The 44,864-nt window shown below is 41.4% G+C and carries 42 protein-coding genes, 1 other RNA gene and 2 pseudogenes; 23 read left to right on the forward strand and 22 right to left on the reverse strand.

Translation table 11 applies throughout. The features are described from left to right. Positions 1–78 precede the first annotated feature (78 nt). From HWQ44_RS12430 to HWQ44_RS12450, 5 genes are all read right to left on the reverse strand, one after another. Positions 79–888, reverse strand: a complete 810-nt coding sequence (locus HWQ44_RS12430) for a class I SAM-dependent methyltransferase (RefSeq protein WP_292718890.1) — start codon at positions 886–888, stop codon at positions 79–81. Then, complete coding sequence (locus HWQ44_RS12435; protein ID WP_292718892.1) at positions 872–1,261, reverse strand: DUF120 domain-containing protein; 390 nt, start codon at positions 1,259–1,261, stop codon at positions 872–874. Before HWQ44_RS12435 ends, HWQ44_RS12430 begins: the two co-directional genes overlap by 17 nt. A 126-nt stretch (positions 1,262–1,387) precedes the next feature. Continuing rightward, complete coding sequence (locus HWQ44_RS12440) at positions 1,388–1,996, reverse strand: TetR/AcrR family transcriptional regulator (RefSeq protein WP_292718893.1); 609 nt, start codon at positions 1,994–1,996, stop codon at positions 1,388–1,390. 114 nt (positions 1,997–2,110) lie between these two features. After that, positions 2,111–2,614, reverse strand: a complete 504-nt coding sequence (locus HWQ44_RS12445; RefSeq protein ID WP_292718895.1) for a GNAT family N-acetyltransferase — start codon at positions 2,612–2,614, stop codon at positions 2,111–2,113. A 44-nt stretch (positions 2,615–2,658) separates the two neighbouring features. Then, positions 2,659–2,838, reverse strand: a complete 180-nt coding sequence (locus HWQ44_RS12450; RefSeq protein ID WP_292718897.1) for a hypothetical protein — start codon at positions 2,836–2,838, stop codon at positions 2,659–2,661. Between the two features lie 322 nt (positions 2,839–3,160). Between HWQ44_RS12450 and HWQ44_RS12455 the strand changes: the two genes are divergently transcribed. Next, the gene (locus HWQ44_RS12455) at positions 3,161–3,646 is read left to right on the forward strand and encodes a sulfur transferase domain-containing protein (protein WP_292718899.1); all 486 of its coding nucleotides are present in this window, start codon (positions 3,161–3,163) and stop codon (positions 3,644–3,646) included. Between the two features lie 127 nt (positions 3,647–3,773). Here the strand turns inward: HWQ44_RS12455 and HWQ44_RS12460 are convergent, their stop codons facing one another. Beyond that, positions 3,774–4,097 carry a hypothetical protein gene (locus HWQ44_RS12460; protein ID WP_292718901.1) on the reverse strand — a complete coding sequence of 108 codons (324 nt, stop codon included), beginning with the start codon at positions 4,095–4,097 and terminating at the stop codon, positions 3,774–3,776. A 635-nt stretch (positions 4,098–4,732) separates the two neighbouring features. Between HWQ44_RS12460 and HWQ44_RS12465 the strand changes: the two genes are divergently transcribed. The 7 genes from HWQ44_RS12465 to HWQ44_RS12495 all read left to right on the forward strand — a co-directional run bounded on the left by HWQ44_RS12465 (position 4,733) and on the right by HWQ44_RS12495 (position 11,567). Continuing rightward, entirely contained in the window at positions 4,733–5,224 is a 492-nt protein-coding gene (locus tag HWQ44_RS12465; protein WP_292718957.1) for a pentapeptide repeat-containing protein, read from the forward strand. Continuing rightward, a complete protein-coding gene (locus HWQ44_RS12470) occupies positions 5,221–6,375 on the forward strand; it encodes a 5-(carboxyamino)imidazole ribonucleotide synthase (RefSeq protein ID WP_292718958.1) in 1,155 nt (384 codons plus the stop codon). The genes HWQ44_RS12465 and HWQ44_RS12470 overlap by 4 nt, the downstream gene beginning before the upstream one ends. Positions 6,376–6,435: 60 nt before the next feature. Continuing rightward, a non-coding RNA gene (gene ssrS / locus HWQ44_RS12475) (6S RNA) lies at positions 6,436–6,619 on the forward strand. A 279-nt stretch (positions 6,620–6,898) separates the two neighbouring features. Then, positions 6,899–8,164, forward strand: coding sequence for a pitrilysin family protein (locus HWQ44_RS12480; RefSeq protein WP_292718903.1), 1,266 nt, complete (start codon positions 6,899–6,901; stop codon positions 8,162–8,164). 94 nt (positions 8,165–8,258) lie between these two features. Next, complete coding sequence (locus HWQ44_RS12485) at positions 8,259–9,530, forward strand: pitrilysin family protein (protein ID WP_292718905.1); 1,272 nt, start codon at positions 8,259–8,261, stop codon at positions 9,528–9,530. 234 nt (positions 9,531–9,764) lie between these two features. Then, complete coding sequence (locus tag HWQ44_RS12490; RefSeq protein ID WP_292718960.1) at positions 9,765–10,694, forward strand: peptidoglycan-binding domain-containing protein; 930 nt, start codon at positions 9,765–9,767, stop codon at positions 10,692–10,694. Positions 10,695–11,213: 519 nt separating this feature from the next. Further along, positions 11,214–11,567, forward strand: coding sequence for a phage holin family protein (locus tag HWQ44_RS12495; protein ID WP_292718907.1), 354 nt, complete (start codon positions 11,214–11,216; stop codon positions 11,565–11,567). A 5-nt stretch (positions 11,568–11,572) separates the two neighbouring features. On the opposite strand, the gene HWQ44_RS12500 is transcribed toward HWQ44_RS12495, so the two are convergent. The 3 genes from HWQ44_RS12500 to fdhD form a co-directional block, all read right to left on the reverse strand. Beyond that, on the reverse strand, positions 11,573–12,037 hold the full coding sequence (locus HWQ44_RS12500) for a cobalamin biosynthesis protein (protein WP_292718909.1): 465 nt from the start codon (positions 12,035–12,037) through the stop codon (positions 11,573–11,575). Positions 12,038–12,074: 37 nt separating this feature from the next. Then, positions 12,075–12,638 (reverse strand): Uma2 family endonuclease, encoded by a 564-nt coding sequence (locus HWQ44_RS12505; RefSeq protein WP_292718911.1) that lies wholly within the window; start codon positions 12,636–12,638, stop codon positions 12,075–12,077. 200 nt (positions 12,639–12,838) lie between these two features. Further along, positions 12,839–13,678, reverse strand: a complete 840-nt coding sequence (fdhD, locus tag HWQ44_RS12510) for a formate dehydrogenase accessory sulfurtransferase FdhD (protein WP_292718913.1) — start codon at positions 13,676–13,678, stop codon at positions 12,839–12,841. A gap of 270 nt (positions 13,679–13,948) precedes the next feature. On the opposite strand from fdhD, the gene HWQ44_RS12515 reads away from it, so the two are divergent. The 3 genes from HWQ44_RS12515 to HWQ44_RS12525 all read left to right on the forward strand — a co-directional run bounded on the left by HWQ44_RS12515 (position 13,949) and on the right by HWQ44_RS12525 (position 18,826). Continuing rightward, complete coding sequence (locus HWQ44_RS12515; protein ID WP_292718915.1) at positions 13,949–15,079, forward strand: serine hydrolase; 1,131 nt, start codon at positions 13,949–13,951, stop codon at positions 15,077–15,079. A gap of 453 nt (positions 15,080–15,532) precedes the next feature. Then, positions 15,533–18,526 (forward strand): UPF0182 family protein, encoded by a 2,994-nt coding sequence (locus tag HWQ44_RS12520; protein WP_292718917.1) that lies wholly within the window; start codon positions 15,533–15,535, stop codon positions 18,524–18,526. Positions 18,527–18,643: 117 nt separating this feature from the next. Further along, positions 18,644–18,826, forward strand: a complete 183-nt coding sequence (locus tag HWQ44_RS12525; protein WP_292718919.1) for a hypothetical protein — start codon at positions 18,644–18,646, stop codon at positions 18,824–18,826. Between the two features lie 57 nt (positions 18,827–18,883). Here the strand turns inward: HWQ44_RS12525 and HWQ44_RS12530 are convergent, their stop codons facing one another. The 7 genes and pseudogenes from HWQ44_RS12530 to HWQ44_RS12560 all read right to left on the reverse strand — a co-directional run bounded on the left by HWQ44_RS12530 (position 18,884) and on the right by HWQ44_RS12560 (position 25,729). Continuing rightward, positions 18,884–19,351 (reverse strand): hypothetical protein, encoded by a 468-nt coding sequence (locus HWQ44_RS12530; RefSeq protein ID WP_292718921.1) that lies wholly within the window; start codon positions 19,349–19,351, stop codon positions 18,884–18,886. Between the two features lie 103 nt (positions 19,352–19,454). Beyond that, the gene (locus tag HWQ44_RS12535; RefSeq protein ID WP_292718923.1) at positions 19,455–19,757 is read right to left on the reverse strand and encodes a hypothetical protein; all 303 of its coding nucleotides are present in this window, start codon (positions 19,755–19,757) and stop codon (positions 19,455–19,457) included. Positions 19,758–20,025: 268 nt separating this feature from the next. After that, entirely contained in the window at positions 20,026–21,429 is a 1,404-nt protein-coding gene (locus HWQ44_RS12540; protein ID WP_292718925.1) for a glycoside hydrolase 100 family protein, read from the reverse strand. A 62-nt stretch (positions 21,430–21,491) separates the two neighbouring features. Beyond that, positions 21,492–22,316 (reverse strand): annotated as a pseudogene (locus HWQ44_RS12545) (SDR family oxidoreductase). Between the two features lie 254 nt (positions 22,317–22,570). Then, entirely contained in the window at positions 22,571–23,224 is a 654-nt protein-coding gene (locus HWQ44_RS12550) for a class I SAM-dependent methyltransferase (RefSeq protein ID WP_292718927.1), read from the reverse strand. 122 nt (positions 23,225–23,346) lie between these two features. After that, the gene (locus tag HWQ44_RS12555; RefSeq protein WP_292718929.1) at positions 23,347–24,705 is read right to left on the reverse strand and encodes an amino acid permease; all 1,359 of its coding nucleotides are present in this window, start codon (positions 24,703–24,705) and stop codon (positions 23,347–23,349) included. 595 nt (positions 24,706–25,300) lie between these two features. After that, entirely contained in the window at positions 25,301–25,729 is a 429-nt protein-coding gene (locus tag HWQ44_RS12560) for a hypothetical protein (RefSeq protein WP_292718931.1), read from the reverse strand. A 1,145-nt stretch (positions 25,730–26,874) separates the two neighbouring features. Between HWQ44_RS12560 and HWQ44_RS12565 the strand changes: the two genes are divergently transcribed. From HWQ44_RS12565 to HWQ44_RS12595, 7 genes are all read left to right on the forward strand, one after another. Further along, the gene (locus HWQ44_RS12565; protein WP_292718933.1) at positions 26,875–27,516 is read left to right on the forward strand and encodes a hypothetical protein; all 642 of its coding nucleotides are present in this window, start codon (positions 26,875–26,877) and stop codon (positions 27,514–27,516) included. Positions 27,517–27,646: 130 nt separating this feature from the next. Further along, positions 27,647–28,987: a hypothetical protein gene (locus HWQ44_RS12570; protein WP_292718935.1), complete on the forward strand. Its 1,341-nt coding sequence runs from the start codon at positions 27,647–27,649 to the stop codon at positions 28,985–28,987. A gap of 258 nt (positions 28,988–29,245) precedes the next feature. Then, positions 29,246–29,596, forward strand: coding sequence for a hypothetical protein (locus tag HWQ44_RS12575; protein WP_292718937.1), 351 nt, complete (start codon positions 29,246–29,248; stop codon positions 29,594–29,596). 149 nt (positions 29,597–29,745) lie between these two features. Beyond that, a complete protein-coding gene (locus HWQ44_RS12580; protein WP_292718961.1) occupies positions 29,746–31,194 on the forward strand; it encodes an efflux RND transporter periplasmic adaptor subunit in 1,449 nt (482 codons plus the stop codon). Between the two features lie 52 nt (positions 31,195–31,246). After that, entirely contained in the window at positions 31,247–31,435 is a 189-nt protein-coding gene (locus HWQ44_RS12585) for a hypothetical protein (RefSeq protein WP_292718938.1), read from the forward strand. Positions 31,436–31,497: 62 nt separating this feature from the next. Further along, on the forward strand, positions 31,498–32,802 hold the full coding sequence (locus tag HWQ44_RS12590; RefSeq protein ID WP_334728234.1) for an ABC transporter permease: 1,305 nt from the start codon (positions 31,498–31,500) through the stop codon (positions 32,800–32,802). A gap of 28 nt (positions 32,803–32,830) precedes the next feature. Further along, positions 32,831–33,550: an ABC transporter ATP-binding protein gene (locus HWQ44_RS12595; protein ID WP_292718940.1), complete on the forward strand. Its 720-nt coding sequence runs from the start codon at positions 32,831–32,833 to the stop codon at positions 33,548–33,550. A 37-nt stretch (positions 33,551–33,587) separates the two neighbouring features. Here HWQ44_RS12595 and HWQ44_RS12600 read toward each other — a convergent pair whose 3' ends face one another. Beyond that, positions 33,588–34,397: a superoxide dismutase gene (locus HWQ44_RS12600; protein ID WP_292718942.1), complete on the reverse strand. Its 810-nt coding sequence runs from the start codon at positions 34,395–34,397 to the stop codon at positions 33,588–33,590. A 1,029-nt stretch (positions 34,398–35,426) separates the two neighbouring features. Here HWQ44_RS12600 and HWQ44_RS12610 point away from each other — a divergent pair. Beyond that, positions 35,427–35,825, forward strand: coding sequence for a hypothetical protein (locus HWQ44_RS12610; protein WP_292718944.1), 399 nt, complete (start codon positions 35,427–35,429; stop codon positions 35,823–35,825). Positions 35,826–35,901: 76 nt separating this feature from the next. On the opposite strand, the gene HWQ44_RS12615 is transcribed toward HWQ44_RS12610, so the two are convergent. The 4 genes from HWQ44_RS12615 to HWQ44_RS12630 form a co-directional block, all read right to left on the reverse strand. Next, entirely contained in the window at positions 35,902–36,465 is a 564-nt protein-coding gene (locus HWQ44_RS12615) for a 3'-5' exonuclease (RefSeq protein ID WP_292718945.1), read from the reverse strand. A gap of 89 nt (positions 36,466–36,554) precedes the next feature. Beyond that, positions 36,555–37,016: a hypothetical protein gene (locus HWQ44_RS12620; protein WP_292718946.1), complete on the reverse strand. Its 462-nt coding sequence runs from the start codon at positions 37,014–37,016 to the stop codon at positions 36,555–36,557. 98 nt (positions 37,017–37,114) lie between these two features. Then, positions 37,115–38,377 (reverse strand): response regulator, encoded by a 1,263-nt coding sequence (locus HWQ44_RS12625; RefSeq protein WP_292718947.1) that lies wholly within the window; start codon positions 38,375–38,377, stop codon positions 37,115–37,117. Positions 38,378–38,406: 29 nt separating this feature from the next. Further along, positions 38,407–40,293 carry an ATP-binding protein gene (locus tag HWQ44_RS12630; RefSeq protein ID WP_292718949.1) on the reverse strand — a complete coding sequence of 629 codons (1,887 nt, stop codon included), beginning with the start codon at positions 40,291–40,293 and terminating at the stop codon, positions 38,407–38,409. Between the two features lie 278 nt (positions 40,294–40,571). Between HWQ44_RS12630 and petN the strand changes: the two genes are divergently transcribed. The 3 genes from petN (at position 40,572) to HWQ44_RS12645 (ending at position 44,135) form a co-directional block, all read left to right on the forward strand. After that, complete coding sequence (petN, locus tag HWQ44_RS12635) at positions 40,572–40,661, forward strand: cytochrome b6-f complex subunit PetN (protein ID WP_012408302.1); 90 nt, start codon at positions 40,572–40,574, stop codon at positions 40,659–40,661. Between the two features lie 4 nt (positions 40,662–40,665). Then, entirely contained in the window at positions 40,666–40,830 is a 165-nt protein-coding gene (locus tag HWQ44_RS12640; protein WP_292718964.1) for a hypothetical protein, read from the forward strand. A 155-nt stretch (positions 40,831–40,985) separates the two neighbouring features. After that, positions 40,986–44,135: a GAF domain-containing protein gene (locus HWQ44_RS12645; protein WP_292718955.1), complete on the forward strand. Its 3,150-nt coding sequence runs from the start codon at positions 40,986–40,988 to the stop codon at positions 44,133–44,135. A 167-nt stretch (positions 44,136–44,302) separates the two neighbouring features. Here the strand turns inward: HWQ44_RS12645 and HWQ44_RS12650 are convergent. Next, positions 44,303–44,517: pseudogene (locus HWQ44_RS12650) on the reverse strand (type II toxin-antitoxin system HicB family antitoxin). A 150-nt stretch (positions 44,518–44,667) separates the two neighbouring features. Here HWQ44_RS12650 and HWQ44_RS12655 point away from each other — a divergent pair. Further along, complete coding sequence (locus tag HWQ44_RS12655) at positions 44,668–44,844, forward strand: DUF3800 domain-containing protein (RefSeq protein ID WP_292718956.1); 177 nt, start codon at positions 44,668–44,670, stop codon at positions 44,842–44,844. The last annotated feature ends 20 nt before the right edge of the window (positions 44,845–44,864 follow it).

Here is a 44,864-nt window from a genome sequence, read left to right on the forward strand (position 1 = left end):
TTGAATACCCCATTTTCAACCCTAAACTGTTTCAATGCACCTAATTTCTGTTGATTCTACTTGCTCGTCTAAAAGATATCAAATGGGTTCTATAGAGGGTTCGGTTTCTAACCAACGAATCGCTTCTAAAAGGCGATCGCGGCGACCTACATCATTCCAGTGTTCCTGAAAGTTTTGTAATAACCAGCCTGACCCTTCAATCGCTAAAATCTTTTCAAAATGTAAACCCGCTTCTTCAACCTCTGCTCTGAGTTCTTCTGGATGATGAAAGAAGGTTTTTGTAAAGTAGCGAGGATGGTTGTTTGGGTTGCGGTGTTGACCATCAATCAAATCTTGTTTAACAATCTCTACAAACTCTGGATCATCTAAATGTCCCCGAAATAATCCATCTAAGGTTGAAGCAAAGCGAGAAACTCCCACCGCGAAAGCAAAACCTCCAGTTTTTAAGAGCCGATGAGTTTCACGCAAAGCAATAATCCGATCTGTGCGTTCAGTCAGATGATAGAGAGGCCCAAGTAAGAGAACAGCATCAACACTATTATCCGCCCGATTCAGTTGCCGAGCATCTCCAACAGCCAAACTAGCTAGAGGATATTCTGGTTGAGCTTGAGACAAATGTCGGGCTTGCTCTATGTGCAAAGGAACTGTATCAATGAGATGGACTTCATAGCCCTGTTGAGCAAGCCAAAAAGAATAGACCCCAGCGCCACCGCCAACATCGAAAATCACTGCGGGAGAAGGCGGTAGATAGCGGCTAATAAGTTCTTGGCTTCGGGCTAATTCCAGCAAACCTGCACCTTTTGATAACCGCTCTTGCTCCCGACCACTGGCGTAATGGATTAACGCTTCATCTGCAAGCAGATTGTTTAATTCAGATAAATCTGACATCGTGAATCTCAACTTCAATCAAATCATTATCTTTAAGGTTATATACCTCCCGAAGTTTCACATCGCAAGCTATCTCAATAATTGTTTTCGGATGATCTCCACTTTCAGTATTGTTTTTGTCTGTTCTTAAGATAAAAGCATCTCTGCTAAATATCTTACAGGGAACAATGCTTACAGAAACAGTCCCTCCATATTCTTCCTTTTCCAGACGGATAACATTTTTTGGGAGATAGTAAGGTTGATCTAACTGAATATTTAAAGTTCCAGGAAAGAATTTCATTCCCGTTTTTCTCAAGTAATATTCTTGGAGTTTATCAATCCAGTAAGAAAAGTTTCCTAAACCAATAACAACCTTACCTTTCAAGATTTTCATATATCTTTATTTTGGGAAATAGGCTGGTATTTACATAGATTTAACTTAATAGATCGTCAACTCCCAATCACTGCTGTTGCCATAAATTGTCTAATTTGGCTCATGCCTTACAGCTGCATTGACAACTTAGAGGGGAGTGGCACTGATACCGCGCACAAAAATATCTACGCAGGTTTCGATATAGTCTTCACAGCTATAGCTACCTTGATTGAATTTTACACTGCGGCATAGCATTCCAGCTAACAGCATTCCTGTAAACATATCGACAGCCGGAAATGGATCGAGTTCTGCTCTGACGGTGCCTCGTTTCTGACTCGATTGCAGGTAAGCTACCAGTTTTTCCGCTAAAGGCTTGGCAGCTTCTTGAATCACTTGTTTAGCTGCCTCTGGATGACGTTTGGCTTCTCCAATGAAGGTACGAATTAAGTCCTCCTGTGTCTCTAGCATAGTATTATAAAGATGGGCATAGTGTTTTAAATCAATTTTTAGATCCTGCGTCCATGCTTCGGGGTGTGCAAGAGCTTCTGTCTGGAGTGCCAAAGCATTTTTCATTACTGCTCCCAGAAGTTGTTCTTTGCTAGCAAAGTGGCGAAATAAAGTCACCTCATTCACACCAGCAACACGAGCTATTTCTCTGGTAGTTGCTCCTTGAACACCTAAACTGGCAAATACCTGCAAGGCGGCTTCTATCAAACGTGTACGGGTGAGAGTTGATGAACGAATGGTTTTATGCATTTATGCTGGCAAGTACTTACTTACATCATAAGATTATGTAGAAAAAGTGGTTGTAATTTGGGGAAAATAATCTTGATGCCAGTATTTTTAAAGTTATTGAAAATATTTACCTTCTCAAATTGATTTCGGTGCGATAACTAATGATTTACTCATTTTAGTAACTGGAACAACTATCCCACTTCTTAAATAATGAGGTGCTTTTTGGATGGCAGTAAATCCTAGTCGTAAATAAAACCCTTCAGCATAAAGGCTAGCAGTTGTAATTACCTTATCTATACCTTGCTCAGTTGCTTCGTCACAAAAATGTTGAACTAAAGCACGGCCAATTCCTTTACCTTGATATTTAGGATGGACATACAGCCCGATCAGTTCATCAACAATGAAACTAGCAAAACCTATAACAACATCTCCCTCGATCGCAACCCAAAAAGATTCTGCTTTCATACTCTTCAAGATATTTGAACCATCAGGTTTGTCGCGGTAATTACGCCAAGCTAAAAGTTCTTTTTGGGTGTAGAAAGTTGCAGGCAGAGCTTTGATAGCAGCAATATGAATTGCACTCAGTGCCCAAGCATCTATTTCCTGGGCAGGTCGAAGAGATATTTCGTTAGCGTTCATAGGCTCAGGGCTGGCATTCAGATTATACCATTTTGGATTGTGTACTACTGAAGCAAGCTACGCACAGCGTCTCTTGCTTCGAGTGTTTCCGCCAGCATATATAATAATTGCGCCTTTGGTAATTTGACAAAGACTTCGTAGGGTTCCGTAAAATCTAACTGCGTCACATTTGGGAACAATACTATTCCAATGGATAGAGAAGAGATTTGTTCTGTAACAGTCATTATTTATACCCTTGTCCTCGAAAATCTTGAGCAAATTGTTCCCCCAACTTGCTCAATAGTATAACTCCTGAAATATAATCTCCGGTAATTTTATCGACAGAAAGTATAATAAACTTTAATCTCCGGTAAGTTTATCGATAAACCGTATATTATGGATAAAGCAATCAAATAACCTACCTCAAAAGACATATTTTGAAGTAATCAAGCAATATCTTGTGATATTTAGCTAATTTTGCCGTTTTTATTTGAATATCTTCTCAAAGCTTGCTTCCTTAGGGTATTTACCAAGCTGGAAGACATTAGAAAGTCAAAAGGAGTGAATGTGATCAACGCCATACAAATTAACGAAAACTTGACAACCACAGGACAAATTATACCGAAACAGCTTGAGCAAGCTATTCAAGAAGGTTTTAAGTCCGTTCTCAATCTGCGATCGCCTGATGAACTAGGATTTTCCAAAGATGAGCAAAAAGTAGCAGAAGCATTGGGGCTGTATTATCAAAATGTTCCACTCAAGGTGGATCTGAAAAATTTGAATGAAGAGGTGATTACCAAAATCCTCACGACACTCGAACAAATCCCAAAACCAGCAGTTGTCCATTGTGCCGCCGGTATGCGCTCGACTGGAATTGCGCTGCTGAGTATCGCTATCCAGGAAGGATTAACACCAGAGGAAACCTTAACAAAAGCTAGAAATCTGGGCTTTGGATTCTTTGAACACGCTGGCGTTAGTCCCCGATTGAAGCAATTATTTGTGGACTACGTTAACAAACACGCGAAGGTAGCTGTACCTGCTAGCTGCTCTTAGGTGTTAGTCATTTCTAATTGTTATGTCCGAATAGAGTAGACGGCTACTATACAAATCATTAAATTAAAAACTGCTCTTGCTAAAAGTAGACAAGAGCAGTTTTTAATAGCAAAGCCAAAATAAAAATTTAGGCATCTTCAAGTTCAAATTGAGCCACCGTAACGGCGTTAAAAGCGAAAGCTAAAACTAATGGCATCGGCGACTGAAACCAAAAGGTAAAAAGAACAGCTAGGATTGTGCCAGTTACTGCGGACATTGACCACAATCGTTCTTCAAAAGTCAGCCCTTTTTCGGCTTTAATCACTCTAAGAACATGAACTGGAATTGGTTCTGGCATTACCCCACCCGGAGGGAAAGCCCAGAAGTTGTTACGTCGCTCAACAAATAAATCTGTCCAGCCATTTTCTTGGCACCATGCCTCAATCCATTGAAGTGAGTAATGATTCATCATCGGGTTTGGGAGTTCGGTTTGTGGAAATTGTGTACTTGGTGAATGTAAACTCTTGGAGATTCCTGAAGAACTAACTAATCGCTATAAAATTAACGCTAATTATCGAACTTTTAAGCTTTGTTAAGCAATTGAGACGCATATAATTTCGCTCAAACCTTGCTTTCATTAATTAAAAGACTAACAGTTGATTGGATCTGTTGAATTTAAAAGACAACAAACTTTACTTGAAAAATGGAAAGTCAAGAATTGTAAATAACTCAGTGAGTATTACTGCTCAAGAAAACTCTTTATATCTTGAAATTCAAATCTAAAAATGAAGAATTGTGAACAAATCAATGATTGTGGGCGTAGCTCGTTATAGACATTGCTGTAACTCCTACTTAGTCATTTGCATCAGCATTTGGTAATAATTTTCCTGATATATAACTTTAGTGCGATCGCTCTTAAACTACCGCTCTCGATCGCAGGTTGTTCAGTCACACCCTTTTTGCGTTACAAAATATTAAGCAAGGAAAATATACATCTTCCAAGTCCAGTAGCAAGATTGTGAGTCTCAATTAGGATGATCCAGTCTTGCTAATATTCAAATGCGGTAAGCTTAAATGCAGCGATTAGACACCAAATTGACTCTCGATATGTTTTGGCGGCAAGGGTTGGCGTTCCTTCTGGGAATGATTATATGGTGTGTGGCTGATCCCGCACTGGCAGTAGACTGGACTCATCCATTGTCATTTAGCAATGCAGAGTTATCAAGACGTGATTTTTCTGGTGAAAGTTTGCAAGCTGCGGAGTTTTCTAACGCCAATATGGAAATGGCTAATTTTACAAACGCTGACTTGCGGGGAGCAGTCATGAGTGCTTCGGTGATGACAAAAGCAAATCTCCACGGAGCGGATTTAACTAATGCAATGGTTGATCAGGTAAACTTGACTAAGGCAGATTTGAGCGATGCAGTTTTCAAAGAAGCTCTTTTGCTCCGTGCCATCTTTAATGATGTGAATATAGACGGTGCAGATTTTACAGATGCAATTTTGGATAGGGCACAAATCAAAGAACTGTGCGAAAAAGCCAGTGGTGTAAATTCCAAAACAGGCGTGCAAACTCGTGATTCTCTAGGATGTCAATGAAGCGTGTTGGTGTAATTGGTGGCGGACAACTTGCCTGGATGATGGCGGATGCAGCACAGAAGCTAGGAGTAGAATTAGTAGTACAAACTCCAAGCGTTCACGATCCGGCCGTGTCTATTGCTCAGGAAATCGTTTTCGCCCCGGTAGATGATGCCAGTGCTACAGAAATATTAGCTCAAAAATGCGATGTCATTACCTTTGAAAACGAATTTGTTAACCTGCAAGCTTTATCTTTTTTAGCACAGCAAGGCGTTTGTTTTCGTCCCAAATTAGAAGCTTTAGCTCCTCTTTTAGATAAATATCATCAACGTTGCTATTTACGCGAATTGGGCTTACCAGTTCCTCAATTTTTCGCCCTTGACGAGGGAGAAAATCTTAAATCAAAAATAGAATATCTAGGTTTTCCAGCAGTCCTCAAATCCAGACGCCACGGTTATGACGGTCAAGGTACTTTCATAATTCAGGATTTTGCTACTTTAGAGCAAAAGCTAAGTTATGAAACCAAAACACAAACTTTAAATCAATCACTTTTCTTGTTAGAAGAATTTGTCCCTTTTGAACGGGAACTAGCAATAATTGCAGCTCGTTCTGTAGAGGGAGAAATTGTCACTTACCCAGTGGTAGAAACTCAACAAGAACAACAAGTATGTCGGCGGGTGATTGCGCCAGCCGAGATTACGCCCAATCAAGTAGCAGAAATCCAAGCGATCGCACATACTCTATTAAATAGCTTAGAAGTAGTGGGAATTTTTGGAATTGAACTGTTTCTCAGTGCTGATGGCAAAATTCTGGTAAATGAAATTGCACCGCGTACCCATAATTCTGGGCATTTTTCTCTTGACGCTTGCGAAACTTCCCAGTTTGAGCAACACCTCAGAGCCGTTTGTGGTTTACCTTTAGGAAATCCAGCTTTGCAGTGCGCTGGTGCTGTAATGGTCAACCTACTAGGGTATGAAAATTCTCACAGCGACTACCAAAGCCAGCGTCTAAAAATAGCAGAAATTCCCCAAGCGCACGTTCACTGGTATGGAAAGACAGAATCACGTCCTGGGCGAAAGTTGGGACATGTCACTGTTTTGCTGGATAATCAGAATCAAGAATCGGCGGACTCCATCGCCCACACCATAGAATCTATCTGGTATCCCAGATAAATAGATCGGAAAGTTTCGATATTGAACACACAACATCTTTTGAAAAGCTATAATGAGTGAGTTGCACTACGACGTTGGTGACTGCCATCAAGTTTTTTGATCTATGCCTTTAATGACAAGGGAGTCAACTGTTCTCGTGGCAGTATACCGGGCATGTACCCGGAAACTTTAAACGAGGAATTTAGGTTCCCACCTGGATAAACCCAGGTCATAAACTTAGGTAAAACGGCGTCGCGGTGAACTTAAAATTATTAGCTCCCAAAGTTAGTTAGAACTTGGGAGCTTTAGTTGTTAAAATCAGTATTACTTATAAGACCAATCAGAAATTCAAAACTAAAAATCTGAAACTACGCAGATTAAGCATTTTAGCTGTATTAATCAAACAAATTTGAGCTTTATTGTAGAGACATTGCAATATAACCTCTGACTAAAAACAAAATCTGTATACCTTGATTCTAAATTAGGTATCGTTCAGAGTTAAGATGACAAAATTGCGTTAAATTGTGGTTAAAGCTACAAAAAATTGTTAAAACAACTGACTAATACCGTATTTCCAGCCTCGGTCTTCCGACTAGAGAGTGGTTTAACTTTTATTCATCAAGAAATTCCCACTACCCCTGTAGTTGTAGCGGATGTTTGGGTGCGTGCTGGAGCCAGCCTAGAGCCAGAACCGTGGTTCGGTATGGCGCACTTTTTAGAACACATGATTTTTAAAGGTACGGCGACACTACCCCCTGGAATGTTCGATTACAAAGTTGAAAATCGGGGTGGTGTAAGTAATGCGGCGACAAGCTATGATTATGCTCATTATTCACTCACCACAGCAGCCCCTTATTTAAAAGATACTCTGCCCTACTTGGGAGAACTACTGCTCAATGCGGCAATTCCAGAAGATGAATTTAGCCGCGAACGGGACGTGGTGCTAGAGGAAATTCGCTCTTGTCAGGACGATTCCGACTGGATAGGATTCCAAACTCTGATTCAAAGCATCTATCCGCATCACCCTTACGGACGTTCGGTGCTGGGTACTGAGCAAGAATTGATGCAGCAGTCACCAGAGGCAATGCGTTGTTTTCACCGCACTCACTATCAGCCGGAAAACATGACGGTGGTGATTGCAGGAGGTATAGCCCAGCAACCAGCTTGGGAAATGGTAAATGATTCATTTGCTGATTTTGCCGAACGCTCAAATTGTCCACAGTTTGAGAAAGTGGCAAAGCCAGTGATAACAGGAATTCACCGTCAAGAACTGTGTTTACCACGCATAGAGCAAGCGCGATTGTTGATGGCGTGGCTTGTACCAGGAGTAGAAGAAATCCGCACTGGCTATGGTTTAGATTTGTTATCAGTGTTATTGGCAGAAGGGCGGACTTCGCGTTTAGTGCGTGATTTGCGAGAAGATTTGCAATTGGTACAGGGAATTTGCAGTAGTTTTTCTCTACAACGGGAATCAAGTTTATTTACAATAACTGCCTGGTTGGAACCAGAAAATCTGGAGGAAGTTGAGTCCTTGATTTGCGCTCATTTGGATGATTTGCAAACTAGAGGAATTAGTGAACAGGAACTTGCCCGCACACGCAGGCTGCTATGTAATGAGTATGCGTTTTCTACCGAAACGCCAAATCAGTTGACGGGGCTTTATGGGTATTACAGTACCATCGCCCAAGCTGAATTAGCTGTGACATATCCCCAGCAGATTCTGTCTTTTGATGCCCAAGAACTGCAAAAATTAGCTAAACAGTATCTCTCGCCGGAGAATTACGCGATTACTGTACTTAAACCGTGTTAATCATTAGTCATTAGTCATTAGTCATTAGCAAAAGACAAATGATAACTGACAAAGGACAAATGACAAAGGACAAATGACAAAGGACAAATGATAAATGACAACCTTGCTGCAAAAATCGCCTATTCATCGCACCGTATTGAACAATGGCATTGTCGTGCTGGTGGCAGAAAATCCTGCTGCGGACATTATTGCAGCGCGAATCTTTGTGCGTGCTGGTAGTTGTAACGAAAACCGGGAGCAAGCAGGGTTGGCACATTTGCTATCGGCAGTAATGACAAAGGGATGTGATGGACTTTCTAGCTTGGAAATTGCAGAAATTGTCGAGTCTGTAGGAGCGAGTTTGAGTGCGGATGCTGGCACTGATTATTTTTTGCTATCTTTCAAGACGGTAACATCCGATTTTGCAGAAATTTTAGCATTGGCAGGGCGGATTTTGCGATCGCCTACTTTTCCCGAAACTCAAGTGGAACTAGAACGCCGTCTAGCACTCCAAGATATTCGTTCGCAAAAAGAGCAACCGTTCACCGTCGCTTTTGAACAAATGCGGCAGGTAATGTACCAAAATCATCCATACTCGATGTCAGTGCTAGGCGATGAATCCACCATGAGCCGCTTAACTCGTGAGGATTTAGTAGATTATCACCAAACTTATTTCCGTCCAGATAATGTAGTAATTAGTATTGCTGGTAGAGTCACATCTACAGATGCAGTGGCATTGGTGGAAGAAGTTTTTGGTGATTGGCAAGCCACAGCCCAAGCACTGCCAATACTGAATTTACCTGAAATTAAGATAGAACCGCAGGTAAGGCTGAAGCCAGTACAGACGCAACAATCAATCGTGATGCTCGGTTATTTGGGAACATCGGTGAGTTCTGTTGACTACGCCCCATTGAAGTTGCTGTGTACCTACTTGGGAAATGGGCTTTCTAGCCGCTTGTTTGTCGAATTACGGGAAAAACGAGGTTTAGCTTACGAAGTATCTGCATTTTACTCTACAAGGCTATTCCCAGCGTCGTTTGTAGTTTACATCGGTACAGCGCCAGAGAATACCAGCATTGCCCTAGAAGGACTGCGTACAGAAGTAGATTTACTATGTACTACCGAAATATCTGAAAACGCACTCCAAGCTGCTAAAAACAAGATCCTGGGGCAGTACGCCTTGGGTAAACAAACGAACGGGCAAATTGCTCAAATATACGGTTGGTATGAAATTTTGGGCTTAGGAATTGATTTTGACACCAAGTTCCAAGAATTGATTGCGGCGGTGAGTGCCAAGGATGCGATCGCTTCAGCTTGTAAGTATTTAAAAGAGCCTTACTTATCTTTAGTTGGTCAAGAAGAAGCAATTAATCGAGCGATCGCATAGGCAGGCTTATTCTAATTCCCTGCTTTTTGAGAAGGGTTAAAAAGCAAGCGGATTGAATTATGTGCCGCAGCTACGCCCGTCGAAGACATCGTAAATGGATCAGCTGTTTTTTAGACCAAGCGGCTGTACCATTAGCATGAGAATCTTCTGGGAGTAAATTCCGTGCAAAGCAGCCTGACAGCAAGTATTTTGAGTTACTTAAAATTACTAGACCCAACTGTAAACCGCTGTAGAATGGAAAAACGGCAAAAGGGTTGGTGGCCAAAGAGGTCTAAATCTTTATCAGCCATTGAAATACTCTTGTTCTCCACTACGCCTCTCTTGATTGCCTCAACGGCTGTAGTATCAATAGCAGCACCACAAAAAATTGCTCAAGTAAATCCTGGAGATAGCATCAATCGCCCTACCCTCAAAGTTGGTAGTCAAGGCGAACGCGTGGCTGAACTTCAAGCAGCTCTGAAACTTTTGGGTTTTTACTCTGGTGCTGTAGATGGTACATATAGTGAGAATACAGCCAGTGCTGTTACCCGATTTAAACAAGCAGCTGGTTTGAATCCAGATGGCATTGTTGATGCCAGCACTTGGCAACGACTTTTCCCAAAAGAACCTGTGGTAGCATCAACAGTCCCTTCATCCCAGCCAAGATTTAACTCAGCTACAAATTTTCCTGTTCCAACTCAGGCTAGCAACCTCACCAACGTTGCAAATCCTAACCCCAACCCTCCAAGAAAAGCTGTAACACAAGTTGCGACGAATCCTGAAGCAAGACCAAGACCTACTACCCCAAAAAAAGCTGTAACACAAGCTGCGACTAACCCTGAGCCAAGACCTGCTACCCCAAAAAAACCTACAACTTCCAGCACACAAAAAACGCCGAATCGTACTACATCAACTACTCGAACTCAGCCAAACACAACTACTAAGCGAACCCCTGGTATTCAATACACCTCAGAAGGATTGCCAATTTTGCGTGTAGGATTACGTGGTTCTGAAGTTGTTAAGTTGCAACAACAACTGAAAAAGCTTGGTTTTTTAAAAGGCGATGCCGATGGAGACTTTGGCGCGACAACCGAAGCAGCTGTGAAAGCTGCACAAACGCGCTATGGTTTAGAACCTGACGGTGTAGTTGGTGGCTCTACCTGGGAGGTTCTTTTGCGGCGTTAGCCGTACTAGGGAGCATAGCCAGCTTCTCCCTTTGGGAGAGGCTAGTGCCAAGAAAGAAGACTGCAACCTCCTTACCGCAGAAGCGTCTACAGACTTGTCTCCACTCTAGAAAACTGGATAACTTATTTCTTGCAAATCCCCAAGATAAGTAGTCAGACAGAATTAATTACACAATGTCATTGCGAATGGGATTGCTTCATTCCGCTTCGCTCGCAATGACTGTAAATATTTTTGTCCGACTACTTACAGAGGTTTTTCAATTTCGAGAAACCTCCGTAAGGGTTTTGCGCTTCACACCACTTTTTAGGAATTCACTGCGGTACATCCTGCAATACGATAAAGATACGCCGATTAGAAGTATCTCTCTATGCCAGCACTGAAAAATTACATTGCTTTTGGGCTGATAAGAGAGTGTAACAACTTTAGGAGCTAGATACAACTACGCCTGATAGTGTTACAGATCACAGATGGCAATAGTGAAATTAATTAAACTTACTGCTAATTCCTCTAAAAAAACTTATGCAACACTTTTTATTAACTTGGCTCGGTACTGCGATCGCGTTATTCATTACTGCTAATATCGTTCCGGGATTCTTTATCAAGAATTTTGTCACTGCCTTAATTGCTGCCCTTGTTATTGGTCTAGTTAATGCATTTATTAGACCAATTTTGCAGATTTTGACGTTTCCGATTACCTTACTCACCTTTGGTTTATTTACATTGGTGATTAACGCCTTAGCCCTTTGGCTGGCAAGTGTCCTAACTCCTGGTTCTGGCTTTGAAATTCAGGGCTTTTTACCTGCTTTGTTAGGTTCAATTGTGCTAGCAATTGTTTCTAGTGTAATTAACTATTTTTTGAGAGTTGTTGACTAGAAAAATTAGTCAATTGTAATACTAATATTTGAAGCTTGAGCAACAGCTAGTGTTACCGCTCCTGGTTGGCCTTGTAGCTGGAAATTTTTCTTAGTAACTAAGAGTCTCACCTGTAATTTCTCCATATTTGGAAAGGGGAAAACAGTCAACGATGTGAGTTGAGAAGCTGCAAGAATAGCAGCGGCCTCTGCTACGCTAGGTGTACCTACTTTATGGTCAGTAATTGTGGCAGGGTTAGGGACACAGACAGAGCTAAGGATTTTTGCCGAAAAGGTTTTTAGAGGCCAATTGCGGAGATTGCAAAGTTCTACTAAGCCGACTTCTGAGGCTTTAGTGTCAATGGTAGCAATACCTGCGATCGCACTTGGAAAAAGTTGATTTTCTCGAAACACTTGCTCAATTGCCCAATCAATCAACTGCCATGATGTTCCTCGCTTACAACCTATTCCTACCCATAAAACCTGTTGCACTCGGCCTATTTCCTTATTCAATTCGTCAGAATTTGGTTTACTCCAACAGCCAACCAAATAAATCTCCCACCGTCAGCCTCAACTCACTTGCAAAATCTGGTACAGCAAGTAAAGCATCTAGTTCATCTAACATGATTGGTTGTTGATTTCGGATGTACACAAATATTGTTTGTTCTTCTGGATCGATCAGCCAACCCATTTGTGTCTCATGATTCAGGCAATGTAAAATATTTTTTGTAACTTTCGTTTGTCTTTGGTCAGGAGAAAGGATCTCGATAGTCCAATCGGGAGCAGCTTGGAATAAGTTAGCAACTTGACCATTCTGATCACGGGGAATTCTTTGCCAAGTAAAAACAGAAATATCTGGCACTATTGACCTTCCGCCAAAAGTACACCGCAGTTCTGGAAAAGCACGAGCAATTCGCTTGGGCTTGACTGTTAAGTTGACAGTGCTAACCATTTCACCTTGAATTATACTGTGCTTTCCCTGTGGCATAGGTTTTTGAATGATTTGACTATCAATGTATTCACTAGCAGGCTTTGTTTCTGGTAGCATCATAAACTCTGCTAAAGTTATGTTTTTTGATGGTGTCCGTACCATTTGCGATCGCCTCCAATAATAGACCTGTCGGGAAATAGCGAGAAAAATCGCTGAAAACCTTGTGACACAGGAACTATAGCTATTTATAGTAAAGTTGATTGGAAGGCTTGCTCTATAAAGCTTTCAAAGATTTCTTGCTTTATTTCCCGACAACTCTAATATATCCTCTTCAAAGTCGAGCAATTCTAATTAATCTACAATTAAGCAGCCTTTATTCTTTGCAAACCAGTGTAAACATTGAACCGTTCTCCGCGCAGGAATCCAATTAAAGTAATCCCGAATTCCTTGGCGACAGACACCGCCAAACTACTGGGAGCGGAAACAGAACAGACGATGGGAACTCCAGCAGTTGTAGACTTTTGCAAAATCTCAAAACTAGAGCGTCCGCTAACTAGGACAATACAATTATTTAAAGGCAACTCGTCACTGAGCAAAGCTGTACCAATCAATTTATCCAAAGCATTGTGTCGTCCAACATCCTCCCACAGGTTTAACAGTTGTCCTTGAGCATCGAAGGTAGCCGCAGCGTGCAAACCCCCTGTAGCAGTGAAGATACCTTGAGCAGCCCGGAGCTTGTCTGGTAGGCTATAGATGATCTCAGGTGTTACCGTCGGGCCAGAGGGAATTACTGGACATCCCCGCAGACGCAAAGCCTCTAGGCTAGCTTTACCACACACTCCACAGGCGCTACTAGTGTAGAAATGACGCTCCAAAGGCTGTAGGTCTGGAATCAACCCATCCCGCAGTTCTACATTTACGATGTTATGGCGCTGCTCACCATCTACTAATTCATCTACGCAGTAGCTGATCCGTCGGATATCTTCTCTACAGCTAACGACTCCTTCACTGTAGAGAAAACCAGCAGCTAGTTCAAAATCTGCCCCTGGTGTTCGCATTGTTACAGCTACCGTCTTCTGGAAAGGAACAAGACGAATTTCCAAAGGTTCCTCAGTAGTGAGATGATCTAAACGAGGCCGTACTTGACCTTTTTCCACTACCCAGACAGTGGCTTTGGTCTTGCTTTTAGTTGGCATTCTCATATTTGTGAAAGTTGGGAAATTTAAATTTTGATACTAATCTGGAAACAGAGTAATGCTATTTGTATATCAGATGTCAAAGTAATTCATAGTTACAATCAGTAGGGTCTTGTATCCTCTTAATTAAGAATTATGAATTAGTAATTATTTGGTCAGATTGATGCTCACCAACTACTTTGTGCCGTTGAGCTAGATCGACTAGGTTTCTGTTTAGGAAGTAAAATGAACCTAAAATTTTTGGTTTTCAGGAAAATTATATTTGCAATAGTCTTTGTGATTTCCCTTGGTTTTACAGGATACTTAGTGGGTGATAACATTAGTCAGAGAGTAATTGAAAAATCTCTTGCTAAACAAGTCATATCTACCTCCACTGTAGGAAAAAGTTCTCAACTACAGAAACTTTTAAATGAGATAGTTATAGAACAGCGAATTCCCGGTGCAGTAATGTATATTACTACACCGAAAGGTTCTTGGCTGGGAGCATCTGGAGTGAATAACTTATCAACTAAAACCCGGATGAAACCCACGGATGGCTTTGCCATTGCCAGTATGAGTAAAACTTTTATGGCAGTGGTTGTGCTGAAATTAGTGGAGCAAGGGAAGATAGGATTAGATCGGGCGATCGCAACCTACTTACCAAGAGACATCACTCCTCATATTGTCAACAGCGACAAAATTACAGTTCGTCAACTGCTCAACCATACCAGTGGTGTTGCTGAATACCTAGAAACAAAAGAGTTTATTCAAGCTACTGCCAAAAGAAGTCGCTCACAGCCTTGGACAGCCAGAGAAGCTATTCAGTATATGTATAAAGAGCAACCGCAGGCAAATCCTGGAGAAAAATTTATTTATACTGATTGCAACTACATTCTTTTGGAACTGATTGTTGAAAATATCACTAGAGGAACTCTCGCCCAAGCAATCCGCAGTCAGATTTTAAAACCATTAGGATTAAAACATACCTTCACGGAATTGCGCGAACCGACAATTGGAGAAGTCGCTACAGGTTATGGCGATCGCAATAAGGATGGTAAGCTAGATAGCTACGCCAAAGTCAATGATGGTAATGGTTTGGGAGATGGTGGATTAGTTTCAACAGCAGAGGATTTAGCCAAGTTCGCCAAAGCGTTATTTGTCAAAAAAACCTTACTTTCCTCGAAGATGATGAAACAAATGCTGAAATTTAAAGATAATGGCGTAGGCTACAGCTATGGGTTGGGTGTAGAACGATTTTCATCTCCTTTAGCAAAAGCAATTGGGCATAGTGGTACAGCTTATGGCTTCGTAACATTGCTTGCATATATCCCCAATCAAAATACCACTATAGTAGTGCTGCTAAACAATCAAAATGTTGATATTAAATCAGTAGCTAAGACAGGTCTAGAGGTTGTAGAGAATCATTGATAGTAATTTGTAATTACTGACGTTTCGCTCATTTGCAGAGAAGCTTCTCAACTTTGGGTAATGTCTGGATATGAGCAAAACCTTTACAGTCACAAATATTAGTTAAAGTTTTAACTTTTATCTTTGCTTTCCTATATATTTAGGATATAGGCTTTAAGGCTTTGCTGAATTCAGCTATTGTAGAAAGTAGTGATAATTTTTGGAAAAGTATCAACGGGTCGCAGCGAAGAGTCTCCCACCAACGAGTACGGATAGTGAGGGAGGAACACCGCTCCGGGATTGGCTACTGGGGATTGAGAAAACATTCCAAAAGATGTTCGGGGTTAGAGCCAATTTCATAATTTTTGGTTTGAAATACGACTACCCCAATGCCTAATGCTTAATCCCCAATCCCTTTTACATACTTTCCTTATACAGTAAGGTTAGCTTTGCAGATAGTTTGGCTGCCACAAAATGTATTGGAAATGGGGCTTTAGACTATTAATAGGATTCTTGGGGCTGTGGCTACTGTTGGATCTGGGTTCGCGCCTGGGAGCAGATATTTTTTGGTTTCAGGAAGTTGGCTATCTCCAAGTATTTCTGTTGAGGGTGCTGACTCGTGGTGTTTTGTGGGTAGTGGTGGCTGGGATAACTGCTACCTATCTACTGCTAAATCTGGCTCTAGCACAACGGCTAAAATATCCCCAGTCTCTGAAAATTGAGTCAGCAGAACAAAGCCGTGAATTAACAAATTTTCTCAGTCCTGATTATCGAAAACGCAACGAAACCCGGATACTGACGCCGCAACGCTTTCAACCATTAAAATTGCGCTGGTTATTACCTCTAACTCTGGTACTGAGCTTGTTGATCGGGTTGATAGTGGTTCACTATGGTCAAATTGCTCTTTTTTACTGGCATTCTCCAGTTAATCAGGGTATTCTCCCCATTCCTGCCCTATTTCGACCAGAGACAATCTGGCAACTCTTGAGGCAGATTGTCTCTCATGTCTGGTATCTCGGTTTAATTGGGGGATTAGCGATCGCAATTTTAATCTATCCCCAATTTTTATTAACTGCGATCGCAGTTTTGTTCTGCCCCATTTTTGCGTTCATCCTATTCCAGCACTGGCCAAAGGTACTGCAATATTTCCACCCCACTGTTTTCAACAGCACTGAGCCTTTATTTGGTCGAGATATCAGCTTTTATGTATTTTCCTTACCGTTTTGGGAACTGCTAGAACTTTGGCTGATGGGATTATGTTTGTATGGCTTCGTCGCCGTTACTCTCACTTATCTTTTGTCAGGGGACAGTTTGAGTCAGGGAATTTTCCCTGGTTTTTCGCCCCAGCAGCAGCGTCATTTATATGGTATGGGTGGCTTATTGATGCTGGTAGTGGCTCTGAGTTATTGGCTGAGTCGCTATGAACTCGTGTATTCTACCCGTGGAGTAAGTTATGGTGCCAGCTATACGGATGTAACAGCCCAAATGCCAGCTTATACCGTCTTGTGTATCCTGGCAGTAGCGATCGCCTATTACCTACTTTGGCGAACATTTTTCTGGAAACCCAAATCTCAGTATCGCCGCTTGGTGTTTTACAGCTTAGGGGTTTATCTAATATTAGTTGCAGCAACTGATGTTGTTCTACCTGCTGTAGTGCAATATTTAATTGTCCAACCTAATGAGTTGCAACGAGAGCAACCCTACATTCAGCGGACTATCGCCTTGACTCGTCAAGCATTTGATCTAGAGGCGATCGATGCCAAAACTTTCAACCCACAAGGAACATTAACTGAAGCTGATATTCAAAAGAATGCCTTGACAATTCGCAATATTCGCCTGTGGGATGAGCGACCACTGTTAGAAACTAACCGACAACTGCAACAAATTCGACCGTATTATCAGTTTCCCGATGCCGATATAGATAGATATACTCTAGTAACAGATGAAACTTCACGCCGACCATCTGCTTTGCCAAAACCGCCAGAATCTAAGCAGAAACCAGTTGAACCAACAGAACGGCGGCAGGTATTGATTGCCGCACGAGAACTAGACTACAGTGCTGTACCACAGGAAGCTCAAACATGGGTTAACCGCCATTTAATTTATACCCACGGTTTTGGGTTTACTGTTAGCCCAGTTAATACAGTTGGGCCGGGTGGGCTACCAGAATATTTTGTCAAAGATATTAGCGGTGATAGTAGCGCCCTGACAACTTCTAGTGAAGCGATTCGTCAAAGTATTCCCATTGGGCAACCCCGGATTTATTACGGTGAGATTACTAATACTTATGTGATGACTGGCACAAGAGTTAGAGAGCTAGACTACCCTAGTGGTAGCGACAATGTTTATAACTATTACGATGGTCTGGGTGGTGTTGAAATTGGTTCAGCATGGCGGCGCTGGCTATTTGCAATGTATTTGAAAGATTGGCAGATGGTGCTGACGCGGGATTTTTTGCCAGAGACAAAAGTGCTACTGCGACGAAATGTCAAGCAAAGAATTCAAGCGATCGCACCTTTTTTGAAATTTGACAGCGATCCCTATTTAGTAGCTGCTGCTGCTAATCAAGATTTCCCCAGTAATGCCAGTTATCTTTACTGGATTGTTGATGCTTACACAACGAGCGATCGCTATCCTTACTCAGACACTGGTAGCGATGGGATTAACTACATTCGCAATTCTATCAAAGTAGTGATTGATGCTTACAACGGCACTGTGAACTTTTATATTGCCGATCCAAGCGATCCGATCATTACCACTTGGTCAAAGATATTTCCTAAAATGTTCAAACCGCTCAGTACAATGCCAGTTAATCTCCGCAGTCATACCCGATATCCGGTGGACTTTTTCAAAATTCAATCTGAGCGGTTGATGACCTACCACATGACCGACCCCCAGGTATTTTACAACCGAGAAGACCAATGGCAAATTCCTAACGAAATCTATGGCAGTGAACCCCGTCCAGTAGAGCCGTACTATTTGATTACTAGTTTACCCACTGTAAACTTTGAAGAATTTATCCTGCTTCTGCCCTACACTCCCAAACAACGAACTAATTTAATCGCTTGGTTAGCGGCGCGATCTGATGGCAAGAACTACGGTAGACTAGTGCTATATGTCTTTCCTAAAGAACGCTTGGTCTACGGGCCAGAGCAAATCGAGGCACGGATTAACCAAGACCCAGTAATTTCCCAGCAAATTTCTCTGTGGAATCGTCAGGGTTCGAGAGCCATTCAAGGCAATTTACTAGTAATTCCCATTGAGCAATCGCTGCTGTATGTTGAGCCAATCTATCTAGAAGCCACACAGAATAGTCTGCCAACTTTGGTGCGGGTAGTCGTGGCTTACGAAAACCGGATTGTCATGGCACAAACCTTAGAACAGGCATTGCAGGGAATTTTTAAACCAGAAGTTACACCTGCTCCTCCGATTATCCGTCCTTTTGAAGAAGCAGCCCCGCCAGGTTAAGCGATTTTAAGACTAAATAATTATATTGCAGGCGACAGTGAGCGATAGCCATTAACAAAATTTATTGCAACAGACATAGTTTAATGGTTCAACATATTTAATAGACACTAAAAGTTAATGAACATGGTACAAAGTAACCAACTAGAGATTCGCCACATTAATCCTAAAGTGAGGCAGTTGATTAAAATGTACGCCGATGTTAATAACTGTACGCAATCTGAGATGTTGGAGCGCATTGTTTTGGAGTGGAATGCCCAACAAAGCGAGAGCGAGCGACCGCCAGGAGACGAAGATGAATAGCTTTTTGCTACAATTGTTAATCGGCTTCTAGCGATAGATTTTTATTAATTTGACTCTCTAATTCAAGAAAAATTTTCCAGAGATTGGGTCTTTTTTGAGGGATTGAATAAAATCCCTTAGAGTCATCATGCTACCCGTTAAGGTGAATTTGGGAGTACCATTTTGAGCCACGATTCTCACCTCACCGTCTTGGATCTGAATTTTATTTTTAATGCTATCCCATAGAGTATCAAAGCTCTCATCATCCTTGCAACCATTGGCTTCAAGGAATCTTTGGCGGACTTCTATTTTTAGTGCTAGTGCTTCTGCTGCTTGAGTCCGCGCCTCAAAGTGCTTAACGACATCTTCATAAGCACTCTCTCTGAGAGTTTTGTTTTCAGCCTGAACTTGCTCTAACTGAGTTTTTATGGCTTGGAGTTGGGACGCTAAAGCGGCTGATTTGTGGTATTCAACTTTTAAGGCTTGCTTTGCATTGGCTAACAAAGTTTTATAATCTAGCTGATCTTGACTTTTTTCGGATTGCATTTTTATCTCTCGATCAACAGATTTTTGGTAAGAAACTCTCGTCAGTTATATGACAAAACTGGCGAGAGTTTAGTAAATATTATGTGGGTTATCTAAGTATTAGTTATTTCACCAATAATGGTGTTTCAGAGGTAGGATTTTCCTGGATACTACTTAAACAAGAACTAATATGTAAGCGGATAGCTCGCTCATAAACTCCAGTCTGCTGAGTGCGTACCCCTACAGCCTGATATATTAAGTTAATTTCTGGAAATTCAGACCAATACATCAAAAAAATGTCTTTAGCTGGAGTAATAATTTCATAATTATTCTCTTGTCTTTTCTTTCTAAGTTTACAATTATTTAGTTGTAATTTTTGTCTGAATAGTTTTTCAAATTCTGGAATTAAATCTGAAGTAGTTTTCATGTGTTATCCACGTTAAAACGTGTTAATTATGCAAAGACTATCTGGTGATATTACTAAGTATGACACTTCAGATACCTCTTACAATATAGTGTATCAGTTATCGAGTCTTTGAGAATTTGAGGTTGCTTTTCCCTTTTCACAATGAAAGAAGAGGGCTAATTCCTGCTCAAGTGGGGACTGGGGACTGGAAAAATAGTTAGCAGAGACACCCTGATAATTACACTGCTAAATAATCTTCGGGCTAGAAGCCCTGGGGGGCATTCAGTACCTACAGGCTACAGCCTGGGACTTCAAGACCCTCTGCAAAGCTGATTAATTCCAAGTGATCTGGATTTTCCAGCAACTTTTTGGCTGCTAGCAATCCGGCAATGCTCCAAGTTTGATAAATTCTGGCTTCTTTGCCAATCAAACGACCATTGTTGCCATCGTAGTATTCCGGGAATTTATCCTTAAATAAACGCCTTTCGGCAATGGCGATCGCAGCTTGAGCAAGTTCTGTTCGACCTGCTTTCAGTGCCGCAGCAGTAAATAACCACAGTAAAACGGGCCAGTTACCGCCGTTGTGATAAGACCAAGCCCTGTTCTTAGAGTCACATCCTGTAACAATTCTCCACTCTAAACCTTCCATTGCTGGAAAGCAAATTTTAACAGGCATATAGCCGATCAAGTCTTGCCAACGTTGGGCGAATAAATTCATAATGCTTTGAGATTCTTTTTCGCCGGCTAAGGAAGTTAAGATTGCCATCAGATTTCCCAGAGCAAAAAAGCGAAAATCTATCCGTCCCGGCCCCAAATTTCCGGCTAAATACCCTCCAGTTTCGGGCAACCACTCGGTCAACCAACTGGGGATTGATTCTGAGTTGATGTTGAATTTATTAACAATTTCTTTACCAAATTCGTTGTCTTTGTAACGATAGATTTCCCCCAATCGCTTCAAGTCTAGCCAGTAATAGTTACGGATATGATACTTCAAAGATCCCAATCGCCTATTGACTTTGCCCAGATAACTATCGCCATCTCCATCTGGTAAAAGCAATTCACTAGCAGCCCTGAGGGACGCATAGAATAACACCTGAATTTCTAGAGGATGTTCGTAGACTCCCATCCGACGGTCAATCATAAACGCGCCATCAGGAACTAACATTGTTGGGTACATGGAAAAGCGATGTACCAGGCAAAGATCCAAAATTAACTTGATTCCGGCTTGAAAATCTGGCTGACGCGCTAGGGACAAATCGCCTGTAGCTTTTTCATAAGCCCGTAGCAGGAGAATCCACCACATACAAGAATCAATTGGGGGAACACGAGCGATCGCCAGTTCACCAAAATCAGCGACCAAAAATTCCTCATTCCCCTTGGAATGTACTTTGAAACTTGCAGGCATTAATCCCGCTCCCGGTTCAAAGCAGTCTATCTGCTTTTCATGACTTTGTAATTTCAGTGTTTCTACTAAGAAGTTACGCACAATCTCTGCTTTGCCGTACATGAGAAACACCAAGGCAGAAGGGACAAAATCGCGGAGGAAGCACTGGTCATAATTGAGTGCATCTGACTCCGGATCGTGAGCAGCTACAGTACCAATGGGTTTTCCCTGGTAATAGATTACGGACTCTTCCAACAATTCCCAGGCTTCTGTTTCCAGTAGGCTGTTCTTATCGATGGCGCTAGTCATAGGCGTTTAATTCTACTAATGGTATGTGTCGGCTCAATTGTGGAAAGTACGCCAGCCCTACCTCAAGCTGACCAAGTTTCTCGAAAGTCAGCATATAGAGTCAATCCACCATCTACAAATAGCATTTGTCCGGTGATGTAGGCGGCTTCATCCGAAGCTTAAAAAGCTACTGCGACTGCCATCTCCTCAGAGGAGCCAGTACCCCGGATGTGACTTTCCACGTAGGCGTAGCCCGTTGTAGACATCGCCTTTTCTCTCTTCATCTATCCAGTCTTGATTCATTGGCGTGAGCGTTGCTTCGGAGCCAATGGCGTTGATACGAAATACCTTGGCTAGCATATTCCAAAGCTAAAGTTTTGGTCAGGTTTTCCATACCGCCTTTGCTAATAGAATAACTGACATACATCAGTCGCCCAATAATTTCGTGAACGCTGGAAATATTAATCATCACCCCCGGACGATGAAGAGACAGGAGGTGTTTAATAGTTTCAAGGACGCAGAGATAAGCACCCCAAAGATTGACTGCAATTACCCGATCAAAGTCTGCTGTGGTAACTTCGTGGGATGAACTTTCTGTATTGATACCAGCATTGTTAACTAGAATATCTAAACTGCCAAATTCCTTTACTACGGTGTTGACCATCTCAAACAATGTCAGATTTTTGAGAGACATCTCCCAGAACCAGCAGCGACTTCACACCATAATTTTTGATATTTCCGCGGGCTTTTTGCAATGCCATCTCTTCCGTGTCCGCCGCAGTTTCAGGGTATGAGCGGTAATTGATGGCGATGTTGCACCCTTGTTGAGCAAGTCTGATAGCGATCGCCTAACTGATTCCTGACGTTGCACCTGTAATTAAGACATTCTTCCCTTTAAACCCTATCATATTTCCTTCCTCAGCTGCTATTTGCACTTAGTCAAACAATTTTGGATTTTAGATTATTCCTTCAATTCAAAATCTCAAGTTGCTGCTGTCAACCCTCTAAGGAGGGAATTCAAAATTCAAAAATAGGTCTTTCATGATTTTGAATTTCTGATAGCATTTGCCGAAATTCCTGCTATTGATGTGTAGGGGCCTACAGTTGTACACCCCTACAGCTGATTTACTTGTTGCAAAGATTGTTGAAAATGGTATTAGTCCTAGCGCAAATTCGCTGGCACCTGTTCAGGAACTACCCAATAGTAAATAGTTTTGCCCTGTACGTTCAGCGTTTGCTGTGGTTTCCAATTGCCCATATCGAAGGCGTGGGAGACAATGCGAGTCCCAGGTTTAAGTTCTTTCAACAGCTTAGGACGAAGTTTGGCGTTGACTTCAGGCAGTAAGTAAAGTGTAACTACTGTTGCTTCACTAAAATCAGTGGTGAATAAGTCTTGTTGGACAAACTTCACGCGCTCGGTTACTCCTGCCTTCTTGGCATTCTCATTAGCTTCTTTGATGCGTTCGGGGTTAATATCTATACCGATACCGCGCGTACCATATTTTTGTGCAGCAGTATTTACAATTCGCCCATCACCACTACCTAGGTCATAAAGCACATCATTCTTACCCACTTTTGCCACTTGCAACATTGCATCCACCACTGGCTGTGGTGTAGGCACATAAGGAACATCGCCAGGACGTTCTTGGGCTTGAGTTGTAGGTGTAGGAGTTGCGGTTTCAGTCTGAGCCGTTAAATCTGTCGAAGGCTCTGTCCCGGCTTCCAAATCTTGCTGTGTCGGCGTACACCCAGCAATTCCCAAGCTGCTGATACTAACCCCTGTAACCAGTAAAAACAGAATTTTTTTGAAGTTCATAAATTATTCTCCTTGATTCAGTAGTTTGTGGTCAGTAGTTAGAAAAACAACTGATAGTCATAGAATTTTGAATTGCTTATAGTATGAGGTTTAGGTTGCACAATCCAAAATCCAAAACTGTATTAAGTCCTACGTTGACGGTAGTTATTCCAAAACAAGAGAGGGATACCTGCTGCAACAACTAAAACACCTGCAACTGCTCCCACACCCGTATAAACCAAGCTGGAGTAGAGCAAGTAACCGCAGACGGCGCAAAAGAGTAATGGTGTGAAAGGATAAAATGGCACACGGAATGGGCGCACTATGTGGGGTTCGCGGATTCGTAATACCAACAGTGATATGCCGGAAAGCAAGAAGAAAAACCAAAATATCGGGGCGGTGTAATCCACCATTGTTTCAAAGCCTTTGCGAGTGAGCGTGCCTAAAAAAACCAGTGCTAAAGCGATCGCTGCTTGCAATAATAAGGCATGGGTAGGACTGCTAGGACGTTGCTGCCAGCGTCCTATAAAACCAAACAGCGAAAAATCCTGTCCCAGAGCATAATTAGTACGCGCTCCGGTAAAAATTGTGGCGTTGGTTGCTCCCAAAGTAGCGATCGCAATCAGTACACTGATGAACAAGGCTCCCGGTTCGCCCCAAAGAGAGCGCATTAAATCTGCGGCTACTGCTTCTGACTGTGCCATGTTTGCTAATCCCAGTCCCCGCAGGTAAGCCAGATTGATTAGCAGATAAATGGCAGTAATGATGCTAATACTCCAGATTAGCGATCGCACAATATTACGTTGTCCATCTTGAATTTCTGCGGATATGTAAGCCGCCTCATTCCAACCACCGTAAGACAGCAGCACAAATACCATCGCCAGTCCCCAGGTTCCCGATGATGCAGATTCTACAGGGGCGGCAGAATTAGGAATGGCGGTAAGCCCAAGAATTACTACCAGTAACAAACCTAGAACTTTCGCAGCACTGAGCAGGTTTTGTGTCCATTTACCCTGTTGTAAACCGACGATGTTCAAAGCAGTTAAAAGTGCGATCGCTATGGCTGCATAAAGAGAAGACGAAAACGTACCTAGCCACCATATCTGAGAAACATAATCGCCAAAAACAAATGCCAAAAGAGCAATGGAACCAGTTTGAATCACTGTCATCCGCGCCCAGGCAAATAAAAAGGCGACTCCCCGTCCGAATGCACGTTTTAAATAATAGTAGGCACCACCAACATCGGGATAGACAGTTGCCAGTTCTGCATAGCACAGCCCTCCTAATAGAGATACCACACCACCAGTTAGCCAAAAAAGCAGTACAGCAATATCGCTACCTGCTTGACTTGCCACTAGAGCCGGCGTTTCAAAAATCCCCGCCCCGATGACAATACCAACAATCAGAGCCACTGCATCTGGTAATGTCAGGGATGGCTTGGGTACTGCTACTTCAGTTGATGTTGTCTGCTCAAGCAAACTGTAGTCTTTAGGTCTACTCACATTACTTCCTTATTAGTGTTGATTTGGGACTTTTGGCTTTGTTTCATAGTCTTTGTTCAACAGAGGAATTATCTATGTACTCCAGATTTGGGAACTCACGATTCAATCAAACCTTTGAGGTTGGGGATACCAGCCCAAAATTTCACCCTTGAGAAGGTACCTATACTTTTATGATTAACAATAAATATGACCAGAAAGTGACAGTCACCAGTCATATGTCTTCAAACTGTAATATCCATCTATCCACATTCAGATTAACCTCTGTGCGATCGCTGCAAGTTCTCCTGCTAGACAACATTATTTTGCAAATAGGGTAGAAAATCTGAATTGGTAAAACGTCTTCCACGAGTGAGATTTATATTAATCTAGAGAATGATTGACTAATGAGGGGTAATCGTGCCTTATTTGATTAAAAAGCTAGTACTGCTACGCGTAATTCCTATATCGTAAACGTCTCATTGATTTAAAATGGATGCTTTATTTACACCCTGCTCTACTAGAGACAGCGATCGCTCAATAGTTCAGACTAAGTAGGGATGCACATTTGTGCGCTCCTAATTAATAAAATATATCTAGACTTTTTATCCCTAATTCTTTAGTATCTGCTACTGGGAAAAAGCAAAATATCTATTACTTCACCTACTATCAAACCCAAGACTGCTAGGACAGTTATAACCCAAAATGAATCTAGTTTATTGCAGCCGGAAAAGCGCATTTCCAAATCAGCTAAAAGCGTAGTGGCTAAGGGGATAATAAAGAGACTTAATAATATTGACCAAGTTGCTACTAAAGCAATTGATATACTTAAAAATAAGATGACAACTAAAGTTTTAGAGCCAAATTTAACTAAACGCTCTAACCAAGAAATACTTCTTCGCACGACAGCTATAACCATAGCAGCGACAAAAGCTCCCACCAACCAAATAATATGATTAGCAGCAAGATACCATCCCAGAAGAATATAAGCTAATAAAAGTAATACTAAAGGCATCAAAGGAATCCTGTCAAAAAATTCCACATTCATACTGCCAAGGCTTGTAAAAATACCAAGTTAATTTCTTAATTTTAATCAAAATTGTTACTATTCAAACTTGAAAATATACCAGCTTTGCTCAGGATATTTCTCTATCTACAGAGCCAATTTAAAGACATACCCTCTCGTTGTCACAACATATACCTCTACTTAACTATTTATGCACAGAACTATACATAAGTCGGGAATCTGAGCCTTGGACACTTACAAGCTCTATGGTAACCAACAACTAGCTAAATCGGAAATTTTATACTTAGTAATTTGATTTAACTTTGTCTGATGCATAGGCGTAGCCCGTCGTAGACATCGCTCGGTAGCATAACTAGTAACTTGGGTTAGCTCGGAGTATCTTGCTTATACGTATTTAACTCGTAATCACGTCATATTTAAGACATAGATTTCTTAGTTAAAGAACAATATCATTAGGTTCTCAAATACTAGTGATGTGTAAATAGATTGACTTTGCCTCTCTCCTATTTGCCATGAAATTTAATGAAGAGGTAGTTATAATTCACCGTGTACAACTTTGATAACTGTCCACAATACTGTTGCATGTCTCAAGCTCATGGTAATATTATTTTACTGTCAGGAGATATTATTTTATACATCAAATTGTAACCATGCTGAAACAGCTAGTTAGGTGTGCTACCTCCAAAAAACAAAAAACTATTCAACCCACCCAGGAAATCAACAAAAGCGCCAACTTGCAAAGCACATAGCTTTTGAAGGTCTGCTTATATAAGGTACTAAAGAGCTAACAAAGCCCTTTTTTAGGAATCATGACAGCCAGCTAATAAGGCGTAAAACCCTCTTAACAATGGCAAAAAATTAGACAAGAGTAAATAGAAAAGTTTTGACAAGATGTCAATTGTTTTTTGTGTATGTAAAAATATCAAAAAGCCTAATTTGTATTGTCAATAAGACATTAATATTGTGTGTTTTATTTAGATATTGATTCTCTTTGTGCTTAGTTACATATATAAAAGTCCTATTTGATTGGTGAAAATTTCAGCTACCCTCAACCAAATTAGTTAGGCAAACTCTTAAATTTAGCAAATGATTTAAGACTGCTAGATCAATCTCGATTTAGTGAAAGCTCGATTATTGACAACTTAAGCAAAAGTAACAGGAAAAACATGAATATCATTATTCGTCTGTTTGGAGCGATCGTTCTCCAAGTATCTGTGTTGGCTGCGATGTCTAGCATGGCAATGTCTGATGACAAGCCCTTCCGCATCAATACCCAGCAGACTCCTGCTGTTTCTCAACGGAAAACAACACAGAGGATTTGCTCTTTAGATCCCATTGAAGATTTATTACCTCCACCACAAACTAAGGCAAGTAATTCTTTGCTTTCTTACCTTGCTGAACAGGGTTTTACACAAAATAAAGAGGGTTCCTGGGTCTGTTATGCTAACGATCCTAAAAAAGAAGGGCGTTACTTTACTTTATTTAAGGTCAAACAAGTTAATAGCAGGCTCATAGCCAGTTCTTTTCTAGATGAAGGCAGTCTAATTCAAGGTCAGGAAAATCGTAGCTTGGACTTCTTTATGATGCTGATTGAGCATCATACGAATACTACTAAAGAGAACCGTCAAGGTATACGTAGATATCTACAGGCCTTCGTTTCCTTGGTCAAGGAAGGGAAGATAAAACCTACACGTCGTGGGTATCTTTTTGACCAACCAAACCGGGCTATGGTCTTATATCACCCACTCTCATCAGGAAACCTTAAAGGTACCGGGATCACGATCAATATTTATTTACCTAAGAGTTGAATTGGGGACTGGGGAAGAAGCAAGGGAGCAGAGAGCAGGGAGGAAAAGAGAAGAATTTTCCCCTCTGCCTCTTTTCAATGCCCAATGTCCAATGCCCAATTAAATTGCTGTCGTTTAGTGGAGGTGCATCTTGTCTAAATCAATTGTTCAAAGAATTGCGATGCCGAAGGTAGTTCGCTTTGTTGCGATCGCATTTTCATCTGTTGCAGTAGTACTTACTACGTGTCAGTCTGCTTTTGCACAGCTAAATGTTGGACGCTATGGCATCCAACAAGGACTGGAGTCTGAGTATCTCCAGTACCAAATTAAGAACCAGAATTTGAGCCAGATGCGAGTCATTCCTGCATGTGATGTGGGATTTGGTCTGACCTGCAATAAGACTGGATCGGTAATCCAACAATTAGTGGAGTTAAACAATGGGACTAGTTATCAAAACCTTCTAATCCGAGCAGCCGGTGGGGAGAAAAACTTCCAGAATTTCGCTAGCTTCTACGGCAATAATCCCAATCTCTCTGCGGTGCCTTACGCCTCATTTTGGAGAAATGCATCCCCCACAATCATGGATGGATCTCAATACCTTCTTGGACAACCTTTTGGTCGCAATCCAGTAGAAGGACTCGGACTTGTAACCAAACAGTTCTACTGGGCACCATACTCAGGAGTCAATGACTCTGTGAGCCTCCGTAATGGATTACTAGACCTGAAATTGTCATACGGACGACTGCTGTTTGAAGAGGCCTCAAAAATTTCTAACATTCAAGAGCAGATTCAGTCTCTAGGTCTGTCGCCAGAGATGACAAATTTCTATTTAAATAAAATCTCTACAGGCTTGGATGCATTGAATTCTGGAGATCAGAACCAACTCCAACAGAAGATTTTTGAAGTCCTATCCTTTCCATACTCCGAAGATGGTGGGGAACTCGGACGCCCCAATAATGCAATTCCAGCGGAATTTAATCAGCTCTTAGGAGAAGATATCGCAGGAGATACTTTGCTGAGTGACAATCCACTAGCCTTGGATGGAGAAACAATAGCTTTTGATGCTTTCCCTGGCTCTGCGGGAGATGTCTTGATACCAGACAGTTCTAGTTCCTTTCCACTTTGGCCAATAATCGGAGCTGGGGGTATTGCTTTACTTCTGCTTCTACTACTGGGTGGTGATAGTTCTTCAGCTCAACCACCTGTTTCTTCAGGTCAACCACCTGCACCTATTTCTCCAGGAAATGCACCTGTTTCTCCAGGAAATGCACCTTTGTCTCTCACCAACAAAGGCGAATGCGATCTGACTCCTAGTGGTAATGGTTCCAATCACACACAGGTCATTGAAATTCCGTGTAATGTTACTCCTCAAACGCCTACGGAAGTGAAGAGGGTAGTGGAGCCATCAATGATCAAAGCGCTTGTATTGCTAATTGTTCTACTATGGATAGTCCGTAACAAACACCGAACTTTAAAAATCCTTAATTCGTAATGATGTTACATAAGGAGATTTAGCGAAAAGTTAGAGCGTTAGCTTTCAGCGATGTCTACGAACATCAGGCTTAGAAAGAAATAATTAACCACGTAGGGTAGCATAGTTAGCTGTGCTACCCTACCCGTGTAACTCATTCAAATGAGAATCACTATTATTACAATTTTGTAATTCAGACAAAGGGAAAGCTGTCATCTTGGGCTGGTGTAATTAAAACTATCAACTCTTTCCAATCTCAGCAAAACAAGATTGATTGTTATGATTATTCGTCAATTTCTAGCTTTGGCAGCCATTTCCCTCACGCTTGCAGCCTGTGGTCAAGCAGGCAGTAACCCGAATCTGAACGCCCAAAACTCCCCTCAAGCGGGTGAGCAACCATCGCAAGGGAGGCGATCGCACCGTCAGATAGATTTTACAGCCGCAGCTCAAAAACTCGGTGTTACCGAAGCCAAGTTAAAAGAAGCTTTGGCAGTACCTACTAATCCAACCAATTCACCAGATGGAGAGCGTCGCCGTCCCGATTTGAAAGCAGTAGCTACAAAACTTGGTGTTACAGAAGAGAAATTGCGGGAAGCGTTGGGGATTCCGGCACGTCCTCCGAGCAATTAATCAATTGCTGGTAGGAGTCGATCGCAATGACTCAATTGTTGTTTACAACCAAGGTGCATTCATAACCTATGACACTTAATTCTCCCCAACAAATTACACTCAAACCTTTTAAAGAAGGCTTGATAAAAGGCAAACTGACGAAATGGCTGATGGGTTTATTGATATTCAGTTCACTCACAGGTGGTGGATATCTCTTTTACCGACAGACGGTGATTTCCTCCACTCAAGAAGCCAGAAGCAAAATGCAGACGATTCCAGTCGAGCGAGAAACCTTACCGATTACCATCTCAGCCAATGGTACTGTTGAAGCTAAACAATCGACCAACGTCAGTCCCAAAAGTTCTGGACAGCTAAAGAAATTGCTAGTGGATGAAGGTGACTCTGTGAAAGCGGGGCAAATCCTGGCATACATGGATGACTCAAATCTGCAAGGGCAACTAATTCAAGCACAGGGTTCTCTGGCTGCTGCTCAAGCAAATTTGCAAAAAGCGATCGCTGGTAATCGTCCCCAAGATATTGCTGCTTCACAGGCACAATTAGAACAAGCCCAAGCGACTTTAGAAAAAGCAGAAGCAGGTAATCGCTCTCAAGATATTGCTCAGGCTGATGCACGTTTAAAAATAGCTCTAGCAAGTTTAACAAAAGCCGAAGATGATTTGAGCCGCAATCAGCAACTATATAATGCTGGTGCTATTTCCCTTCAGACTTTAAACCAAAAACGCGCCGATCGCGATAGCGCTAAAGCTTCCGTAAATGAAACGCAGCAAGCGCTGGCATTGCAAAAAGCTGGGTCACGCAAAGAAGATATCGAGCAACTCAAGGCAGCAGTTAAGGAAAAACAGCAAGCTTTAGCATTACTCAAAGCCGGAAATCGTCAGGAAGATATTGACGCCGCACGCGCTCAAGTGGTTGAGCAACAGGGTAGCCTAAAAACGATTCAAACACAAATTCAAGACACAGCAATTCGCGCCCCATTTAGTGGTATTGTGACTTCCAAGTATTCCGATCCAGGTGATTTTGTTACACCGACAACATCTGGAAGTTCGGTTTCGGGATCGACCTCTTCTTCGATTCTGTCCCTGGCATCAACTTATCAGGTTGTGGCAAATATTGCCGAAACCGATATTAGCAAAATTAAGGTAGGGCAGTCGGTAAGCATTGCAGCCGACGCGTATCCTGACAAAACCTTTAAGGGAAAAGTTGCCCAGGTTGCGGCTCAGGCAACTGTGGCAACCAATGTTACCAGCGTTAAAGTCAAAGTAGATTTCACTGACCCTGAGACTCTCCTGCTTCCAAGCATGAATGTTGATGCGAAATTCGATGCAGGCGAATTAAACAATGTGCTTGTTGTCCCAACAGTGGCGATCGCTCGTCAGAGTAATGGCACTGGAGTGCAGGTGCTTACAGAAAACGGCAGCACTAGATTTGTGCCAATTAAAACTGGAGCGACGGTAAATAACAAAACCGTTGTGCAATCCGGTTTAGAAGGAAATGAAAATATTTTGGTGAGTGCGCCATCGAATTCTAAGAAAAATAGTAATACTAACAGGGGTGTTTCTCCTGGCGGTATGGGTGGCCCTCCTCCTGGTGGCCCTTAGTACAGTTTTGCCTAGAAGCGTAGCATTCTTAATACAGGAGAACACATTCACAATGCAAGTTGATGCATTCACAATGCAAGTTGATGCATTCACAATGCAAGTCAATACATTCGCAATGCAAGTCGATGCATTAACGATGCAAGCCGATACATTCGCAATGCAAGTCGATGCATTCACAATGCAAGTCGATGCATTCGCAATGCGACCGATAAATGGCATTGCAGAGTATGACCAAATTTAATTAGCTACGACGAATTAATAAAATGCTGTACTTAGATTTAATGTCATAAGCAAAGTTTAGCAATGATCAAATCACGCAATCGCAAACCACTAGTTAAACAGGCATCTACTCTGATCCGCAGTTCTTCGGTATCAGCCGTGGAAATCTTGACAATGGCGCTAGAGACATTGTGGAGTAACAAACTCCGCACTGCGCTAACAATGCTGGGTATTATCATTGGCATTATGGCAGTGATTGCTGTCACCGCCATTGGTCAAGGCACTCAAAAAGCAACCGAGCAACAACTACAATCACTCGGAACCGACATTTTGCAAGTGCAAGCGGGTGCATCTAGAAGTGGTGCGGTGCAACAGGGCGCTGGAAGTGCTACGACATTAACTTTAGAAGATGCTGAAGCGATCGCGCAACAGGTTTTAGGGGTTGACCGAGTGTCGGCGATTCTGCAACAGTCTGCCCAAGTCGTCTATGGCGAAAACAACGACTCGATGACCATAATTGGAACTGATATCAATTATCCAGATGTACGCAACACCCATCCTCAAACAGGCAGATTTTTTACTGAGGAGGAAGTCAAGGCGGCGAAACCTCTGGCGGTTTTAGGCCCCACCGCCCGCGATGAACTGCTGGGATCGGGAAGTATTGCAGAAGGCGCACAAATCCGTATCTCTGGACAAACCTATGATGTCATTGGCGTTATGGAGACGAAGGGAGCGCAAGGGCCACAAAACCCGGATGAACAAATTTATATCCCGCTCACTAATATGTCTGCTCGGCTAGTAGGAAATAATGCCGTTAAGGGAATTGCCATTCGAGGAATTTATGTCAAAGTCAAAAGCCAGGAACAGCTAGACGCTGCTCAATATCAAACTACGAATCTCTTGCGGGTAAGACATGGCATTTATCCAGAAAAAGGAGATAAAGATGATTTTCGGACTGTCAATTCGGCTGATATCATCAACACGCTGACCAGTACATCTAAGCTTTTTACCGTAATGATAGTGGCGGTTGCGGTAATTTCTTTAATTGTTGGCGGTATTGGTATTGCCAATATCATGCTTGTGTCAGTGGTGGAACGAACGCGGGAAATCGGGATTCGGAAAGCGATTGGAGCGACTAGCACTGCGATTTTGAGCCAGTTTTTAGCCGAGGCAGTTGTGATTGCGGTAATTGGAGGGGTAATTGGTATCGGATTGGGAATTGCGATCGCCTTTGCCGCCTCAAATCTATTTAAATTTCCCTTCGTGATTTCGCTCTGGTCAATATTATTCGGCTTTGGTTTAACCTTTGTAATTGGGTTGCTGGCTGGTGTAATTCCGGCTCGTAATGCTGCCAGTCTTGACCCCATCACGGCGCTCAGAAGTGATTAAAACATTCTTGAAGTAGAAAATTACTAATATGGCAACGATGATTTGGATGGAAGAAATTCAGAAAACATATCGTCTTGGAGAAGTCGAGGTTCCGATACTCAAGGGTATTGACTTGTCTATTGAAGAAGGCGAATACGTTTCAATTATGGGGATGTCTGGTTCGGGAAAGTCTACGCTGATGAACATCATCGGTTGCCTCGATCGCCCTACATCTGGACATTATGTTTTAGAAGGCAGAAACCTAACTACGCTAACCGATGATGAGTTGGCATATATCCGCAATCGCCGGATCGGTTTTGTGTTTCAGCAGTTTAATTTGCTGGCTCGTTCTACGGCTTTAGAAAACGTGATGCTACCAATGGTCTATGCAGGTGTTCCCAAATCGGAACGTAGAAAACGCGCAGAGTCAGCTTTAACTCGTGTTGGCTTGGCAGAGCGAATGTTAAACCGTCCTAACCAGATGTCTGGTGGACAGCAACAGCGAGTAGCGATCGCTCGCGCCCTCGTTAATCGCCCTGCACTGGTTCTAGCAGATGAACCCACTGGAGCGTTAGACAGTGAAACCTCTCAGGAAGTGATGGATTTGTTGACTGAGTTAAACAGTCAAGGCATCACGATTGTCATTGTTACCCATGAACCAGATGTAGCCGATCAAACTAACCGAATCATTCATGTTAAAGATGGTTTAGCTGAAGGGGTAACAAAAAAGCTACAAACTAGACTAGATAATGTGCATAGCAAAACCTGATGAAAATCGGGTAGTTTACCAGCCCTTTGCGTAGTGTTCAGTTCGGGGAGCGTCCCGGAGAGAAGGATAGGTATCGCCTGTTAATCTGCGGCCAATTCACCACATTCCACCAATTATCCAAATACTCAGCCCGACGGTTGCGATATTTCAGGTAATAGGCGTGTTCCCATAGATCGTTACCCATAATCGGATATGAACCCTCCATAATCGGGTTATCCTGATTTGCTGTGCTGACAATCTGGAGTTGATTTTGAGGGTTACGTACTAACCAAACCCAACCACTACCGAAACGAGCTGCACCTGCTGCGTTAAACTGTTTTTTAAAGGCATCAAAACTGCCAAAAGTTTGGTTAATTTCTTGAGCGATCGCTCCCGATGGTTGTCCACCACCTTCAGGACTCATCAGTTGCCAAAAAATCGTGTGGTTAAGATGCCCACCAGCGTTATTACGTACCTTTGTCCGAATATCTTCAGGTACGCTGTTCAAATCTACTAATAAAGCTTCAACACTTCTTTTTTGCAAATCTGGATACTGCTTCAATGCATCATTTAAGTTCTTGACGTAACTAGCATGGTGTGCATCATGATGCAATTTCATCGTTTCAGCATCAATAGCTTTTCCTAATGCCCCATAAGCATAAGGCAATGGTGGTAGCTGTGCGGGAGAAGCACTTAGTGACCTATTAGGATAAGCTACAGAGGAAAACGACCTAGCAGCCGTTGGTGTTAGTGTTGGTGTAGAAGATTGTGCCTCAGCTATGAGTACTAGTTCATGAGAAATTAGCAGAATTGTCAATAAAATTGTTGCGAAGAAAAAAACTATTGTCTTTCGCCAAAACCTTATCATAAATTGTCGCCTCAAAATCAATATTATTTGACTTGTAATCTGATCGTAGACTGTTGTTTTGCAGCCCAATCAAGCCAAATACTATATATAATACCTTAGTTGTCAGGTAATTTGAGCAAAATTACTCAAGAGAATATGATTAATCACTGCCAACCTAATAGAGATACTTAAAGTACTTCAAAAGCCCCATATTAAGCGAAAATCCTCTATGAAATAAGCTACGAATACAAAAATAATTGCATTCAAAATAAAGAAGAACAAACCCAGAGCTAACAGAAAAATTGCATTCAAAATACTGAAAACATATTGAAATTGATATTTATGCTTGATTCAAAGGATTAATTTCAATATTTCCAGATAGTTTATAAATAATTAAAAACCTGATCGTGATAACTATTCGAGTGAGGATAATATCAAATATCATAATTCATCTTATTGATATAAATCCATAAGTTAACTATTGATTTAGTTTTAGTAAAAGATGTGACTCAAAAGTGACATCTTTTTAATGTCTAGAAAAACTTTGAGCATATAGCTTTAAGTATTGTAGCATAAAAATATCTACTTAAGAGTCTATTACTTAATCTCTTCCCTTGGGTATATAACTATAAATAACAAGCAAAACTCTTGACAGATATAGCTGAAGTTTTATTTTGCTAAACCTATAATTAAAACCTTGTAACCTTTCTCATTTGAGATACTGATAACTGTATGGTGATTGTTAGTTAATTAAAATACACCTGAATAAATCTAATCCATCAACATCCTTATTACCCGACCTACTTTGATATCGACATCTCTAATATGGATGATTTTTAATTTTGTGGTGAGTTACGTAAAATCCAGTACTTTTTTCTAGGTATTTGCTGAATTGACTCCTCAAGAAATGTTGATAGATTCCAAGTTAAAGCGTGTTATCAACCTAATACTAATTAAACAGTAATAGGTCATGTTTTTCACGAGTTGCGAGTTAGTTAACCGACTATCAAAAATCAAGGGAATAAAGAAGTATAGCAAAAGGTAAATAATATGCATCATAATCAAATCTTGCAAAAGACTGTAGCAGTCAATAGTAATTTAGATCAAGTAATTCAAGGTGAAGTCAAAAATGAGCAAACACAAACGCATGAATTAACTATCCCTAATATAGCGATATATTTATCTCCTATTGGCTTTATAATTGGTTGGATAGGTTTTTTTCTGATTTTGCGAAAAATTCAAGTATTTTTAGATGAGAAGATGGTTTTTCCCATCAAAGATTTACACAAAGTTCCCTGTAAAAACTGCCGTTTTTATTCCAATAATCATTATTTAAAATGTGCAGTAAATCCTTCTATTGTTCTCACTAAAGAAGCAATGAGTTGCTCTGAGTACTCACCCAGCAAAAAAAAATTCTCTTCTAAAAATCCCTTTAGCCAAGAATCATAATAAGCAATTTTATGCCCTAATCTTTGTATTGAAATTTTGCATTTTTACAAACAATTTAGGGCAAATTTGCTATGACTCAGCTTAGTTTTTTATTTTTAATGTGTCTATATATAGCTGCAATATTGCGGGCATCATCAATGCCACGATGGTGTGTACCTTTTAATTCTATCCCCAACTCATTGAGAGCCTGTGCCATACCAAACTTTTTAGATACGCCAAGATATTCTGAAAATTCTTCTTTGATATTTATGTGTTCTGAAGTAAAAGGATAAGATAAATTATGAAACGCACAATCTTGAATAAATTGCTTTTTATCGTAATTCCCCCACGAACAAAAAATATAGTTGGGAAACAAATTTATCCATTCTTGAAAGCGAGAGATTGCCTCTAGAAATTTTGGTGCTTCGTCAACATCTTGCTGCCGAATACTAGTCAACTCAGTGCAAAAAGATGTTAATAGCGGATGTCTCACAGGTTGGATGAATTGCTGAAACTCTGAATCAATTTCCCACGTTGCTCGATTGAGCATCACGGCACCGATTTCAATGATTTCCATTTGGTGACGGGGAATAGTCTTACTATCACAGCATGTAGCTTCTAAATCGACTATCAAATAATAGTGAGATATTTGAGTTTTCATATTAGGTAATAGAGATTGTTAATTAGTATCAGTAATTATTTATAGTCATTTTCTGCACTTCACTAAACAAGAACTTAAGGAAAGGGAATTTAGATTGATGAAAAAGGTTTAACCCAACGGAGTTGAATAGCGATATCAAGAGCGATCGCAGCCAGCACAAACCATAACAAACTTTCTGTCGCCAACACCAAAAAAGGCCAAATTGTGCTATCAGAATTCCACCCAAGTTCTATCTGAGTTAATCCACGCACCAAGCCAAAGGCTAACACGCCACCAGCTTTGAGTTGAGGATTTTGATCGGAGCGGATGATATAGCGGTAGGTGACACCAAATAGGAAACCAGTAAAAGTTGCGATCGCACCACTCACCAACAAGTGCCAGTTAACATCACTGTGCAGACTTGCGAGTGTCTGAAAATACTTCGCCAGTACTAAAGTATTTAAAAGATTAGCGATCGCAAAAGCGAAACACACAGATAATCCCCCAATTATTCCAGCCTTGAGGGATTCTATGCGTTCTGCTATTAATTGAGGATCTAAAGTTGAGTTCACTCTATATATAAATTAGGGATTGGGTATTAGGAAAATTTTTCTTTCCTCTCCAGTATGATAAATGCTTGAGCAGCTTTGTCATTAATTAAATACCGCTCTCAAGTGGGAATTTTGATTATAAATTCGGTTCCCATGCCAGGTTGAGAATTCACTTCTAATACACCTTTGTGTTTCTCTACAACTATTTGATATGCAATAGACAAGCCAAGTCCAGTGCCTTTTCCAACAGTTTTTGTGGTAAACAACGGCTCAAACAAACGTTTTTTAAGCCGTTCAGGAATACCAATCCCATTGTCAGCAATCCGAATTATAACCAATTTTTCAGAATCTATTTCTGTGGCAATTTTAATCTGAGGAATTAGATTGCTCATTTTATCTTCCATTATAGCTTCATCAAGGGCATCAACTGCATTTGCCAGAATGTTCATAAATACTTGATTCATTTCCCCTAGATAGCATCTGACCTGTGGTAATACTCCATAACTTTTAATAACTTCAATACGGGGACGATCGCTATTAGCATGGAGGCGATGTTGCAAAATCATTAGTGTACTATCTAGTCCTTGGTGCAAATCAGCAGATATTTTGGCATCCCTGTCTGAGCGACAGAAGTTGCGGAGTGAATTAGAAAGGTTCTTAATTCGTTCACTTCCTAGCTGGAGTGAGTTTAAAATTTTTGTCATATCTTCGAGAACAAAGTTCAGATCCAAGTCCTCAATTGCATTGGTAATTTTGGCTGTTGGGTTTGGATACTCTTGTTCATACAGTAGGAACAACTTGGTTACTCCTGCAATGTGTTCTTGCAAGGGTGGAATATTGCTGGAAATAAAGTTGATAGGGTTATTGATTTCATGGCCAACACCAGCAATTAACTCTCCGAGTGTTGATAGTTTCTCTTGCTGCACTAGTTGGACTTGGGCTTGGTGCAAAGCCTTGGTGCGATCGCTAACTTGTTGTTCCAAAGATTCAGTCAATTGTTTGAGTTGTAAATGTACGCGCACTCTAGCAATAACTTCCTCTTGTGCAAACGGTTTAGGGATATAGTCTACTGCACCAAGGGAAAATCCTTTGGTTTTGCTGTCCGTATCTGCTAACGCAGTGGTGAAAATAATCGGAATATTTTGGGTAGCAGGATTGGCTTTGAGGCGACGACAAGTTTCAAATCCGTCAATACCTGGCATTTGTACATCCAGCAAAATCAACTCTGGTTGATTGCGTTCGACTTGAGCGATCGCACTTTCTCCATCGACTGCAACACGGAAACGAAAACCCTCACTATTGAGCGCTTCACACAAGAGAGATAAATTTGTTGGATTATCATCTACAATCAAAATAAATCCGTTATTTTGAGTTTTGCTCATGATGAATTATAAATTAAAAATTTACTCAATTAATTGATATATTGTTGAATAAAATTTTCCAAACGTTTGAGTTGGAAATTACTAGCAAGCTGGACGAGTTGCTGGGCAAAAATGCTTAACTGCTGATCAGATGCAGAAAGTTCCTCAGCCAGTTCCAATATTTTTTGAATATCGCCGTCTTCTGTCAGTTCTAGTAACTCTTGTAAAACCTCTTTGGCAGGATAAATAATCTCATTTTGGTGATCTAAATCGTCTGTATAAGGTTTTTTAATTGCGTCTATCTTCGCGTCAAAAATCCATTCCAGGTGCAAAAATTGTCGTAGCATTTCCAGCAGCGTTTCAGCTTCTACAGGCTTTGGTAGAAATGCATCTGCACCGACATCAATACTCTTGTGCTGGTCGATTGCAAACACGCTGGCTGAGGAAGCGATGACAGCAATCTCTTTAAATTGCTCAGACTGACGCAAACGTTCGATCAACTCAAATCCATTTAAGACAGGCATCACCAGGTCAGTGATAATCATGTCTGGTTTGTGAGCTAGAGCCTTTTCCCATCCTTCCTGACCCTGACTAGCTTCTACAACAGTAAACCCAACAGGCTCTAATAAATTTACAATTACTGAGCGGTTTTCCCATTTGTCATCTGCAATCAAAATGGTGCGCCTTTGTCCTTGATAAGCAATAATGGTTCCCTGTTCAACCACTCTAGAAACTTTTGCCCAGTCTTTAGATTCTGAAAATTTTGCCTCAAACCAGAAAGTGCTACCTTTGCCAAATACACTTTGCACCTGAATTTGCCCACCCATTAATAAAACAATGTTTTGGCTGATTGTTAATCCCAAGCCTGTACCTTCAGATTGTCGTTTCTGATTTCCCACTTGCTCAAAGGGCTGGAAGATTTTCTCGGCTTGTTCAGGGATTATACCCGTGCCAGTATCTATTACTTGAAAGCGAATTTTGTAGTTAGTCTGTCCATTGGCATTTGATTCTTGAGCAATGACCTGAACTTTAAAGGTGACACTACCTTGATGAGTAAATTTAATAGCATTACTAAGCAAGTTAATCAGTACTTGTCGCAAGCGTTTTTCATCAGCATGAACACCCGTTGGCAAATCAGGATCGAGTTGGATGTGAAATGCGATAACCTTTTGTTCTGCCCGGATGCGGCAAATCTCAGTCACACTATCAATAAAGGCAGGCAAGTAGAAATCAACAGGATGCAATTCTAGTTTTCGAGCTTCTATCTTGGAGAGATCCAGAACATCATTAATCAGGGTTAAAAGATGAGAACCACATTGATAAATGATGCTGACTCCTTTGCGTCCTTTCTCGCTCAAAGATTCTGTGCGTTGGAGAATTTGTGTATAGCCCAAGATGCCGTTGAGAGGTGTGCGTAGTTCATGACTCATATTGGCAAGAAATTCACTCTTGGCTTGGCTGGAGTTTTGAGCGACTTCTTCTGCAAGGCGTAGTTCTTGCTCGATGCGTTTACGCTCTACAATTTCAGTTGAAAGGACTCGATTGATAGCTTCTAACTGGGCTGGGCTGGGTAGCGTCAGAGCTTGAGGCATGAGATAAAATAACGCAAATGCCGTATATATTGAAATAATGGCAGTTAGAGCTTTTAAACTACCTGCAATCCAATAGTCTGGATGCCAAAGCGTCCAAATATCCATCAAGTGTCCAGTACCGCAAGCAACGATAAAAGCACCAAATAACAAAAAGACTCCATTGAAAGGAACGTCTTTGCGCTTGGAAATAAAGTAAATTAGTAGGAAGGGAATGGAATAATAGGCAAGAGCGATCGTGGCATCAGAAATAATGTGCAGCCAAACTAATCCAGTTTGCCAGAGATAACAATGTCCGTGGGGAATAAAACCGTTAGAGTGGAAAGGATAGTTGAAGAATGTCGGCATAATACTAGGGGTTGTTGGATTTAAAATATTGACCCATAACCGTAGTATTCCCAAAACATTAAGTGGAAAAGCGCGATCGCTACTTTTTTACATTCGTGTTTATCGTTGCTTAAAGTACTAACGCATCAAAAAAAGTTGGTGTCTTTTTTGCGTAGGCGTAGCCCGTCGTAGACATCGCACGCCAAACTTACAATCTTATTGATAAAAAAAATTCAGCCTGCCCAATCCTTGTATGATAAGTATTAGAAACCTTTTGTAATTATTTGAAAAGCGGGACTATGGAGATTTTGACACTAGGTTGGGTATCACTTTTAGTTGTGTTCACTTGGTCAATCGCAATGGTAGTGTGGGGACGTAACGGACTGTAGAGGCATGGTGGAAAGTCCATTCTTGAGTATTTTGGCTTTATTTGCTGTAGTGCTGCTCGTAGTAGTCACTGGTGGTATTGGTTATTTGACCCTGGCAGATTGGCGCGATCGCCGTCGTCGAGATGAAGAGAAACGCACCACCCGCAGCGCCACTCCTAAGCGGCGGTAATTTTATCGTATTTGAAAAATTGTTTTTGTAGGGATACGATACTATCGTGTCCCTACACTGTTTTTTCTGGCATTTAAAGGAAAAAACTGTTACCTTTGCGATCGCAACGGGAATCATGAGATAGAAGACTTTCAATATTTAAAGTCCCACTGGGAATGGAAAACTCCTCTACTACTCAACCCATACAACCAAATTCAGAACGGCAAGATTCTCATTCAGATGTAACATTCTCCTTGCATCAGCATGAGCAACAAAAAGCCTTATCTGGGGTCATTGCCCGGATTCGGGAGTCTCTAGACATAGAAACTATCTTCAAAATTACAGTCACTGAAGTCCGCCAACTTCTGAAAAGCGATCGAGTTGGCGTGTTTCGTTTTTATCCTGATTTGGCATGGGAAGGGGAATTTATCTATGAAGATGTGGCAACAGAATGGGATTCTGCACTAGCAGCCAAACTGCGTGACCACTGTTTTAGTGAGGAGTTTGCAGGACTATATCAGCAAGGTCGGATTAAAGCAATAGCTGATATTTATCAAGTTAATGCCAGTGATTGCTACATCCAGATTCTGGAAAAATTTCAAGTCCGTGCCAATATAACTGCCCCTTTGACGAAAGGTAAAGATTTATGGGGATTGTTGTGTATTCATCAGTGTGGTAGTCCTCGACAATGGAAAGCATCAGAAATTGAGTTTGTGCAATTAATCGCCGAACATCTAGGAGTTGCTTTACAACAAGCAGATTACCTGGAACAAGTAAAACTACAATCAGCAGAACTAGCACAAGCAAAAGCCAGAGAAAAAGCAGCCCAATGGCAGAAAACCATAGCCATCACCATTGAGAAAATTCGTCAGTCCCTAGATTTGGCAAGCATTTTCCACACAACTACCGCAGAACTTAGGCAACTGCTAAATGCTGACCGTGTGGCAATTTATCGCTTCAATCCCGATTGGAGTGGTGAGTTCGTGTTTGAATCAGTCGCAGAGGGTTGGATATCCCTCATGCATCAGCAGTCGCAACGGCCGGAATTGAAAGAAAACGTCAGCGAATGTAGCGCCAAAGATTTAGCTAAACCCCCAGTTGCTGATACCTACTTACAAGATACAGAGGGTGGTAGCTTCAGTCGGTGTGAAGTGTACCGGATTTGTAATGATATTTACAATTCAGGCTTTAGCGACTGTTACATTAAAATTTTAGAGATATATCAAGCAAGAGCTTATGCAATCATTGCCATTTATCACGGTCAGAAGCTCTGGGGCTTGCTAGCAGCGTACCAAAATGCTGAAACCCGTGATTGGCAAAAAGATGAGGTTTACTTACTTACCCAAGTTGGCACCCAACTAGGTGTGGCTTTGCAGCAAGCCGAATTTATCCAACAAATGCAGATTCAAGCAGCAGATATCAGTAAAGCTGCTGAAAGGCAAAGGGCATTGGCGCACACGGTAGAAAAAATTCGTCAGTCACTTGAAATTGAAGCCATCTTTAAAACCACTACTCAAGAAGTCCGTCGGTTATTAGAAGTGGAACGAGTCGCAATTTATCGCTTCTATCCTGATTGGAGTGGCGAATTTGTGGCTGATTCCATCGTTGATGGCTGGACACCAATGGTTAAGCCACAGCCTGTAACAGAAGGCCATCTTGTACAAGGAAAGCAAGCGGGTAAGTATGCACGTAATGAAGTTTTTGTGCCAATTTCTCAGGGTGAAAAGCTGTGGGGATTGCTAGTAGCTTATCAAAACTCCCAGCCCCGTTATTGGCAAGATGAGGAAATCAACTTATTAGCACAAGTTGGTGTCCAATTGGGAGTAGCATTACAGCAAGCTGAGTCCTTGAAACAGATGGAGGTGCAAGCCCAACAACTAGCTAAAGCCGCCGAACGAGAACGGAAAGCAGCCGAAAGGGAGAAGGCTTTAGCCACAACGGTGGAGAAAATTCGCCAGTCTCTTGATATTGACACCATCTTTGCCACCAGTACAGAAGAAGTCCGACGGCTATTGGAAGTTGATAGAGTCACAATCTATCGATTCGGGCCTGATTGGAGTGGTGAATTTGTTGCTGAATCTTTAGTCCGAGGTTGGAAACCAGTAAAGGAAATTGTACCTGCGATGTCTACGACGGGCGTAGCTGCCTCAGGTAATTACTTGCAAAAAAACCAAGTAGGAAACTTTGCTAATGCTAAAACTCTTGTCATTAAGGATATTTACAGCATCGATTATTCTATTCCTTATATTGCCCTAATCGAGCTAATGGAGGCTAGGGCATATATGATTGTGCCGATTTTTCAGGGTGAGAAACTTTGGGGATTACTAGCAGCTTATCAAAATATAAAACCTCGTGATTGGCAAGAAGATGAGGTAGATTTGCTGATGCAGATTGGTACTCAGTTAGGGGTAGGACTTCAGCAAGCGGAATTACTCGAACAGACTCAACGTCAAAAAGAAGAAATCACCCAGACTCTTAAAGAATTGCAAGACACTCAAAGCCAGTTAATTCAAAGTGAAAAAATGGCAGGCTTAGGGCAGTTAGTTGCTGGTGTAGCACATGAAATTAATAACCCGATTAGTTTCATTTATGGGAATATTACTTATGTTACTGAATATACGGAAAATTTATTTAAATTACTGCGCGTTTATCAGAAACAGTATCCTAAGACAACAGAGGAAATTAAAAAGCAAGTAGCAGCACTAGATTTAGATTTCATTAATGATGACTTGCCCAAAATTCTTGCTTCAATGAAGATGGGGGCAGAGCGGATCTCTCAATTAGTCTTGTCGTTACGAAGTTTTTCTCGACTTGACGAAACAGGAATGAAGCCCGTTGATTTGCATGAAGGTATCGACAGTACTTTACTAATTTTACAACATCGACTGCAACCAGAAAATAATTCTTTTGCGATTGAGGTAGTTAAACAATATGGTGAGTTGCCTCCAATAGTCTGCTATGCAGCCCAGATGAATCAGGTATTTATGAATATTCTCAATAATGCGATCGATGCACTAGAAAACTCAGCAGCTAGTGGAAAAATAATTGACCATCCTCAAATTTTGATTCGTACAGAAGTTATAGAAGAGAATACTATTTTGATTTGGATTGCTGACAATGGTTGTGGGATTCCAGAGGTTACGCGATCGCACATTTTTGAACCTTTCTTTACCACCAAACAACCTGGACAAGGTACTGGTTTGGGGTTATCTATTAGTTACCAAATTATTGTAGAAAAACACGGCGGTACAATCAAATGTGTTTCTGAACCTCCTAACGGCTGTGAGTTCTGGATACAAATTCCGATGAAACGGACAATTAGTTAGGAAAAAATAGGCGATGTATTCTCTACGAGAGGCTACGTCAGAGGACACAGAGGAAAGAAGAAAAAGGCGATTGTACTGTGGAGATTTTTGCAGGCGATCGCCTAGCTTATAAATTCACGGTTAGGCTATACAAAAGAAGCGAGTCACTTTGTCAACGCACTACCCATTTAAACCACCTTACAAACGGTCGGTTTTGGAAGTGCTTCCCCGCTTCATAAGCCATTATCAGTGACTCCAATGCTTCAGCACCATTTGCAACAGCTTCCTCATCAGTGTCGCCATGCGTCCAAGAAGGCTGTCCAGGGAAATCGGGAAATCCGACTAAAAAGCAGTTGTCTTCATCAGACCATTGGATTAGCATTTGATATTTAAGTTTGCTAATTTTCATTATTCTTTCGCTGTTTTTAACGAACCACAGAGGCGCAGAAAACACAGAGTCAGAAGGGAAGAGGCGATGCTTTTTTATAATTTAGTAACATAAATATGTAATGCTAAGAGAAAATTTAATTTATTTAAATAAGATATTCTGCCAATGGAGAAAATAGATGAAGGTGAATTTGCTATATACATTGATGATTCTGGAAGTCCAAAGCCTGATCCCAAAGATCAATATCCCTTCTTTGCTATGGGTGGCGTTTTAATCAAAAGGAACGATGAGCAAATAATTAAACAATTAAGTAGGTGGGCGGAAAAATTTACAGCTATGTAACGAAAAGTTAAGTAGTAGAA

The organism is Nostoc sp. JL34, from assembly GCF_017114945.1.
In the GTDB taxonomy this organism is placed as follows: domain Bacteria; phylum Cyanobacteriota; class Cyanobacteriia; order Cyanobacteriales; family Nostocaceae; genus Nostoc.

Bases quoted from the DNA above. Each gene is read 5' to 3' on its own strand.
- HWQ44_RS12615 (WP_292718945.1), bottom strand. From the start codon at position 36,465: ATGAAAACTCAAATATCTCACTATTATTTGATAGTCGATTTAGAAGCT.
- HWQ44_RS12470 (WP_292718958.1), top strand. From the start codon at position 5,221: ATGAAGCGTGTTGGTGTAATTGGTGGCGGACAACTTGCCTGGATGATG.
- HWQ44_RS12590 (WP_334728234.1), top strand. From the start codon at position 31,498: ATGATCAAATCACGCAATCGCAAACCACTAGTTAAACAGGCATCTACT.
- HWQ44_RS12460 (WP_292718901.1), bottom strand. From the start codon at position 4,097: ATGATGAATCATTACTCACTTCAATGGATTGAGGCATGGTGCCAAGAA.
- petN (WP_012408302.1), top strand. From the start codon at position 40,572: ATGGAGATTTTGACACTAGGTTGGGTATCACTTTTAGTTGTGTTCACT.
- HWQ44_RS12485 (WP_292718905.1), top strand. From the start codon at position 8,259: ATGACAACCTTGCTGCAAAAATCGCCTATTCATCGCACCGTATTGAAC.
- HWQ44_RS12550 (WP_292718927.1), bottom strand. From the start codon at position 23,224: ATGAACTTCAAAAAAATTCTGTTTTTACTGGTTACAGGGGTTAGTATC.
- HWQ44_RS12430 (WP_292718890.1), bottom strand. From the start codon at position 888: ATGTCAGATTTATCTGAATTAAACAATCTGCTTGCAGATGAAGCGTTA.
- HWQ44_RS12495 (WP_292718907.1), top strand. From the start codon at position 11,214: ATGCAACACTTTTTATTAACTTGGCTCGGTACTGCGATCGCGTTATTC.
- HWQ44_RS12540 (WP_292718925.1), bottom strand. From the start codon at position 21,429: ATGACTAGCGCCATCGATAAGAACAGCCTACTGGAAACAGAAGCCTGG.
- HWQ44_RS12560 (WP_292718931.1), bottom strand. From the start codon at position 25,729: ATGAATGTGGAATTTTTTGACAGGATTCCTTTGATGCCTTTAGTATTA.
- HWQ44_RS12595 (WP_292718940.1), top strand. From the start codon at position 32,831: ATGGCAACGATGATTTGGATGGAAGAAATTCAGAAAACATATCGTCTT.
- HWQ44_RS12465 (WP_292718957.1), top strand. From the start codon at position 4,733: ATGTTTTGGCGGCAAGGGTTGGCGTTCCTTCTGGGAATGATTATATGG.
- HWQ44_RS12575 (WP_292718937.1), top strand. From the start codon at position 29,246: ATGATTATTCGTCAATTTCTAGCTTTGGCAGCCATTTCCCTCACGCTT.
- HWQ44_RS12580 (WP_292718961.1), top strand. From the start codon at position 29,746: ATGGGTTTATTGATATTCAGTTCACTCACAGGTGGTGGATATCTCTTT.
- HWQ44_RS12435 (WP_292718892.1), bottom strand. From the start codon at position 1,261: ATGAAAATCTTGAAAGGTAAGGTTGTTATTGGTTTAGGAAACTTTTCT.
- HWQ44_RS12535 (WP_292718923.1), bottom strand. From the start codon at position 19,757: ATGAAAACTACTTCAGATTTAATTCCAGAATTTGAAAAACTATTCAGA.
- HWQ44_RS12525 (WP_292718919.1), top strand. From the start codon at position 18,644: ATGAACATGGTACAAAGTAACCAACTAGAGATTCGCCACATTAATCCT.
- HWQ44_RS12630 (WP_292718949.1), bottom strand. From the start codon at position 40,293: ATGCCGACATTCTTCAACTATCCTTTCCACTCTAACGGTTTTATTCCC.
- HWQ44_RS12450 (WP_292718897.1), bottom strand. From the start codon at position 2,838: ATGACTGTTACAGAACAAATCTCTTCTCTATCCATTGGAATAGTATTG.
- fdhD (WP_292718913.1), bottom strand. From the start codon at position 13,678: ATGAGAATGCCAACTAAAAGCAAGACCAAAGCCACTGTCTGGGTAGTG.
- HWQ44_RS12585 (WP_292718938.1), top strand. From the start codon at position 31,247: ATGCAAGTTGATGCATTCACAATGCAAGTTGATGCATTCACAATGCAA.
- HWQ44_RS12520 (WP_292718917.1), top strand. From the start codon at position 15,533: ATGTATTGGAAATGGGGCTTTAGACTATTAATAGGATTCTTGGGGCTG.
- HWQ44_RS12445 (WP_292718895.1), bottom strand. From the start codon at position 2,614: ATGAACGCTAACGAAATATCTCTTCGACCTGCCCAGGAAATAGATGCT.
- HWQ44_RS12655 (WP_292718956.1), top strand. From the start codon at position 44,668: ATGGAGAAAATAGATGAAGGTGAATTTGCTATATACATTGATGATTCT.
- HWQ44_RS12600 (WP_292718942.1), bottom strand. From the start codon at position 34,397: ATGATAAGGTTTTGGCGAAAGACAATAGTTTTTTTCTTCGCAACAATT.
- HWQ44_RS12645 (WP_292718955.1), top strand. From the start codon at position 40,986: ATGGAAAACTCCTCTACTACTCAACCCATACAACCAAATTCAGAACGG.
- HWQ44_RS12440 (WP_292718893.1), bottom strand. From the start codon at position 1,996: ATGCATAAAACCATTCGTTCATCAACTCTCACCCGTACACGTTTGATA.
- HWQ44_RS12640 (WP_292718964.1), top strand. From the start codon at position 40,666: ATGGTGGAAAGTCCATTCTTGAGTATTTTGGCTTTATTTGCTGTAGTG.
- HWQ44_RS12530 (WP_292718921.1), bottom strand. From the start codon at position 19,351: ATGCAATCCGAAAAAAGTCAAGATCAGCTAGATTATAAAACTTTGTTA.
- HWQ44_RS12490 (WP_292718960.1), top strand. From the start codon at position 9,765: ATGGAAAAACGGCAAAAGGGTTGGTGGCCAAAGAGGTCTAAATCTTTA.
- HWQ44_RS12565 (WP_292718933.1), top strand. From the start codon at position 26,875: ATGAATATCATTATTCGTCTGTTTGGAGCGATCGTTCTCCAAGTATCT.
- HWQ44_RS12610 (WP_292718944.1), top strand. From the start codon at position 35,427: ATGCATCATAATCAAATCTTGCAAAAGACTGTAGCAGTCAATAGTAAT.
- HWQ44_RS12505 (WP_292718911.1), bottom strand. From the start codon at position 12,638: ATGGTACGGACACCATCAAAAAACATAACTTTAGCAGAGTTTATGATG.
- HWQ44_RS12625 (WP_292718947.1), bottom strand. From the start codon at position 38,377: ATGAGCAAAACTCAAAATAACGGATTTATTTTGATTGTAGATGATAAT.